This window comes from Micromonospora sp. CNB394 (assembly GCF_000374985.1).
Taxonomy (GTDB): domain Bacteria; phylum Actinomycetota; class Actinomycetes; order Mycobacteriales; family Micromonosporaceae; genus Micromonospora; species Micromonospora marina.
On record NZ_KB895863.1, the window covers coordinates 1 to 49,457 of the forward strand.

Below are 49,457 nucleotides of genomic sequence, written 5' to 3' on the forward strand. Positions count from 1 at the left end.
CACACCAGCAGGATCGCGGTCAGCGAGTACCACCGACCCCGCCGAGAACGCGGATCGGGCACCAAGTCGAGGTAAGGCCGCAGGTCGGCGATCCGGCCGGTGTCCAACGGCCCCAGCTTCACCAGCACAGCAGGGATGGGAGAAGATGCAGCAGCAGGCACGGGCCACCTCGTGATCATCTGGCTTCGACACCACAATGATCACGAAGCCCGTGCCTGCCCTGCTATACACCCCAACCGGTCACAACCCGACCAGCCACACAACCCCGGAACTTGCAACCGCCCTGGCCACGTCGGGCGTCACACTGTCGGCCGGGCTCGCGTCGTCGGTCGAGGTCGCCTCGTCGGCCACATCCGGCGTCGCGTCGGTCGGGGTGGCGGGCTCCCACAGGTCGGCGCTCTTGCGGTTGCCGTTGGTCGGGCCGGGGGTGCGGGTGGCCGTCCCGGTCGCCTCCATGTGCTTGAGCGCCTCGGTGACGACCGGCAGCGGCAGGTTTTCCTGTCCGGCGATCTTGCGGGCGGTCAGGCCGGGGTGGCGACCCAGCGCCTCGGCGACGGCAGCGCGGGCCTCGTCGGTACCGGCGGTCAGGTTGGCGTTTGCGGTCATGACAGAACCTCCACAGAAAAGGGATGGCAGCGAATTCCGCATTGCGCGTCGTGCGCTTTCTTGCGGTTCCGCTAGGGCCGCTGTTCCGGTGCCCACGTCCATGGACCCTCTGCACGGCCCTAATGTCAACCCCGTTGTTCAAGACTCTTTCCGGGCAACTTTTTCGGGTGCCGCATTGCACCTCCGACGCAGGGCATTCATCGACTACGAATAGCCATTGCGGGCGCTGTGAGCGCCCCTGCCGCACGTTGCCGCGCCCAGGGTATGTACGTGTGGGCGGGCCGCCGTGCGGGCGGTCTGGCGACGCGTTGGCCTACGGTGAGGAGGGCCGATCTCATCGGGGCGGGGGCAACCCCGCCCGGACGGGCAGTCGTCGAGCGATGCACCTCGATTGGTTGTGACGGAAATCACTTCACACCGCCCGCCATTAATAACCATTTAATAACTCTTCGGCGGTGCCTCTTCCTGGACTTCGTCAACTCGGCACGATGCGCCGGATTGCCGCTACTTGATTCGCCCATCCCGACAGTTTGCTAATGCGTACGACGTCTCCGGTTTTCGGGGCTTGCACGATGAGACCTGACCCGATGAACATGCCGACGTGCCGGGGGTCGGAACGGGTGCCGTCGCTGCCAGCAATCAGAATCAGATCCCCGGGGTGCAGTTGCGCGACCCCGGGGACCGGGGCACCGTCGTGCACTTGGTCGCGCGTGGTGCGTCCGATGGTGACCCCGGCCGCCCGGTACGCCTGTTGCATGAGCGATGAACAGTCGCACTGTCGCCGGGGGATGCCCGAGTGCGGGGCGGTGCAGTCACCGCCGTAGGTGTACGGGGTCCCGAGTTGGGCGAGCGCCCACCCGATCGCGGTCACGACCGGCGGCGGGGTGCCCGCCGGAAGCGTGAACCCCGGCGGCAGCGACGCGGCCACGTCGGGCGGCAGCCCGTCGCCCCCGTCGCAGACGACACCGCCGGTGTAACCGGCCACGATTGCGGCGGAACGGGCCTCGTGTGGGGCGTAGGCGTCCGGGTACGCCGAGCGTTGCACCGCTTGCGCCGCGTCGGTGAGCGGCAGCGTCTCCCACCGGGGGACCCGTTGGAGGTGTTCGTAGAACGCGGTAGCGGCGTAGTCAGGGTCGGTGACCTGTTCGGGGGTGCCCCATCCTTGCGACGGGCGCTGTTGGAACAGGCCCAACGAGTCGTGATCGTTGGCCGGGCCGAGGTCCCCGAGGTTGATCAGGTTCGACTCTTGCAGCGCGGTCGCTATGGCAATCACCCACCCTCGGGGCGGTACCGTCATGCGCTGCCCTACCGCCACGATGACCGAGGCGTTGCTCGCCTGTTCGGCCGTGAGCCCGTCCGGGGTCGCGCCCGGGGCGGTGGCGGTGGCCCGGCATCCGGCGGCACCGCCGCTACCGGAGAACCCGCCCACGACCGCCCCCGCCCCGGCCGCGACGATGATCACGAGCGCGACGATGCCGCCGACCGCCCACACAGTCACCCGTCCCACGGCGCACCGTCCCCCGTGATCGCGCTGCCGGGTAGGTCGGCCAGGGTGACCCGTTGCGGGTCGCCGGGCACCCGCCACACCGGCCCGGCGGGGCCGCCGTGGGCGGCGGCGTAGTCGTCCGCACCGGTCGCGACGCTCACCCCGGCGGGTAACCCGGTGCGGGACAGGTGCGCGTGCAGGTTGGCCTCGCGGGCGGCGGTCGGCAGCCAGAACGCAACCGGGTACGCGCGGCGGGTGCCGAGGGCGGCGTAGCCGGTGAGTTTGTCCGCGACCCGGCCCACGGTTTCCGTGCCGAGGTCCATCTCCAGCCAGAACGGCACCGCCCGCCCGCCGGTGACCCACACCCCGTGACCGTCGGGGCGGACGAGGTTGCCGGTGGCCTCACGGCAGCGCGTCTCGTTCCACCACCTCGCCAACCGGACGCCGGGCCGGCCCCGGGCGTGCGCGGTCAGCGCGACGAAAAACCCGTTCGTGGCGAGGAGGTGGTTCAACCTCGGGGACATGGCCAGTCGGGCGGTGGCGTCGCGTACGGCGGCGGGGCGAGGCATCGTCGCGCCTCGTCCGGCCGCGAGCAGGGCTGCGCCGACGGGGCCGAGGGTCCACCGCCAGGCTTGCGAGCCGGGGCGTTGGTAGTGGCGGAACCGGTCGAGGATGTCGCGGGTATACAGCAGGTTGAGTCGGTTGCGGGCACGGCCGAGGGTGCCGAAGGCGAGCTGGGCCAGGTGGTCGGTGGTGAAGGTGGAGTGCTGGTCGAGCAGGTCCAGGAGGAGCCGGTCGCGGGGGGTGAGACGAGCGAGTTCAGCGGCCACGACGGACGCGGTCAGGCGGGAGCTGTTGACAGCTGGTGTACCGGTAGGAGGGATATCTCTTATCAGTCGGTTCCGGTCCACCAGTCCTCCTCACCGTCGTCAGCCAGCACAGACGCCGTGTTCACGGGCGAGCGTTCAGGCGAGGCATCCCGGCCGTTGGATTCCTCGTTGGATCGCTCGTTAGAACCCTCTAGTGAGTCCGTCCTTTGAACAGCGAAGGTGTTCCGACCGACCACCAGCCCAGGGCCATCACCAGCGCCGACGTCACCGGCGCCGACGTCGAGGTTGGTATCCGAGTCGCCAGTGGCAGCGTCGGCGAGTAACTGCCGACGCTCACCGATCGGCAGACCGGTGTGCTCCCGTGCGAGCCGGCGCAGCTCGGTGGACCTGCCTCTAATCGCCTTGGGTGGGGCGATGGTGTCCGCGGTGACCGGTGGTGCCACTCGGCCACCGGCCACCGGCCGTAGCACCACCTCGTAGCCGCCGAGGCGCATCAGGTCACCGTGGTCCAGGTACGGGCGTACGTGGTGGGCCTGGTCGACGGCGTCTTTCGGGGCGAGGGCGAAGTACACCTTGTTGCGGGCGTTGGCGTCGATCGCCTCGGCCATGTCCGAGGACAACTGACCGAGGTACTGATGGGCGAGGATGAAGGAGGTGTGCAGGCCGCGGGCTTCGGCGAGGGCGTCGTCGATGCCGATGGGCAGGTGCAGGAAGTTGTGGCACTCGTCGAGCACGATGCTGGCGTCGAGCCGGTCGGCCTCGCGGATGCGGGCGCGGGCGGCGGTGGCCTGCCACAGCCCCGCGAGCAGCAGGGAACCGATCAGCCGGGTGCCATCCTCGCCGAGTACGCCCTTGGGGAGGCGTGCGAGCAAGACACCGCCGTCGAGAATCTCGGCGAACCGAAACGTCGTGGCCGGCACCCCGAACAGACTGTTTGCAAGGGGGTGCGCCAGGACCAGGCGGAGGCGCGACAGCAGAGGCGCGACGAGCCCGGCCCGCTGCCCGGCAGGCAGGCCGTCGAACCCTTCCCAGAACTCGCCGAGGGTGTTGCCCTCCCACGCCCCGAGCCGGTTCGTCGCCGCCCGGACCTGCTTGGCCCGCCACGTGCCATCGGAGAGCAGACGCGGCAGCTGCGCCAGGGTGGATCCGGGCAGGTGCGCCAGGGTCAGCAGACCGTGGTAGCAGATGTCGGCGGTGCGGTGGCCCCACCAGCGTGCCCACACCTTCGACATGACGGAGGTGACGGCGGCGGCGACGTCGTGCGCGGTGCCGCCGTGCACGGCCGGGTCGAGCAGGTTGATCGCCGGTGGGGCCGACCGCTCGTCGGGGTCCACGATCACGAGGCGGTCCCCGCTGGAGGCGGGTAGCACGTCGAGCAGGTCACGGATCAGGTCGCCCTTGGCGGGATCGAACGCCGCGACTCCGCGACCGGCCTCGACGTCATCGAGGATCATCCGCAGCAACAGCGACGTCTTGCCGGTGCCGGTGGGACCGCAGACGTGCAGGTGGTGGCGGCAGTCGTCCAGGGCGATGCCGACGCGCACGGCGGGACCGGAGTTCGCGATGCCGATCACCTTGCCGGGCAGGCCGCCCCGCTCACCCGGCGGTACGAGATGCAGACGCCGTTGATCGTTGCTCGGAAGGCCACCGGTGGTCATGGCGTGCTCCAGACGGTCGGCGGGGTGCCCTCGGCCGAGGTGTCCTGCGCCTCTGTGGTGCACTTGGGGGCCGGGCGGCGTGTCGGTCGTGCCGGGGCTGGTCCGGCGGTGAAGACTTCGCGGCTGGCGGGGCGGCGGCGGGAGGCGGCGGCGGGCATGCCGTGGGCGGACGGTTCGGTGGGCAGCCCGGCCAGGGCAGCGGTCTCGTCCACCGAGGCGAGGGTCATCCGGGATGCGGGAACCCATCGCCAGGTCGCGGCGGGCTGGGCGCGGCGCAGCCGGCGGCGGGCGAAGTGGGGTGAGAGCAGCCCAAAGCCGGAGGTGATGTCGGCGGCGGCAGCTCGGGCCGCCGCGACCGTCGGCCCGGTGGCGGTGGCGTGCACCGCGACGAGCAGGTGCGGTGCGGCGGCCAGTTTGGCGCGCGCTTGGCGCGCCAACTCGGCCAGGTACGGATCCGTCCTGCCGGTCTGGTGCTTGCGGCTACTCGGGCCGGGCGTGACCATATCGAGGACGCCGATGATCAGCGCTCGGAGGCCGTCCGCGAGCAGGCCGATGGCGCGAGACGCGCCGGAGCGGGGGCGGCGAGCACGCTCGGGGTGGGTGGTGGCGCGGCGAAGCCCGGCGACGCGGCGGGCCGGGGCGCGGGTGACGTGGACCTGCAGCAGCCCGCCGCCGGTGCGGCCGGCGGCGGCGAGCCCGTCGTAGACGGCCCGTAACCGGTCCTCCTCCGGCGGCGCGCCGGCCTCCCACCGCTGCCCCCGGACCGGGGCGGCGTCGTCCACCAGCGGCAGCCACTCGGGTTGAGTGGGCAGCAACGCCACGGCGGCGACCGGGCAGCCCGGGGCGACGATCGGTGGACGGGTCTGTTCGGCGCGGGCACCGGGCCACGCGCGTTGCAGCAGCCGCAGCACGGCGGTCGGGTTGACCCCTGGGGGCAGCCAGAGACCGCACCGCATGCCCTTCGGGTCGGCCTGGACCTCCCAGACGAGGCGATGCGGGCGCCACGACCACCGGCTCGACGGCGGTAGTGCGGTGGCGAGTAGCCGCCACAGCCCGACCGTAGCGGCGGGGGTGGCCGACACCGGCGGCACGATCTCCAACCAGCGGGCGCGGCGGGCGTGAGCCCGCCACACCCGCCGCCGCCACCACGCCCACCCGAGGCGGACGGCGGCGAGCGCGACGAGGCCAGCAAGCAGCAGCGGCCAGTGCGCGCGGACGAAAACCGCCATCGTTGCAGGCGCGTTGGCGGCCCAGGAGCCGCACATGAGATGCCCGATGATGGAGCCCGGGACGCCGTCGCGGCCGGGCACGCAGGTCGCTGCGGGTGAGACCGGGTGGGGCGACGGTGTGGGCGGTGCGGCGATGAGCGACGGCAGTGGGGTGGACATGGCAGACTCCCAGCAGGTCAGTTGAACGTCAGCGGCGGCTGAGGGTGGGGCCGGTGACGACGAGCTGGTGCTCGACGTCGGAGGCGAGGCTGTGAAACGCGACCCGGCTATTGCCGCAGGCCAATAGGGCGTCTCCGCGCGCCGCGGACAGCAGGAAGGCCCGCTCTCCGTCGGTGAGCCCGAATGCCTCGGTCACGGCGTCGATCGCCTGCGGGGCCTGGCGCAGCAGCACCTGCGTGGCGGCGTTGGAGACGACGGCGCGTCCGATCTCGGTGCCGAGGACGTCGGCGGCGTCCTGGGTGACCACGGTCAACCCGGCCCCGTACTTGCGGGCCGACTTGGCCAGGCGGAATAGGAACTTCGCGCCGAGCCCGGCGCGCAGCATCAGCCACGCCTCATCGACCAGCACCATGCGCCGCACGTCCGGCGAGGAGGTGGCGACCGTGCGCCAGATCGCGTCCAGGGTGAGCAGCGTGCCGACCGGCTTAAGCTCGTCGGGTAGATCCTTGATCGCGTACACCACGAGATGCCCCTCGGGGATCATGGTGGTGGGGCCGTCGAACAGTCCGGCGAACGACCCGGACACGTACGGGTGCAAGCGGGCGGCGAGGGACCGCCCGGCCTCGCCGATCTCCGTCAGCGCCTGCGCCACGTCGGCTAGGAGCGGGGCGGGTCGCCGCCAGGTGCGCGGGTCGGTGGTGATGCCCTTCGCCCGGTAGGCGGCCAGGACAGCGGCGTCGAGGACCGGCACGTCCTGTGGGTCGAGGGCCGCGGTGGTGTTGTCGCCTGCGGTGAGGACCGTGACGAACGTCTGCATGAACAGCGTCCGCCGGAACAGAGCATCGTCGCCGTCGGCGGCGGACAGATCGAGGGGGTTGATCCGCACGCCGGGCGCGCCGGGCCGGATGATCGTCCCGCCGACCGCCTCGGCCAGGCGGAGGTACTCGTCTTCGGGGTCGATGACGAATGCCTGCACCCCGAGGTAGAGGTTGCGCAGCAGGTCCAGCTTGGCGAGGTAGGACTTGCCTTCGCCGGAGCGGGCGAGGATGACGGCGTTGAAGTTCGACTGCGCCCACCGGTCCCACACCACCACCCCGGCCGAGGCGAGGTTCAGCCCGTAGAGCACCCCCATACCGCTATCCCCGGCGGTGACCGGCAGGTCCGGGCTGGTGAACGGGAACGCGGCGGCAAGGGCGTCGGTGTCGAACACCCGCCGCATGCCGAGGGCATCGACGGCCAGGGGCAAGCTGGTGACCCACCCCTGCAACTGCCGCCACGTCGCTGGGGCCACGTCGAGCAGCAGCGACGAGGCCAGGGCACGCACCTCGGCCACCCGGTCGGCCAGTTCCGTCTCGGTGTCGGCGTGCACGGTCAGGTACAGCCCGAGGCGAAATAGCCGGGCCTCGCCTCGAGCGACCCGGGCGGCCAGCTCGGCGGCGTCCGCCGCGGCGGCGTCCAACTCCGGGTCGTCCAGGCGACCCTTCCCGGCATCCGAGCGCCGCGACGACTCCAGCCGGCCGCGCTGCTTACGCAGCCGGTCGGAGGCGATCATCGGGGCGACCGGTTCGATGTGCAGGGCGACGTCGACGCGGCCCGGGTAGGACAGGATCGGCTCCAACCAGCCCGCCCCGACCTCGGCCGGGTAGCCGGTCACCGCCAGGGTCGCGCAATAGTCCTCGCCCACGCGCACGGACCGGCCCCCGACGTCCACGGCGTCTGGACTGCCCGGCAGCAGACCAACGGCCTCCTCCGCGCGGCGCCTACGAAGTGCATTGGGCAGCTTCACGCCTGCTCACCACCTTCCGGGTCGTGCCGTCGGCCCGCATCGCCGGCAGCGACCCACGCGACGGTGGGGGCCGCCGGGTCGAGGCACGCAGCGAGAGTCGTCTGGGTGTCGTAGCCGTCCAGAACCGTGGCGGCCACCTCGCACCCGGCCAGCGCGCGTACCGCCTCGTGGGCCTGGTGGGCGGTGTGGCCAGGTCCGCGCCGCCCGCGCACGGCGACGGTGACCTGCCGGTGCAGCAGCTCGCGACCGGTGGCAAGGTCGTCGAGGAACCCGACGTGCGACCGGGCCGCCTCCTCAAGGGCCAGATGCGGCAACGCGGGGGCGTGATGCTCGATGCGGTCGGCGACGTGCGTCAGGTTGACGCGCCGTGCGCGGACGAGGATCTGCGTCGGGGCATCGAGGCTGTTCAGCCAGCGGGCAAGGCCGGCGACCAAGCCATTTTGTTCACCGGGTGAGCGCAGCCCGAACGCGACCGTCGAAGCCGACACCAGGGCGGTGGTGCCGTCCGGGCCGAGATCGATCAGCCCGTCGGCGGTGATGCCCTTCGCCGGCAGCCGCAGCGGCGCGGGCAGCGCCACCATGCCCTGCTTACTCGTAGTCGCCACCCAGGCGGGTGCCGGCTGGATGGGCGTATCGGTCGGCACGAGGTGTCGCGGGGTGCGGCGGTGCCGGATCGCGGCCAGGAGCCAGCCGTCGAGGCTGATCCCATCGCGACGGCCGACCGCGAGGAAGAACGCCGCACCGGCGACCGGGATCGACCCGGCCATGAAGTACAGCGGGTTGACCACCGTCGCCAGCGCGGTCCAGACCGCGTAAAGGATCAGTGCGGTGACGGCCAGAATGACCACCTGCCGAAGGGTCAGCCCGAACACGATCCGGTCGGGCCGTTCCACATCGGCCGGTACTCGAGCCCTCAGCGGCTCGTCGGGCGTGCGGCGGGACACCGGTGATCACTCCCCCTCGGGACGGCGACGGATCGGGCGCTGCGGCAGCGACGGCACGGACGGGCGCAGCGGACGGGTGGACGGCTTCACGCGCGGCGACGCGGCGGATGCCGGGTCGGGAGGCGGTGCGGGCGCCAGAACCGGAGCCCGAGCGGGGACGGGACGGCGAGCCGGGGACGGGACCGCCGGACGCACCGACGGGGGCGGAGTCTCCGGCGCGGACGGGCGGACGATCGGGGACGCGGCGGCCGGTGGATCCGTCCGCCGGGCCGACGCGGGGCGCGCGGTCGGGGACGGCCCTGCCGCCCGCACGGACGGGGACGGGCGAAGCACCGGAGCCGGCCGCGCCGCCGGGGTTGCCCGAACTGCTGGCGAGGGTCGGGCGGCCGGGGTCGGGCGGGCTGCCGGTTTGGCAGGCTGGGTGGATCGCAGCGGGGTGGCGGGGTTGACACCGGCGGTTGAGGGCGGGCGTGCCGGCGTTGTCGGTGCTCGCTTCGCCGCCGTCGGTCGTGGCCGAGTCGGTGTCGTCGGCGCGGCCGAGAACGTCGGCGTGACGGGGGCCGGGGGCCGTTTCGGCGCGGTCTGAGCTGGCGGTGCCGACGAGAACACCACCGCAGGTGCCTTGGTGGAGGTCGGCGCGGAGGCGCTCGCGGCGCTCCGTGCGGCCGGTGTCGAGGTGACCGGCGGGTGGCTGAACGGGAGCGCAGTGGGTGGTGGCACCGAGGCGGGCGGTGCCGGCTGCGGACTCGGTGCGGCCGAAAAGACAGCGGGCGCGGCGGCACCGGTGGCAGGGCTTGTCGTGGCGGGCGGCGTGGCGTGGCTGAACGCCGCCGTGGTCGTCCCGGCGGGCTGCGCGAGGGGCGTGTGCGGGGACGGGGCGTGGCTGAACGCAGCGGGTCCGGCAGGCGACGGGGACGGACGGGGCGGTCCCGGTCGGGGCGGACGGGGCACGCCGGACCGGGGCGCACGTACCGGTCCGGGACGGCCGGAACGAGCTACCGTCCCGCCTTGACGGGCGGCCGTCCCCGCCGTCCGTCCGGCGGCCCTCGACCCGCCCAGCACGCCGGCCGCCAGGCCGAGGGTCTTGAACGTCAGGTAGGTCGAGACGAGCTGGCCGAGCAGCCCTCGTCCGCGGGACTGTCCCAGAGGGCCGAGGATGAACTGCTTCATCCAGCCCGGCAGTTTGATCTGGACCCACAGCATGGTCAGGCAGACCCCGATGCCGAGGAACCCGTCAGCGGTGATCGGCAGGCCGAGGACCGCCGGGCCGGTCGGGGTCAGGAACACCCGAACGGTGGCCAGCATGATGAAGGCTTGGGCGAGTTGCATGCCCAGGCAAGCCCCGAACGCCCGCCACCAGGTGTAGGCCAGGCCCTCGGTCTGCGGGGTGGCGTGGCACATCAGCGCGAGCGGGGCCACCCCGATCAGCAGGATCGTGGCCGCCACGCGCAGGATGAAGGTCAGCACGACCACGATGGCCATCACCAGCGCGGCGAGGATCATCAGCGTCAGCAGGAAGTTGTTGCCCTGCCCGGCGTTGCTCAGCGCCTGGGTGAGCGCGTTCGCGGCGGCCGGACCATCGACCCCTTGGCCGGCAATCGCGGCGGTCACCGCATTGGCGACGGCGAGGATCTTCGCGCACAGCAGCAGCGACAGGTTCGCGCCGACCCCGCCGATCACCAGGCGGGGCAGGATCTCCTTGAGCCCGTGTCGGCTCTGCAAGGTCTCCCGCGAGGTCACAACGAACCCGCCGACGATCACGAACAACACGAAGACGGCGTTCGCGATGACCAGACTCGTCGTCCAGATCGTCTTGACCTGCGGATTGGTCGTCAGGTCCGGGGTCGACAGCACCGTCTTGCCGAGGGTGTCCATGACCGGCGTCAGGCCAGTCTCGACCACGTAGCCGAGGAAGTCGTTGATCCCTTTCCGGATCTGACCGGGGATGTCGTACCAGGCGGGGTCGTCGTCGGTCGAGGTGGCCGGCGGCGGCGTCGGACTCGGACCGGGTGATGGCTCCGGGGTCGGGGTCGGGGTGGGTGTCGGGGTGTCCGTCGGCGGCGGGCCGATGGGGCTTGGCGTCGGTGTGGGGATGGGGATCGGGCCGGCCGGCGACGGCGGGATGCCGGGGGTGGGCACCCCCGGCGCGGGTGCGGGCTCGGCCAGCGCAGGGGCGACGGCGATTCCGCCGGCGAGGCCCATGCCGAGCAGCAATGCCAGTGCCAGCCGTGCCGGGCGGGAGATGTCCTGCGCGGCACGTGTCCGGGTCGGGGCCATGGCTACTTCACCCACCCGCCGACGATGGTGACGAACAGCGGCGCCAGCAGCGCGAGGGCGTAGCCGATCGCGGCGGACTTCATCGCGAGCTTGCCTTTTTCGGTCTCGCCGGGGTCGCCGTTGGCGGCGAGGTAGCGCAGGCCGCCGACGGTCAGGAACAGCGTGGCGACGGCGACGAGGATGCCGACCAGCCAGACGCGGATGTTGTTGACCACTGCCTCGATCGAGTCTGCGGCCAGCGGCACAGGCGCTCCGGCGTCGGCGGCGTAGGCGGCCGTGTCGCCCAGGACCGTGACGGTGGTCAGGACGGTGGCCACAACGACCAGGACCGGGATAAGGCGGGTGGCCTGGTAGAGCATCCAGTCGGAGGGGTGCAGCCGGGGCCGGCGCGGACGCGGGGACGGCTTGCGCCGCGAGACGGGCTCTCGGGTGGGCTTGCTGGTCATGGGTGGGACACCTTCGGGCTCGGGCCGCAACCGGCCCCAAGGCGTGGTGGGGCTCGGTTGCGGCGCGGTGGGTGACAGAGGCGGGAGCGCGTCGATTCGCACGTGGTGGCCAGGGTTCCGACCGGCGCGGAGGCCGTCCTCCTCACGAAGGTGTGATGGGCCGGGCGAACGGGGTGTCAGCGCCGTCAGCGGGGCCGGTCGGGAAGGTCACCGGTGCGGGAAGTCCCGCACTAGGGGAATACAAATCCGAGGGAGGATTTGGAGAAGCGCAGCTCAGCGGGGGTGAGTCACGGGCGGCGCGGTGTCACTTCCGAAGCCGTTGTGCCGGTGGCCTCGGCGATGACGTCGGCGGTCGGGTCGCTGAGCGCTCCGGATCGGATCGCGGTGACGAGGCGCTGCACGGCGGCGCTGCGCCGCTTGTAGACGCCCCACCGGGGCAGACCGGTGCGCTCGGCGTACGCGGCGAGGCTGGTGTCCTCCAGGAAAGTCCCGCCGATCAGGTCCGCCTCGGCGACGGTGATCACCCCGAGACGCACCGCGCGGGCCAGCACCAGGTCCGGGTGCCCGTACGGGGCGGGCGGCAGCACCGAGCCGGGCGCGAAGTTCGCCCCCCCCCCCCCGACGCGGCCGGCTCCTGACCGCGCAGCGCGGCGCGGGCGCCAGAGAACGCGGTATTGAGCAGGGCGTGCACGATACCCGGCTGATCAAGATCGACCGTGTTCAACGCCTTGAGAAACGCCTCGACCAAGGCGGCGTGCAGGTCCCCGGATGACAGCTTCGACAGCAGGTGCGCCCGGTGCCGCAGACCCGGCAGGGCCACCCCGACCGCGCCGACCACCCACCGGTCCTCGCCGGTGCGGGCTTGGGTGACTAGAAGCCTCCATGCGGCATCCTGTGCCGCGGCGCTGCAGGAGGGGTGCATGAGGATCGCCGACAGCTCGGTCAACGCGATCCGGCGGCGTGGCAGGCCGTGGCCGAGGTGCCGCCCGTCAACGGCCTGCGGCTGCGGGCCTTCGCCGCTAAGCCGGAACCGGTAGTCGACAGCGTCGAGCAGTGCCGCGCCGGGCCGTGCTCCCGGGTGGCCGGCGAGCGGACCGGCGACCGGGCGAGTGTTCGCAGACATGGGTGTACTCCCTGGTGATGAGGGGGATGCCGGGCCGGCGATCAAGGCCGGCCGGCGGTGCAGCACCCACGCCACCAGGGCGGTTGGACACATCTTGAACACTGATGATCTTGTTCTAGGTTGGACTCAGCGTCATCGGCCGACGCCGCGATGACGATTGCCGATGCGGCGCTCGACAGGGTGTCGCCGGGGCTTCCGGCCGTGTGCAACCGGCTCGCTGCCCGTTCAACCCGCCGCCTGCCAGAGACCTTGGCGGCCCCGTCACAGGCTCGGACAGCCGCGAACGCACGCGATCGCATCGACGCGAAGAAGGCCCGCGCCGGGCTGCGCAGGCCAGAGCTGTTCATGGTCGCGGGCGATCCGCGAGCTGCGGGCAAAGCGTGTTCAAGGCATCCCCTCGCCGGGACGATCGTGTTGAAGGCAAGGTCGATCTTGTTCAGGGCATCCCGAGGAGCGACCGCCGCGCGGTTCGGTTCGCCGTCAGAGCGATATCTGATCGATAGCCATATCCATCGATTGGCGCTACGGCCCATGAAGGGCGGTGTGCAATCTCTGACCTGCGCGTTCAACCTCACCACGATCTTGTTCATCCTGGTTGAACACGGCAGCCGCGATGGACTCAGCAGCCGGCGGGCGGGGTGCCGTCCTCCAAATCGAGGTCCTGATCTGTATTCCCTTAGTGTCAGCGCTTGTCGGCGGACGTGGCCCACCACCCATGCCGCAGACCCACCCGCACCACTCCGAGCCCCATACCGACCGCCCGCCTGTCGGGCTGTTCCTCGTTCCCACCCACCGCCGAGACGCGCCGCTGGTCGACCCGGCAGCCTGGCACGGGATCGACCCGCAGCGCCTCGCTTGGCTGATCCGGAACTACACCCGCGACGGCGATCTAGTGGCAGACCTCGACAACCACCCGACCGTGTCGAAGGCCGCCCGGTATCTGCACCGCCGCTCGGGGACCATCACCACAGAGGGTGACCGCCTTCGAGTCACCGACGGACGGCCCGTCCGCGCCCGGTGCCTCGCCGAGGACGGCGTTGCGCTGTTGCTGGCTGGACTGCCTCGCCCCGACGCAGACCACCTCGGATTGCACGACACCGCCGAGGCGATGCACCGGTGGCACCGGCTACTGCGCCCCGGCGGGTTCATCCTCGTCGCGCTGCCCGCCCGGGGCCTTGAGCCGGGTCAAATCTCGCGGCGAAGCGCGGTCATCAGCGCCGCCCGCAACGCCGGGTTGCGCTACCACCAGCACCTCCCAGTGGTCCTGCTTCCGCTCCCGGCGCACGACCCGCGCACCGACGCGGCCACCGCCGCGAGCACTCAGCCCGCACTGCTGCACGGGCAGCACCTTCGCACCCATCTGGACGTCCTGGCGTTCACGGCGACCACCCTCGACCAGGAGGACACTGATGCGTGAGCCCATCCCCACCGCCGCTTCCGCCTTCGACCTCGACGCCAGCGACGTTGCGCGGCTGTTCGCTCTCATCGCCGATGGGGTGCAGGGCTCAGTTCTGCTGACCGGACAGACTGCATCCCGGGACCTGCGGCGCGGCCGGTACACCCCGGCCTCCATGGAGCACCCGGGCAAGATGCTGCCCACCATCCCCCGCTACCTGACCGCCACCTACACCCAGCCCGGCGACCTGGTCGTAGACCCGATGGCCGGCATCGGAACCACCGTCGTAGAGGCCATGCACCTTGGCCGGCACGGCATCGGCGTCGAGTACGAGAACAGGTGGGCGCAGCACGCCGCCGACAACATCCAACTCGCCACCAGCCAAGGCGCGACCGGCGCCGGCGAGGTCTACACCGGCGACGCCCGCCGGCTGCCCGCCCTGCTGCCGTCCGACGTTCATGGCCGGGTCTCGCTGGTCATCACCTCACCCCCGTACGGGCCGTCCACTCACGGCCACGTCCGCACCCCTGGCCCCCGCCGGGGCAAGGTCCGCAAGATCCACCACCGCTACGGTGCCGACGCCGGCAACCTCGCCTACACCGAACACGCCGAACTGGCCGAAGGGTTCACGCAGATCCTCACCGGCTGCGCCGCCGTGCTGCGGGCCGGCGGGTACGTCGCGGTCACCGCCCGCCCCTACCGGCGGCGCGGGGAACTCATCGACATCCCCGGCATGGTCGCCGCCGCCGGACTCGCCGCCGGACTGACCCTGGTCGAGGAACTCGTGGCGCTCATCGCCGGAGTCCGCGACGGGGTGCTGGTGCCGCGGGCCTCGTTCTTCCAGATGAAGAACGTCCGCGACGCCATCAACACCGGTGACCCGCAATGGCTCATCCAGCACGAAGACCTCCTGCTGTTCCAGCTCGGCCGGTCGCATGACAACCCGCAGAGCTCCGCACGGAGCCGGTCCACCCTCGCCGCACCGCACGCCGGCCACGGGCTTGATGACTTCACCCCCACCAGCGTGGATCGACGGGCACACCTGGCGCGCCCCGCCAACCCCGGCGGCAGCGCCACCCACCTCCGGTCCCAGCGGGGCCGGGACGCTGAAAGGACATCCGCACCGTGCCCGCCCGCACACCCCACACCCGGATCCGAACGGCCCATGAACACCGCCCACCAGTGGCCAACCGGCCCGGACGCACCGCGCCAGCAAGCCGGGGCATCCGACACGGCAGGCCGGCTGTGAGCGCCTCGACCGCCGGTGATTGGCGGCCCGATCCTCTCCTGACCATCGAGGACGTTGCCGACTGGTTGGGCAAACCCAAGAACACCCTCTACGCCTGGCACAGCCGAGGCAAGGGACCACGTGCCATCCGCGTTGGCAACACCCTGCGCTACCGGCGCAGCGAGGTCGAACGCTGGCTCGACGCCCACACCGACCCGGAGCGCTGAGCCGTGGCCCGACCTCCGCTACCCATCGGCACCTGGGGCGCGATCCGCACCGAGAAGCTCGGCCCCAACCGGTACTGCGCCCGAACCCGATTCCGTGACCACGACGGCAGGACCCGCGATGTCGAGGCCACCGACACCACCGGCCCCGCCGCCATCCGGGCACTCAAGGTCAAACTTCGCGACCGAGTCACCCCTAACGACGACGAGATCACCAGGGATACTCACGTCAGCGTCCTCGCCAAGCTCTGGTTGGACGAGATAACTGCGGAGGAACGTGTCACGCCGCAGACGATCAGTAGGTACGAGATCAGCGTGCGTGTTTCGATCGAGCCCGCCCTCGGCGAGCTGCGTATCCGAGAGGCCACCGCAGGCCGCCTCGACAGGTTTCTGCGCAAGGTCGCCGAGGATCGTCCGTCAGCCGCCAAAGGCGCGAAGGTTGTCCTCGGCCAGATGTTCGCCTTGGCTGTACGCCGAGGCGCACTCACGGCCAACCCCGTGCGCGACACGGGCCGACTGCGTAACCCGCGCCGCAAGGTGGTGGCCCTAGAGGTAAAGCAAATGAACGAGGTTCGCGAGGCGATCCGGAGGTGGCAGCAACCCGCCCCCGGCAAGTCAGGACCTCGGCCGACCGGCGACCTGGCCGACATCGTCGACCTCATGCTCGCCACCGGCGCCCGCATCGGCGAAATTCTGGCGCTGCGCTGGGAGGATCTCGATCTTGCCGCTGAACGCCCGACGCTCACCATCTGCGGCACGATCGTCTATCTCAAGGGCAAGGGCTTCTTCCGGCAGGAGTGGACGAAGACCGACGCCGGTTTCCGAACGGTCGTCCTGCCTCGGTTCGCGGTCGGGATGCTGATGGGTCGCAAACTCAACGTTGCCGACAATCCCCACGACGCGATCTTCGCCTCCCGGCGCGACACCTGGCTGTCACCGCAAAACGTGCGCCGCCAGTGGCGGCAAGCCCGCGCCGACGCCGGCCTCGAATGGGTCACCCCGCACACCTTCCGCAAAACCGTCGCCACCCTGATCGACAAGGAGGCCGACGCCAAAAGCGCCGCAGCCCAGCTCGGGCACGCCACCGAGCAGGTCACCAATAAGCACTACATCGTCAAACCCGCCCTCGCCCCGGACAGCTCCGACATCCTCGAACAGCTTGGGGCAGGTCCGGAGATCACCGGCCCTGCACCTCAAGATCGCGGGAAGCGCCGGGCCAAGTAGACCCTGCGCCCCCGCTGGCAGGGTCGCTGAACCTGATCGCCGGTAGGCGTTTCTGGGGGGTTTTCGGGGGGCGATTCAAAACTACATCGATGAAAATGAGGCCCTGACCAGCACTGATGCTGGTCAGGGCCTCACTCTGAGCCGCCTGACGGAATCGAACCGTCGACCTACGCATTACGAGTGCGTCGCTCTAGCCGACTGAGCTAAGGCGGCAACGATCCCCGAGTGTACGGCACGCCCCGCCGGAAGCCGAACCGGATCCCCCCGCCCCCGGAACCCGGACACCGGACCACATCAGCCCCGCCGCGGGAGAGACTTCGCGCGCCGACCGGACTACCCTGCGGCGGGTGACCGACGAACCGCCGCGACCACCGGCTCCCGAGGCGCATCCCGGCGAGCGGGCCACCCGCCGCCCCCGCAGCATCGATCCCCGGGAGCTGGGTTTCACCCCGCGCCGGCCGGTGCCCTGGCTCGCGCCGCTGCTGCTGATCAGCACCGGCCTGCGTACGTTGCTGGCCATGCTGTTCGGGGCTTACCTGGACAAGCGCGAGTTGCAGAACGCGTTCAGCGACGGCACGTTCCGGCAGGTCGGGCCGGACGGCGGGCTCTGGCTGGACTACGTGGCCGACCTGGGTGACGGCTTCGACGCCACGTACTCGGTGGCGTACCTGCTCGCCCAGCCGGAGCTGACAGTGGACGGGCATCGGCTTCCCCGCGCGCAGACGCTGGTGATGGGAGGCGACCAGGTCTACCCGGCGGCGGGCTACGAGGCGTACGAGGACCGGTGCAAGGGCCCGTACCAGGCGGCGCTGCCGGTCGCCCCGCCGGAGCGGCCGACCCTGTTCGCGGTGCCGGGCAACCACGACTGGTACGACGGGCTGACCGCGTTCCTGCGCCTGTTCGTGCGAACCCGGGACCGGCACTTCGCCGGCTGGGGCACCGGCCAGTCCCGCTCGTACTTCGCGGTCGAACTGCCGGCCGGCTGGTGGCTGCTCGGCCTCGACGACCAGTCCGGGTCGTACCTGGACGACCCGCAGCTCACCTACTTCGACGAGGTGGCCCGCAAGCTCACCCCGGAATCCAAGGTGATCCTGGCGGTGCCGGCGCCGACGTGGGTCAAGGCCGTCGACCACCCCAACGCGTACGACTCGATCGACTACTTCATCCGTACCCTCGTCGCACCCACCGGAGCGCAGGTACGGGTGCTGGTCTCCGGCGACCTGCACCACTACGCCCGTTACGCCGGGCCGGACCGGCAACTCGTCACGTGCGGCGGCGGCGGCGCCTACCTGTACCCCACGCACCGGCTTCCGGAGAAGCTGGAGGTGCCGCCGCGTGACACGCTGACCCGGCGGGCCAGCAACACCCGGGAGTACGACCTGGCCGCGCGCTACCCGGACAAGGCGCGCTCCCGCCGGTACGGCTGGGGGATCTTCGCCCGGCTGCCGTTCCGCAACCCGGGCTTCACCACGCTGCTCGGCACCCTGCACACGTTGCTGATGCTGGCCATGGCCGGGGTGGCGGTGCAGCCGGAGGGCACCACCGAGCAGCGGCTGTTCAGTGTGCCGCTGGCGATCATGCTGGTGGTGGCGATGATGGGGGCGGTGTTCTTCGCCAAGCCGCCCACCGCGGGCGGGAAACGGCACGCCCGGCACTGGATCCTCGGGGTGGCGCACGGTGTGGCCCAGGTGGCGCTCGCGGCCGGTGGCACGTGGGTCTGGTTGCAGTTGCCGTTCTACGACTGGCCGTGGCCGCTGCCGGCGGTCGCCGCCGTGGTGCTCTACGGCCCGGTGAGCGGGTTGGTCGCCAGCCAGCTCGTGGCGCTCTACCTGCTGGTGGCGGGCGCGTTCGGGGTGAACCTGAACGAGCTGTTCGCGGGGCAGGGCATCGAGGACTCGAAGGCGTTCCTGCGGTTCCGGATCGACAGGGACGGCACGCTGACGATCTATCCGATCGCCGTCGACCGGGTGTCCCACGACTGGCAGCTCAACCCCGACGACTCCCCCACCGCCTCCTGGCTCACCCCGAAGACCCCGCTTACCCCCCGCCTGGCCGAACCCCCCATCGTCATCCGCTGACCCCACCCGGCACACACCTGGCCGGGAGAGGGCGGGGAGTGGGACGGGTCAGGGCTGGGGGTAGTGCTGGTCGTGGGCCTGCCTCGGGCCGCAGACCGACGCCCGGGAGCACATCGAGCGGGAGCCGTCGGCGTCCAGCCGGACGGTGACCGCGTCGCGCGGGACGCTGTGGCCGACCACCTTGCCCTCGCCGTTCGGCGTGGACACCCGGCTGCCGACCGCCGGTGCCGACTCCTGGAACTTCTGGTACAGCGGGTGCTCGTACTTCAGGCAGCACATCAGCCGCCCGCACGCGCCGGAGATGCGCAGCGGGTTGAGCGGCAGATCCTGGTCCTTCGCCATCCGGATGGTCACCGGCTCGAAGTCGGTGAGGAACGTGGCGCAGCACAGGTCACGCCCGCAGGAACCGATGCCGCCCTGCACCCGGGCGGAGTCCCGGGCGGAGAGTTGCCGCAGCTCCACCCGGCAGTGCAGCGTCGCACCCAGGTCGCGGACCAGCGAGCGGAAGTCGACGCGGTGCGGCGCGGTGAAGTAGATGGTGGTGCGGTCGCTGCCGTTCTCCGGCATGGCCAGCACGTGGTCGACGGCGACCACCTTCATCGGCAGGCCGTGTTCGCGGATCAGCCGCTTGGCGGCCACCTTCGCCTCGGCCTTGCGCCGGCGCAGCATCTCGTCGCGGCGCAGGTCGTCGTCGGCGGCGATCCCGGCCAGCTTCGGGAACCCGTCGGTGTCCTCGCTGACCCACTGCGCGGCCCAGACGCACTCGGCCACCTCGGGCCCCTCGTCGGTGGGCACCAGCACCCGGTCGCCCACCTCCGGGCGCAGTTCGCCCGGGTCGAGGTAGTAGAGGCGCCCGTACCGGTTGAAGCTGACCGCGCAGAGCATGCCCATACGCCCCACCCTACGCGGATCGACGCCCACCGCACGGCGCACCTGTCGCCGCCCGGTCACCCACCGCAGCGATCATCGTGGTCGGCCCGGCCGAACCGGCCCCGTCGCCTCGCCCGGACGGCTGAATCTCCGGCCGACCCCTGACAAACACCGCCCGGACGCGTTGAGTGAAGGCATGCCTGCGGGGGGTGCAGGGGAAGGCCACGGCGTCGCCGCCGTCACCCGGCCACGGCCGGATCGGCGCGCGACGCCGTGGACCGTCAGTAGCCGATCCGGGTGGTGCCGCCGTAGCGCGGGGCGGCGGTGGCGCGGTCCCGCCACGGCGCCTCGGCCAGGCTCGGCCCCCACTGGCGCAGCAGCGTCTCGGCGCCGTCGTAGGCCACCCCGAGCACACCCAGGATCCTCGTGGCGATCTCGGCCGCGGCCGACGCCCCGGCCCGTCCGGCCTCGTCGCCCGGCCTCGTCGCCGCGTGCACCGCTACCGCCTCGGCCGAGCCCAGCACCTCGGCGAGCGCGCGGGCCAGCGCGGCCCGGCTGCCCTCCACCCAGCCGGCCAGCGCGTCGGCGTAGCCCGCCGTCGACTCCAGCCGCCCGACCAGGCTCTCCGGCCCCTCGTCCAGGTGCCGCAGCAGGGCGGCACGTGCCTCGTCGTACGCCGCCGCGGCAGTGCCGGACCAGGCGACCTGGTCGGCCAGCAGTGCACACGTGTCGTCGTACCCCCGGACGAGCCGGCGCACGGCGTGGCCGGCTCCGGTCAGCGGCGCGGGATGCAGGTCGAGGAACTCGCGCACGGCCGCGCCGGGAAGCACCTGCATGCGGCGCAGCAGCGGCCAGAGCCGGTGCCCCTCGGGCGCACCGGCGGCCAGCAGCGTGTCGACGCGGGCGAGCAGGTCGAGCCCCGGCTCGGTGAGGCGGTCGAGCGCGTCCATCAGGCCTCCCGGGCCAGCCGCCGGGCGACCGCGTCGTCGGCGGCGGCGTAGCGGTCGGCGGCGCTGCGCAGCGCCGCCGCGGCGGCGGCCAGCCGGACGGCGGCGGCCTGCGCCTCGCGCGCCCGGTCGGCGGTGGCAAGGGTCCACTGGCGGTGCAGCGCGCGGCCCACCTCACCGGGGCGGCCGGTGGCGTGCGCGCCGAACGCGGGGTGCGGCGGGTCGGTGGCGGTCACCGTGCGGGAGAGGGTGGCGAGGGTCGCGCCGGCCTCGTCGAGACGGGCGGCCAGGGCACGCAGCGTCTCCATGTCAGGCCCCCGCCAGCGGCCGGTAGGCCGCGAACGTCTCGTTGTGCAGCTTCTCCCGCGCCCACTGCGCCGCGTCGGCGGCGGCGGTGACCGCGGCCTGCACCGAACCGGCCACGTCGCGCGGGCTGCGGTGGTGCAGCGGGCCGAGGAAACGCACGTCGGTGATCCGCCCGCCGGCGGTCACCACCACCTCGACGAGCCCGTCGGGTGAGCGGACGGTGACCTCGACCGTCGCGACCGCCTGGTCGAACTCGGCCTGCAGGTTCTCGATCCGGCGGTAGCGCCGCACCGCCTCCTCGATCCAGGCCTCGTCGATCTCGCCCCGCGGCATCGGCGAACTCCTCCCGGCCGGTCCGGCCTTCACTGAGCGTGCCGCCTCGGTCACCACGGCATCACCGGACCGTACCGCACGTCAATCGCGCGTGTCGATGCCCTGTGGACAGTGTGGAAGGGCCCGGCTCAGCCGCGCCAGAGGGCCAGCATCATCGCCTCCACCGCGATCCGCGGCTTGACGTTGGCCTCGATCGCCGCGCGGCACTCCAGCACCGCCTCCAGGCGGCGCAGCGAACCCTCGGCGTCCCACTTCTGCGCGCCCGCACCGGCGAGCGACGCCGTGTCGGTGTGCACCGGTGCGACAGGCGCCCGCAACGCCATGATGAGCGCGTCCCGGTAGAACCCGGCCAGGTCGACCAGGGCCCGGTCCAGCGCGTCCCGCTGGGCGCGGGTGGCCCGCGACTTCTGCCGCTTCTCCAGGTCCTTGAGCTGACCGGCCGCGCCGCGCATGGCGCCGGCCGCGCCCCGGCCGGTGCCGCCCGCGCCGAGCGCGGTCTGCAACGCCGTACGCTCCGCCTCGTCGATCTCCGCGACGGAGGCGGCGGCCTCCGCCTCGGCGGCCTCGATCAGCGCCGAGGCCGCGTCGAACGCCGCGCCCACGCCGGTCAGCCGACGCGGTACGGCCAGCACCGCGTCACGCCGCTGCCGGGCCTCCGGGTCGCGGGCCAGCCGCCGGGCCCGGCCCACGTGCCCCTGCGCCGCCGCGGCGGCCCACTCGGCCACGTCCGGCGCGATGCCGTCGCGCCGGACCAGCACCTCGGCCACCGCGGCCGGCGGCGGCTGCCGCAGCGGTACGACCCGGCAGCGCGACCGGATGGTCACGGAAATGTCGTCCGGGTGGGTGGACGGGGCGCAGAGCAGGAAGACGGTACGCGGCGGCGGCTCCTCGATCGCCTTCAGCAACGCGTTGCCGGCGGCCTCGGTGAGCCGGTCGGCGTCCTCGATGATCACGATCTGCCACCGGCCGCCGGAGGGCGCGCTGGCCGCCCGCAGCACGAGGGCGCGCATCTCGTTGACGCCGATGGACAGGCCCTCGGGCACCACGAGGCGTACGTCGGCGTGGGTGCCGGTGAGTGTGGTGTGGCAGCCGGGGCAGCTGCCGCACCCGGTGCCGTGCACGCACTCCAGGGCGGCGGCGAACGCGCGGGCGGCCACCGATCGGCCCGATCCGGGCGGACCGGTGAAGATCCAGGCGTGGGTCATCCCGGCGCCCGGATCGGCCGGCCCCGGGTCGCCGTCGTGCTCCTCGGCGAGCGCGTCGAGGTCGTCGGGCCCGCCCGCGGGGGCCGGCACCGGCGCGCGCAGCAGGGCGGCGGCCGAGGCGGCGGCCCGCCGCAGCGCGGCCACCGCCTCGTCCTGCCCGACCAGGTCGCCGAAGACGTCGGTCATCGTCGGGGTTGCTCCATCGTCACCAGCTCCGCGTCGGATAACTCGGGCTGGACCGAGGTGTCCGGGCCCTGCGCCGGACGGGGGTGCGCGATACCGGCCGGATCGGCCAGCAGCTCGCCCACCCGGCGGGCCACCGCGTCGGCGGTCTCGCCGACCGGGCGGGACGCGTCGAGCACCAGGTATCGCTTCGGGTCGCCGGCGGCGAGGTCGAGGAAGGCGTACCGGACCCGCTCGTGGAACGTCAGCGACTCGGCCTCCAGCCGGTCGGCGCCCTCGTTGCGGTCCTCGACCCGGCTCAGGCCGGTGCGCGGCTCGACGTCGAGCAGCACCACCAGGTCGGGCTTGAGGCCGCCGGTGGCCCAGGAGGAGAGCCAGGAGACCTCGTCCACCGGCAGCGTCCGGCCGGCGCCCTGGTAGGCGAGCGACGAGTCGACGTACCGGTCGCTGATCACCACCGCGCCGCGTACGAGCGCCGGGCGGACGACTGTGGCCACGTGGTGCGCCCGGTCGGCGGCGTAGAGCAGCGCCTCGGCGCGCGGCGACGGTGCCTCGCCGGGGGTGGTGCCGAGCACCAGGGAGCGGATCCGCTCGCCGACCGGCGTGGCGCCCGGCTCGCGGGTGACGACCACGTCGCGGCCCTGCGCGCGCAGCCGCTCGGCCAGCTCGGCGAGCTGGGTGGACTTGCCGGCACCCTCGCCACCTTCGAAGACCACGAACAGGCCGCTGGAGACGAACGGCTCGGCCGGCATCAGCGGGCGGCCCCGGATCGAGCCCCAGAGGTCGGCGAGGACCGGCACGCCCTTCTTGTCGTCCATCTGGCCGAACGCGCTGATTCCGGCGATGATGCCGGCCGCGCCGGCGGCGAGCAGCAGCAGGCGCGTGGAGGAGACGGAGATGCCCAGGTCGGCGATGGTGAACTCGCGGGAGCCGCCGACGCCGACCAGGAGGCTGCTGAGCGCGATGGCCAGGATCAGCACCAGCCGGGTGCCGATCTGCACCACCGCGAAGACCCGGCCGCGTACCTCGTCGGCGACCTCGCCGCCGAGCAGCGTGGTGCCGGCCAGGAACGCCATGCCGGCGCCGGCGCCGACCAGGATCGCGCCGAGGATGGCCATGGACAGGTGGATGGCGAAGGCGAGCACCAGCACCGAGGCGCTGGCGAGCACGATGCTCATGCCGAACCAGCGGCGGCGGGACATGTCCCGCACGATCATCGGCCCGAGCCCGATGCCGAGTGCCAGGCCGACGAAGATCGCGCCGAACAGCAGCGAGAAGGCGGCGTCACCGGCGCCGAGCGAGTTGGCGAAGAACTTCCCCGTGCCGACCACGATGCCGCCGCCGGCGAACGCGCCGAAGATGCCCAGCACCAGGCCACGGACGAGCGGGGTCTGGCCGATGTATTTCCAGCCCTCGGAGAACTGCCGGAACATGCTCTGCTCGGTGCGCTCCGCCTCGCCGCGTTGGGCCTCGCTGATCTCCTTGATCCCGAACGCCACCACGAGCGCGGTGGCCAGCCGGGAGAAGGCATTGAACCAGAGCGCGAGCTGGGCCGGCTCGGCCCAGTCGGGCAGGTTGCCGCCGACCGCGCTGGGCAGGCCGCGGGTCAGCACGGCCAGGGCGACGGCCGCGGCCACCGGCGTGAGGCCGTACGTGGTGATCAGCGTGAGCTGGTTCGCCGCCTCCAGCCGGGTACGCGGGATGAGGTTGGGGACCGCCGCCTCCTTGGCCGGGATCCACATCAGCGTGATCGACTCGATCAGGAACGTGGCGATCAGCGCCCAGCCGACCACCAGCCCGCCCGCGGCACCGGTGAGCGCGTACAGCGGGATCGAGGCGAACAGCACGAAGCGCAGCAGGTCGCAGATGACCATTGTCCACCGGCGGTCGAACCGGTCGGCGAATACACCCGCCACCGGGCCGAGCACCAGCGCCGGGAGCAGGCGGATCGCGGTCACGCCGCCGAACGCGGCGCCCTGGGCGGTGCTGCCGGAGACCTGGGAGGCGGCGAACAGCGCGGTGGCGAGCAGGCCGAGCCAGTCACCGAAGGAGGCGGCGCTGAGCACGATCCAAAGCCTGCGGAACGGCCGGATGCGCAGCACCGACCGGATGGCGGCGGCCCCGGAGTGGTCGGCGGCTGTCCCGGGCGACGACACGCCGGGCGACTCGCCGTTGTTCTGGCTTTCGATGGCCGTACCTCCACGTGCCGGCCCAGGTCTGGGCACCCCCGGTGAAACACTCTAGTCGCGCATGAGGGGTCGTCCCCCGCGACATTCACCTGCTCGCCGAGCCTAGGCCGCCGGGACCACCGCCCGCAGCCCGGACAGACGTGAGGGTATTTCGCATTGCCGTCCAGACAGTTAGCGTGCAGACGTGGCCATCGACCGTGACAAACTTCGCGAGCGTCTCGACCGGGCGACCGCTCACCTCGACCCGCCGTACGCCGTGGTCGACCTCACCGCGTTCGACGCCAACGCCGAGGCGCTCGCCGGCCGTTCCGGCGGCAAGCCGCTGCGCGTGGCGAGCAAGTCGGTACGCGTGCGCGAGCTGCTGACCCGGGCGCTCAAGCGTCCCGGGTGGCACGGCGTGATGGCCTTCACGCTGCCCGAGGCGCTGTGGCTGGTCCGCTCCGGGGTCAGCGACGACGTGCTCGTGGCGTACCCGACGGCGCACCGGGGCGGCCTCGCCGAACTGGCCGCCGACCCGGCGCTCGCCGACGCGGTGACGCTGATGGTCGACGACACCGGGCAGCTCGACCTGATCGACCGGGTGCGCCCGCCCACGCGCCGCCCCGCGCTGCGGATCTGCCTCGACCTGGACGCCTCGTGGCGCCCGCTGGGGGGCCGGGTGCACGTCGGCGTGCGCCGTTCCCCGGTGCACAGCGCCACGGCGGCCGGCGCGCTCGCCGCCGCCGTCGCCGGCCGGCCGGGCTTCCGGCTGGTCGGCCTGATGTCGTACGAGGCGCAGATCGCCGGCCTCGGCGACGCCCCGCCCGGACAGGCGGTGCTCGGCTCGGCGATCCGCGTCGCCCAGCGCGGGTCGTACCGGGAACTGCTGGCCCGCCGCTCGGCCGCGGTCAGCGCGGTCCGTGAGCACGGCGACCTGGAGTTGGTAAACGGCGGCGGCACCGGCAGCGTGGCCGCCACCAGCGCGGACCCCGCCGTCACCGAGGTCACCGCGGGCTCCGGCCTGTACGGGCCGACGCTGTTCGACGCGTACCGTGCCTGGCAGCCGACCCCGGCGGCGTTCTTCGCCTGCGCGGTGGTCCGCCGCCCGGCGCCGGGGCTGGCGACGGTGCTCGGCGGCGGCTGGATCGCCTCCGGACCGGCGGCGGACAGCCGGCTGCCGCGGCCGTGGCTGCCGGCGGGGCTGAGGCTGCTCGGCGCGGAGGGCGCCGGCGAGGTGCAGACCCCGCTGGCCGGGAAGGCCGCCGACGACCTGCGCGTCGGCGACCGGGTGTGGTTCCGCCACGCCAAGGCGGGTGAGCTGTGCGAACACGTCAACGAGGTGCACCTGGTCGAGGGGGACGCGGTGGTCGCCACCGTGCCGACCTACCGGGGCGAGGGGCACGCCTTCCTCTGACGTGCCGTGACGTGACGACGGCGGGCCCCGGCGCACCCGGGAACCCGCCGTTCGGCGTGCCGCTCAGCCCTGGTGGACGACCTCCGTGGGAGCGTTCACCTGCCGGTGCAGGTACTCCCGGATGAGCGCCTTGGCCTCGACCAGCACCCGCTCGTCGCCGTCGGCGCGGCGGCGGAAGGCCAGCTTGATCAGGGCGTCCGCGGCCTCCACCGCGACCTCCAGGTGGAACCGCAGGTCGGGCACCCCGGCCAGGCCGAAACGCTCGGTGAGTACGCGGGCGAGTTGCTCAGCGATGACCCCGTTGTTGTCCCGCTGGTCGTCCAGCAGGTGCAGGTCGACCACGTCGCCGAAGTGCAGGGTACGGAAGCCGGGAACGGTGCGGTGCATCGAGATGTACTCGTCGATCGCCGCGTCGACGCCGTCCCACCAGTGGGTCAGGTCGTCCGAGGAGAACCGCTCGTCGAGCCGCTGGAGGTAGGACTCCATGGTGCGCAGGGTCAGCGCCTGCACGATGGCCCGCTTGTCCGGAAAGAACTGGTAGACCGACCCGATCGCCACCTCGGCGCGCTCGGCGAGCAGGGTCGTGGTCAGACCTTCGTACCCCACCTCGTCGACGAGCTCGGCGCAGGCGTCCAGCATCCGCTGGACCCGCGCGACACTTCGACCCTGCACCGGTACCCGACGCAGCGGCCCGGTCGTGGCGGCTGGTGTGGACACTCGGCGCCACCCCCCTTCGACGGATGAACATATCTGCACGTCACGAGTCTGTGACTACCGGTACAACGAGCCGGGCTCGATTGCGGTATTTACCAGGCACAACGTTCCTGATATGAATTCAGTTCATATTCATGTCGAGGAGTGGCCGTGACGACCGGTACCACCGCCACCTGGTCCAACTGGGCCGGCAACCAGCACAGCACCGCGCTCCTCACCGTGCGCCCGCGTAGCGTCTCCGACGTCGTCGAGGCGGTCCGCCAGGCCGCCGCGGCGGGCCGGACCGTCCGGGCCACCGGCAGCGGCCACTCCTTCACCGCCGCCGCCGTCGCCGACGGGCACCGCATCGACCTCGCCGCGCTGAAGACCGACGTCACCGTCGACGTGGCGCGGCGCCTGGTCACCGTACCGGCCGGGATGACGTTGCACACGATCAACGATCTGCTCGCGCAGCACGGGCTCGCGATGCCGAACCTGGGCGACATCGACGCCCAGACCATCGCCGGTGCGCTCTCCACCGGCACCCACGGCACCGGCGCGGAACTGGGCTGCCTGTCCACCTTCGTGGCCGGGCTGACGCTGGTCACCGGCACCGGCGAGGTGCTGCGCTGCTCGGCCGAGCAGAACCGCGACGTGTTCGACGCCGCCCGGGTCGGGCTCGGCGCGGTGGGCGTGCTGGTCGAGGTCACGCTGCGCTGCGTGGACGCCTTCGTGCTGCGCGCGCACGAACGCCCGGCCGCGCTCGCCGAGGTGCTCGACGACCTGCCCGCCCTCCACGACACGCACGACCACGCCGAGTTCTACTGGTTCCCCTACACCGACCGGGTGCAGATCAAGACCAACGACCGGGTACCCGCCGACGACCGGCCGCTGCCCGGCTGGCGCGGCTGGCTGGACGACGAGTTCCTCTCCAACACCGTGTTCGCCGGCGCCTGCCGCCTGGGCCGCGCCGTTCCCGCCCTCGCCCCCACGATCAGCGCCGTCTCCGCCCGCGCGCTCACCGAACGCACCTACACCGGCCGCTCCGACCGCGTGTTCTGCACGCCGCGCCGGGTCCGCTTCCTGGAGATGGAGTACGGCCTGCCGCGCGAGGCGCTACCGACCGCGCTGGCCGAGCTGCGCCGGATCGTGGACCGGCTGCCGTTCAAGGTGCTGTTCCCGGTCGAGGTGCGGTTCACCGCCGCCGACGACATCTGGCTGTCCCACTCGTACGGGCGGGACTCGGCGTACATCGCCGTGCACCAGTACGCGGGCATGCCGTACGAGCCGTACTTCCGCGCGTTCGAGCAGGTGGCGACGGAGTTGGGTGGCCGCCCGCACTGGGGCAAGCTGCACTGGCGCAACGCGGAGTCCCTCGCGAGCGCCTACCCGAGATTCGCGGACTTCCAGTCCGTCCGCGCCCGCCTGGACCCGTCCCGCATCTTCCAGAACCCCTACTTGAGCCAGGTCCTGGACGCCTGACGATCTTGGAAGGAAAGGGCCCCCATGGGGGCCCTTTCCTTCCAAGATCTCGGCTTGGCCTCAGCCTCGCCAGCCGGCCGCCCGCAGTGCGGCGCGGAGTTGGGCGATCACCTCTTCGGGATGGGCGCGCAGGGCCCAGGCGGGGAACCGGAGAACCCGGTCACCCTCGACCCACAGATCGTTCTGCCGGCGCATGTCCGCCCACGCGTGCGCCGGATCCAGATGCTGGCCGCCGTCCACCTCTACGTGCACGCGCCACTGCTCGAAATACGCGTCGAGGTAGCGCCGCCGCCCCGCGGAATCCCGGCGGACCACCTGTCGGGTCGGCTCGGGCAGCCCGGCGCCGCGTACGAGTGTGAGCAGATCCAGTTCGCCCAGGGAGTGCGCACCGCCGGCCGCATCGGTGGCGGTGGACAGGATCAGCTGCCGACGGCGGATCCGGGGCATCCGCTCCACCACCTCGTGCAGGTCGTCGCCACCGACCAGCCGTTGCTGAAAGGCAGCCGCGACGATCGCGCGGGCCTGCGTGTCGGTCGGCGCCCACTGCGCGGCGTCGACGATCGATCGAGCCGCCGTCGTCCGGGGCGGCGCCGCCACCGGCACCACGTCGGAGCCGGGCAGGTGGATCGTCCGGTGCGCCAACACGCCGGCCGGAAGCGGGGATCGACGGGTCGCGACGGGCAGGAGCAGATGGACCACCCGGCTCGGGAACCCCCGCAGCCCGCCCGCCTGTGCAGCGGTCACGCCACCCAGGAGTGCGGTGGGACCGGCTGCCAGCACCGCGATCCACCGGAGTTGCGCGGAGCCGATCGGGCCGTTGTGCGCGACGAGAACCGCACGATGCGCCTGTCGCCACCGGCCGGTCGTCACCCGGTGACGGATCGCCCTACGCGTGAGGTGCGCCCGTGCCTGCTGGAGGCTGAGCACGTCCTCCTGCCGGAAGAGCAGCCAGGTCAGTTCGTCCGCGTCATCCGACGGCAGCGCCCGCCGCATCCCCGCCCAGGAGTTCCCCACCTACCCACGGTGGCCCCCGACGCGGCTCCTTCGCCGCCCCTGTGGACAACCACCAGATCTTGGAAGAAGACGGCCCTCATAGAGGCCCTTTCCTTCCAAGATCTCGGGAGGGGTCACTCCTTCGGGGTTGAGGTCGCCTTCTTGGGAGCGGCCTTCTTCGCGGGAGTTTTCTTCGCCGCCGTCGCCTTGGCGGCCGTCGTCTTCTTCGCGGCCGTCGTCTTCTTCGCGGCCGTCGCCTTCTTCGCCGGGGCGGCCTTCTTCGCCGCCTTCTTCTTCGGCGCCGGGCCCTTCGCGCGCTTCTCGGCCAGCATCTCCGACGCCTGCTCCAGCGTCAGCTCCTCCGGTGTCTGCCCGCGCCGCAGCGACGCGTTGAACTCGCCGTCGGTCACGTACGGCCCGAAGCGCCCGTCCTTGATCACCAGCGGCTTCTCGGTGAGCGGGTCGTTGCCCATCTCCCGCAGCGGCGGCGCGGCGGCCCGGCGCTGGCGCGTCTTCGGGGCGGCCAGCAACGCCAGCGCCTCGTCCAGCGTGACGGTGAACATCTTGTCTTCCGAGTCCAGCGAGCGGAACTCGTCACCGCGCTTGACGTACGGGCCGTAGCGGCCGTTGTTGGCGAACACCTCGGCGCCGTCCGGGGCCACGCCGATCAGCCGGGGCAGGCGCAGCAGCTGCAACGCCTGTTCCAGGGTGAGGCTGTCCGGCGACTGCGAGCGCAGCAGCGACGACTTGCGCTCGCCGCTGGCCACGTACGGGCCGAACCGGCCGGACTTGAGCAGGATCGGCTCGCCGGTCGACGGGTCGTCGCCGAGCTTGCGCTCACCTCCGCCGCCGAGGAAAAGCTCGTGCACCTTCTCCGGGGTCAGCTCGTCCGGCGCCAGTCCCTCCGGGATCGGTGCCCGGTCGCCCTGCGAGCCGCCCTCCTCGCCCTCACCCTCACCCGAGGCCGAACCCGAGACCGAATCCGAGCCGGGCAGCGCCCGCTGGAGGTACGGCCCGTACCGCCCGACCCGGACGACGACCTCGCGGCCCTCGTCGTCGGTGAACAGCGGGATGGAGTTGACGCTGCGCGCGTCGATCTCGCTGAGGTTCTCGGTGACCAGCTTCTTCAGACCACCGGCGTGCGCGATGGCCTGGTCGCCGGCACCGTTGGTGCTGCCGAAGTAGAAGGAGGTGAGGAAGTCGACGGCGGCGTGGTCGCCACCGGCGATCTCGTCCAGCTCGTTCTCCATGCTGGCGGTGAAGTCGTAGTCGATCAGGCGCGGGTAGTGCCGCTCCATCAGCCCGATCACCGCGAACGCCAGGAACGACGGGGTCATGGCCTGGCCGCGCTTCACCACGTACCCACGATCCTGGATCGTCTGCATGATCGACGCGTACGTGGAGGGCCGGCCGATGCCCAGCTCCTCCAGCGCCTTGACCAGCGACGCCTCCGTGTAGCGGGCGGGCGGCTGGGTGTGGTGGCCCTGCGCGGCCAGCTCGTCGGCGGTCAGCGGCTGGTCCTTGACCAGCGTGGGCAGCCGCCGCTCGGCGTCCTCCGCCTCGGCGTTCTCGTCGTCGCTGGACTCGACGTACGCGCGCAGGAAGCCCGGGTCGGTGATGGTCTTGCCGGTCGCGCCGAAGTCGGCCTCCTCCTGGGCGGAGGAGACGGCGCGGATGCGCACCGACACGCTGGAGCCGACCGCGTCGGTCATCTGCGAGGCGATGGTGCGCCGCCAGATCAGCTCGTAGAGCTTGAACTCCTCGGCGGACAACTCCTTGGCCACCTCGCCCGGGGTGCGGAAGTTGTCGCCCGCGGGGCGGATCGCCTCGTGCGCCTCCTGCGCGTTCTTCACCTTGCCGGTGTAGCGGCGCGGCTCCGGCGGCACGCTGCGCTCGCCGTACAGCTCGACGATCTGCCGGCGGGCCGCCGCGACGGCCGTCTCGGACAGGTTCACCGAGTCGGTACGCATGTAGGTGATGTAGCCGTTCTCGTACAGGCGCTGCGCGGTGCGCATCGTCTGCTGCGACGAGAACCGCAGCTTGCGGGCCGCCTCCTGCTGGAGCGTGGAGGTGATGAACGGCGCGTACGGGCGGCGGCGGTAGGGCTTCTCCTCGACCCGGGTGACGGTGAACGGCTGGTCGGCCAGGCGGGCGGCCAGCCCCCGGGCCCCGCCCTCGTCGAGGTGGACGACGCCCGCACCGGCGCGGACACGACCCGTGGTCGGCTCGAAGTCCTTGCCGGTGGCGATCCGGTCGCCGCCCAGCGCGACGAGCGTGGCGTTGAACGTCCGCGGGCCCTCGCCCGGCTTCGCCACCGCGAGCGTGGCCAGGATGTCCCAGTACTCGGCGGTGCGGAACGCCATCCGCTGGCGCTCCCGCTCGACCACGATCCGCGTCGCCACGGACTGCACCCGGCCCGCCGACAGCTTCGGCATGACCTTCTTCCACAGCACCGGCGAGACCTCGTAGCCGTAGAGGCGGTCGAGGATGCGCCGGGCCTCCTGGGCGTCGACCAGGTCGCGGTCGATCTCCCGGGGGTTCGCCACCGCGGCCTGGATGGCCGGCTTGGTGATCTCGTGGAAGACCATCCGCTTGACCGGCACCTTGGGCTTGAGCGTCTCCACCAGGTGCCAGGCGATGGCCTCGCCCTCGCGGTCCTCATCCGTCGCCAGGAAGATCTCGTCGACCTCCTTGGCCAGCTTCACCAGCTTGCTGATCTGCTGCTTACGGTCGGGTGAGACCACGTAGAGCGCGTGGAAGCCGTTGTCGACGTCGACGCCGAGTCGCGCCCACGGCTCACCCTTGTACTTCGCCGGGACGTCGGCGGCGTTGCGGGGCAGGTCCCGGACGTGGCCGAAGCTGGCCTCCACGACGTACCCCGGGCCGAGGTAGCCCGAGATCGTCTTGGCCTTCGCCGGTGACTCGACGATGACCAGACGGGTGGTTCCAGCGTTGCTCGGCACGTCTCTCCCCGACCTCACTCCTACGCCATGCCCGCTTCGGGCCGTGCTGCGCCACCCGGACCACAGGCGGTCCGGATGTCCAACGTAACGCGCCGTCCGCGTTCCGGGTTTCGTGGGCGGCAGACGGGCCGCCCACCCGGCGACCGCCGGCCGCACCCTGCCGGACGGCGTCACGGTACACCGTGGGTAGGGCGACAGGCGGGTCACTGTGACGATCGCCTGCCCCCGGCGGGGCCCTTCCCGGTGTCCGGCTTCGGACAGCGGCGGTCAGGCCGGCGACCCCGGCCAGTCCGCCACCGGGGCCGTCGCCGGCCGTTCCCCCACCAGCTCCGCGAGCCGCGACATCCGCCGCCCGCCGATCCGGAACGCGGGCCCGCCCTCGTCCGGCTCGACGAACGCGGCCGGCAGGCCCACCGCCGCCAGCGCGGCGCGGACCACCGGCCAGGACTGCTCGTCGGCCGGTCCGAGCCGCAGCCGGAACCCGGCCGGCTCGGCCGTGCCGGCCGCCGCCGCCCAGAGCCGCAGCCGCCGCCCGTCCAGGTGGAAGCGGGCCGGTGGCCGCTTCACCGGACCCCGCAGCCAGGCCCGCGCGAGCGGCGCCAGCATGCTCGTGTACGCGGTGCGCACCCGGTGCCGCCCTTCCTCGGTCGGCTCCCAGCTCGCCGGCACGCCCCGGGCGCCCAACTCGGCCACCAGCACGTGCACCCGCCAGGCGGCGTCGACCACCACGGAGATCCGGGCCGTGCCCCCCATCCGCCCCACCTCACCCGGTCCGGCGAGCAGGCCGGCGAGGTCCGCCAGCGTGGGATCGGCCGCCTCGGTGGAGAACAGCGAGGGCTGGCGGGCCGGTTTCGGGGTGGGAGGGGTCAGCGACACTCCGGGACCTCGTCGAAGGCCTCTTTCAGCTCGGTCGAGTTGAGTTTGCTGGTGTCCAGCGCACTCGCGTCGTACTCCTTGTTGAGCGTGTCCACGGCGGCGCGTACACCGTCGTAGAACGGACCGGCCTGGGCGGTGTCGAGCCGGTCGACGGCGGACCGGGCCCGGCCGTACGCGTCGCGCATCTTGCTCAGCGACCCCAGGAACCCGGCGGACACCTCGGCGCCGCGCTCAGCCTCGGGCACACCCGCCTCCTCGACCTTGCGCCGGGCCGTCTCGCTGGCCTGCTCGGCACCGGCGAAGAGCCGGACCAGGTTCTCCTTCGCCTGCGCCGGGGTGGTCTGCGCGGTCATCTGCTGCTGCGTGCTGCTGGTCAGCTTGGAGATCTCCGCGCGCCACGGGGTGAGCGCCTGGCACACCGACGCGGCCCAGGCCCGAGGGGCGGGACCGCCACCGCAGCCGCTGACGACGAGGACCAGCGTGGCCAGGACCACCGTGAGCTTTCCGGCGGTTGCCGCCCGGCGCGTACGCATGCGATGCAGCGTACGACCTCCGGGCGGAACCGCCACCGGTCAGGTTTGCCGGGCCCGGGGTTCCCGGCCGGCCCGCGCCGGCCGGGAACCGTCGCGTGCGATCAGGCGTTCGCCGTCTCCGGACGCTGGCCCGGGGTGCCGGCCCCGCTGTCCTCGTCGGTCATCGCCACACCCTTGCGCTTGCTGAACACCACGGCGCCCGCGATGACCAGCGCGGCGACCACGGCGATCGTGATACGCAGCGGGTTGTTCCTGTCGTCGCCCACGCTCCAGGCGACGACGGCCGGTGCGATCAGCAGCGACACCAGGTTCATCACCTTGAGCAGCGGGTTGATCGCCGGGCCGGCGGTGTCCTTGAACGGGTCCCCGACGGTGTCGCCGATGACGGTGGCGGCGTGCGCGTCGGAACCCTTGCCGCCGTGCGCACCGTCCTCGACCAGCTTCTTGCCGTTGTCCCAGGCGCCACCGGAGTTGGCCAGGAACACCGCCATCAGCGTGCCCGCGCCGATCGCGCCGGCCAGGTACGCGGCGAGCGCACCCGCGCCGAGGCCGAAGCCGACGGCGATCGGAGCCAGGATGGCCAACAGGCCGGGGGTCATCAGCTCGCGCTGCGCGTCCCGGGTGCAGATGTCGACGACCTTGCCGTATTCGGGCCGCTGGGTGCGGTCCATGATGCCGGGCAGCTCGCGGAACTGGCGGCGCACCTCCATCACCACGGCACCGGCCGAGCGGGAGACCGCGTTGATGGCCAGCCCGGAGAAGAGGAAGACCACGGCCGCGCCGATGATCAGGCCGACCAGGTTGCGCGGGTTGGCGACGTTCAGCAGCTCGTCGATCAGTGCGGTGGTGTCCTGAGTTCCCGTCGCGTCCGCGTACGCCGTCTTGAGCGTGTCGGTGTACGAGCCGAACAGCGCGGTCGCGGCCAGCACCGCGGTGGCGATCGCGATGCCCTTGGTGATCGCCTTGGTGGTGTTGCCGACGGCGTCCAGCTCGGTGAGCGTCCGCGCGCCGTGCTCGTCGATGTCGCCGGACATCTCCGCCACGCCCTGGGCGTTGTCGGAGATCGGGCCGAACGTGTCCATCGCGACGATGACGCCGACCGTGGTGAGCAGGCCGGTGCCGGCCAGGGCGACGGCGAACAGCGACAACGTGAGCGAGCTGCCGCCGAGCAGGAACGCGCCGAAGACGCCGGCGCCGATCAGCAGCGCCGAGTAGACGGCCGACTCCAGGCCGACGCTGATGCCGGCGAGGATGACGGTGGCCGCGCCGGTCTGCGAGCTCTTGCCGATGTCCTGCACCGGGCGCCGGTTGGTCTCGGTGAAGTAGCCGGTGAGCGCCTGGATCGCGGCGGCCAGCACGATGCCGATCACGACCGCGCCGATGGCCACCAGCCGCGGATTGCGGTCGACGTCGGTCAGCCCGCCCTCCAGCTCGGCGAACGTGGCCGGCAGGTACGCGAACGCGGCGATCGCGACGAGCACGGCGGCGATCAGCGCGGACAGGTAGAAGGCCCGGTTGATGGCGGTCAGGCCGTTGCGGTCGCCGGCCCGCAACCGGGTGATGAAGACGCCGACGATCGCGACGAGCACGCCGATGGTGGAGATGATCAGTGGGAAGACCAGGCCGGTCTCGCCGAACGCGGCCCGGCCGAGGATCAGCGCCGCGACGAGCGTGACCGCGTACGACTCGAACAGGTCGGCGGCCATGCCGGCGCAGTCGCCGACGTTGTCGCCCACGTTGTCGGCGATGGTGGCGGCGTTGCGCGGGTCGTCCTCCGGGATGCCCTGCTCGACCTTGCCGACGAGGTCGGCGCCGACGTCGGCGGCCTTGGTGAAGATGCCGCCGCCGACCCGCATGAACATGGCGAGCAGCGCGGCGCCGAAACCGAAGCCCTCCAGCACGGTCGGGGCGTCACCCCGGAAGATCAGCACGACCAGCGCCGCACCGAACAGGCCGAGGCCGACGGTGAGGAAGCCGACCACGCCGCCGGTGCGGAAGGCGATCTTCATGGCGCCCTCGCGCCCGCCTTCACGCTCCCGCGCGGCCGCCGCCACCCGCAGGTTGGCGCGGGTGGCCAGCCACATGCCGGCGCCGCCGATGAACGCGCTGAACAGCGCGCCCACCACGAAGAACGCCGAGCGGCCGACCTTCACCAGGGTCTCGTTGCCGTCGGTGTCGTGCACCGGCAGCAGGAACAGCAACACGACGGCGATCACCACGAAGATCGCCAGCGTGCGGAACTGCCGCAGCAGGTACGCCGACGCGCCCTCCTGCACCGCGCCGGAGATCTCCTGCATGTTGGTGGTTCCCTTACCGGCCGCCAGGACCGCCCTGGTGAGGGCGGCTGCGAAGACGAGCGCCACCAGCGCGATGACCGCGGCGATGACGACGTACGTCACGTTGGCTCCGGTAAGGGACAGTGCGCCGCCGTCGGCGGCCAAGGTCCCGGACATCTATGTCCTCCTGTACCGAACACTCGCGCCGGCCCGTGGAGACGCACGGGCCGACGCCTGGATGCGAACTCGCCAGCGCGCGCCATCCACCCGTTCCCGCTGGCTGCGGGCAGCGATCACTTGCTGACAACCCGGGTACTGTAGCCCTCCGGCGTGGCGGAGGTCACAGGCAGGGGGCACCGTGTCTCGATGATCTTCGTAACTGTGCTATGCGAAAAAATCTGATATATGGCGCGGCCGATACGACGAGGCCGCGCTCCCCCCGAGGGGAACGCGGCCTGCGTGTTGCGGGTCGGGTCAGGCGCGACGGGCCGGCCAGGACATCCACACCTCGGTGCCGACACCGTCGTCGACCGGGCGGACCTGGAGATCCTCCACGAAACCGGCGAGCAGCGCGAAGCCCACGCCGGTGGTGAGCGCGTCCTCGCTGAGCGACTCCTTGGCCAGCTCGTCCGGGCCCAGCGCGGCCAGGCCGAGGCCCGCCTCGATCGGGGCCCGGTCCACCACCCGGACCGTGTAGCCGCCGCCGTCGGACATCTCCACGTACACCGGTTCGGCCAGGCCGTACTGCCGGTGCAGCGCGACCGCCCGGGTGCACGCCTCACCGATGGCCAGGCGCACCTCGTCCAGCAGGTCCTCGCGTACGCCGGCCCGCCGGGCCACCGCGACGCCGACCAGGCGGGCGGTGCGCACGTGCACCGGGGCCGGAGAGAAGGACAGCTTGACGGTGGCCATCACGCGCCGGTGGAGTCGGCGGCGATGGCCGCGTCGACCGTCGGGTGCAGCGGGAAGACCTGGTCCAGGGCGGTGATCCGGAAGATCTTGAGCAGCGGCTCCTTGTCGCAGACGAGCGCGAAGGAACCACCGGCCGCGCGCAGCCGCTTGAGCGCGCCGACGAGCACACCCAGACCGGTCGAGTCGAGGAAGTCCACCCGGCCGAGGTCGACCACCACGTGGCGGGCCCCGCCGTCGATCAGCTCCAGAAGCCGTTCCCGCAGGCGGGGGGCGGTGTAGACATCCACCTCACCGCCGACCTCGAGCACCGTGTGCTCCCCCACGGCGCGGGTCGCCAGCGACAGCTCCATCGGCCCCTCCTCGGTAAACTCTCCTGGGCATCTAACCATCCCCCCGCGCGGCCCCCGCGGGTCACCGCCGGAGCTGTTCCCTTACCCCCACCCTGCGGTTTCCAATTCCGAACACCAGTGCGAGAGTGCAGGACGTGACCGACCACAGCCCCGGCCCACGGCGTGCGCCGGGCGAGCTGCTGCGCCGGCTGCGGCTGCGTCACGCCACCGACCCGGTCACCCACGTCGAACACGTCCCGGCCCGCGCCGGTGAGCCGGTCGGGTGGCCCGGCTGGACGCCGGAGGAACTGCGGGCGGCGTTCGCGCGGCGCGGCGTCGTCGCCCCGTGGCGGCACCAGGCCGAGGCCGCCGAGCTGGCGTACGCGGGGCAGCACGTGGTGGTCGCCACCGGGACGGCGTCCGGCAAGTCCCTGGCGTACCAGCTTCCCGCGCTGAGCACGCTGCTCGCCGACCCGCGCGCCACGGTGCTCTACCTGGCGCCGACCAAGGCGCTCGCCGCCGACCAGCTCCGCGCCGTCGCCGGTCTCGAACTCGACGGGGTACGCCCCGCCACCTACGACGGCGACACGCCGCGCGCCGAGCGGGAGTGGATCCGCCGGCACTCCCGGTTCGTGCTGACCAACCCGGACATGCTGCACCACGGCATCCTGCCCGGCCACGCGCACTGGTCCGGGTTCCTGCGCCGCCTCGCGTACGTGGTGGTCGACGAGTGCCACACCTACCGGGGCGTCTTCGGCTCACACGTCGCGCACGTCCTGCGGCGGTTACGGCGGCAGTGCGCCCGCTTCGGGCGTACCCCGGTGTTTCTCCTGGCCTCGGCGACGTCGGGTGACCCGGCGGCAGCGGCCGGGCGACTCACCGGCCTGCCCGTCACCGCCGTCACCGAGGACACCTCGCCGCGCGGCGGGGTGACGTTCGCGCTCTGGGAGCCGCCGCTGCTGCCGCCCACCGACTCGGCTCCCGACGCCGACCTCGTCCAGGTCCGGCGCTCCGCCCTGCGCGAGACCGCGGACCTGCTCGCCGACAGCGTGGTCGAAGGGGTACGCACGCTCGCGTTCGTGCGGTCCCGCCGGGGCGCCGAGGTGGTGGCCGCGAACGCCCGGCGGGCGCTCGACGAGGCGGTACCCGGGCTGGGCGGCCGGGTGGCCGCCTACCGGGCCGGCTACCTGCGTGAGGAACGCCGCGAGCTGGAACGGGCGCTGCTGCACGGCGACCTGCTCGGGCTCGCCTCCACCAACGCGCTCGAACTCGGCGTCGACCTGGTCGGGCTGGACGCGGTGCTGATCTGCGGCTGGCCCGGCACCCGCGCGTCGCTGTGGCAGCAGGCCGGCCGGGCCGGGCGCTCCGGCGACGAGGCGCTCGCCGTGCTGGTGGCCCGGGACGACCCGCTCGACACCTACCTGGTGCACCACCCGGAGGCGCTGTTCGGGCGGCCCGTCGAGGCGACGGTGCTCGACCCGGCCAACCCGTACGTGCTCGCACCGCAGCTCGCCTGCGCCGCCCACGAGTCCCCGCTCAGCCCGGCCGACCTGGACCTGTTCGGCGAGGGCGCGAAGGAAGCGGTGGACTCGCTGGTCGAGGCGGGGGCGCTGCGGGAGCGGCCCACCGGCTGGTACTGGCGGCACCGGGAACGCCCCGAGGTCGACCTGCGCGGCTCCGGCGGCGCCCCGGTGTGCGTGGTGGAGGAGTCCACCGGCCGGCTGCTCGGCACCGTCGACGGCGGGTCGGCGCACTTCCTGCTGCACACCGGCGCGGTCTACCTGCACCAGGGCGTCTCGTACGTGGTCGACTCGCTCGACCTCGCCGACGGGTGCGCGCTCGTGCACGCCGAGGAGCCGGACTGGTCCACCCACGCCCGCGACGTGACCTCGCTGTCGGTGGTGTCGGTCCGCTCGTACGTGGACGCCGGGCCGGTCGGGCTGTTCCTCGGCGAGGTGGACGTGACCAGCCAGGTGGTGTCGTACCAGCGGCGGCGCATCGCCACCGGCGAGGTGATCGACACCCGCCCGCTGGACCTGCCGGCCCGGGAACTGCGCACCGTCGCGGTGTGGTTCACGCTCTCCCCCGAGTCGCTGACGGCCGCCGGTGTCGAGACGGCGGACGTGCCGGGCGCGCTGCACGCCGCCGAGCACGCCGCCATCGGCCTGCTGCCGCTGATGGCGACCTGCGACAGGTGGGACATCGGCGGGCTCTCCACCGCCCTGCACCCGGACACCGAGGCGCCCACCGTCTTCGTCTACGACGGTCACCCCGGCGGCGCGGGGTTCGCCGAGCGGGCGTACGGCACCGCCGCCGCCTGGTTGCGCGCCACCCGGGACGCCGTCGCCGAATGCGGCTGCGAGACCGGGTGCCCGTCCTGCGTCCAGTCCCCGAAGTGCGGAAACGGCAACAATCCGCTGGCCAAGGCGGAGGCGGTGACGGTCCTCGACGTGGTGCTGACCAACCTCGCCACGGCCGGGCGCGCGGGCGGCCTCCCGTCGCCGGAGGCGGACCCGGGCCTCGAGGCGGGGCACGGAGGGGCGCTGCCCCGGCAGGGCGACCGGGTGACCCGCCCGGCCCCGGCGGCGGGTGGTTCCTGACCTTCTCCGGTGCCGGGGTATCTGGTTGGTGGGACGGGTGCATGAGCGCGCGGCGGTCGGGGCATTGATGCATGGGAGCGCTTCCATGCATCATTTCCGGTAGCGCACAGGTGACCCGAGACCCGTCCCGCCGGAGGTGCCGCCGTGGCCGACACGATCGCCGAGACCGTCGAGCTGCTCTACACCATCGACCAGGAGAGCCTCACCGCCGACCAGCAGATAGCGCTGGGCACCGCGATGGCCACGCTCGCCCAGGCGGAACGGCTGGAACAGATCAACGAGCGTCTGCGCGGTATCCACCAGGTGCTGAACAGCTGGGCGATGAAGGTCACCGTCGACGGCCGCTGACCTTGCGTCTCACCCGATCGCCGGCGCGTCGCGGTGGGCCGGCAACCGGGGTGCCGGCCCGTCGCGGTGTGCCGGCCGGTGTCGGCGCGGCGCCCCGCCCCGCATCGGGCGCCGCGGTGCGTGTGCTCGCGGCGAGCGATGACCGGCCTGCTGTGCGAGACTCCGGCGACCCCTCGAAGGAGATCTCATGTCGCCCGACAACCTGCAGGCCCAGCACCGGTTCATCGTCCGTCAGCGGCTCCGGATGATGGTCAACCAGTACGAGGTGCACTCGGTGGCGCCCGACGGCTCCGAAGGCGGGCTGCTCGCGTTCGCGCAGCAGAAGCGGCTCGCCTTCAAGGAGCAGGTGACCATCTACACCGACGACTCCAAGCAGCACCCCCTCCTCGGCTTCAAGGCCCGTCAGCGGCTCGACCTCGGCGCCACCTACGACGTGACCGATCACGCGGGCAACCCGATCGGGCTGTTCCGCAAGGACTTCGCCCAGTCGCTGCTGCGCTCGACGTGGCACGTCGAGCAGCCCGGCCTGCCGCCCGCCACCGGGCAGGAGCGCAGCCTGCCGGTCGCGCTGCTGCGCCGGTTCGTCGACTCGCTCTCCTGGCTGCCGTACCACTTCGACTTCATGGCCGGCGGCCAGCCGGTGTTCTCGGTCGTCCGGAAGTGGGGTCTGCGCGACCGGTACTCCGTGGAGATCCAGCACCCGCAGATCGACCGTCGGCTGGTGATCGCCATGGCAGTCGGACTGGACGCCCTCCAGTCCCGCTGACCTGGCTCGGCGGCTCGCACGGTCCCGGCTCGACTTCCGGTCCCGGCCCGACTTCCGGTCCCGGCCCGACTTCCGGCCCGACTTCCGGTCCCGGCCCGACTTCCGGCCCGACTTCCGGTCCCGGCCCGACTTCCGCCGTCAGGACCGGGCCGGCCCGGCCCGGGACGTCGCGGTGGCGTCCCGGGTCATCCCCGGCAGCGGTGCCACACGTACCCGGGCCGTGACGATCAGGTCCAGTCCGTCGACCCGGCACCCGGTCATCCGGCCGCCGTTGGCCGAGACCAGGTCGGCGGCGCGAGCGCAGGCGGCGGCTCCGTCGAGCACCCGCACGGCACCGGCCAGCGCACCGAAGTCAGCCGCGTTGCGGGCCTCATGCCGCGCGCACCGGGCCGCCCCGACCGCGGCACCGAACGCGCCGACCAGCACGAACACCAGCCCGACCGCGAGCAGACAGACGGTCGCGCCGCCCCGGTCGCCGTCAGCTCTCACGGCACCGGACCCGGCGCGCCGGGCTCCACGGCGGCCACCGCCTGCCCGGACACGACCAGGCGAGGCAGCCGCGCGCCGAGCGTCCGGACCGGTGCCCGGACCGTCGCCGTGACCCGATCGCCCACCACAGTCACCGACACCTCGGCGCCCTCCGGGGCGTACCGGGCTCCGGCGACCGTGCCGGGCTCGCCCCGGGCCGCGGCGAGAGCCGCCTCCCGGGCCGCGTCGACACACGCGACCCGGGCACCCACCGCATCCACAGCGGTCAACCCGGCGACGAGAAGCAGCATGAGCGCCGGCAGGCCGGCCGCCAGCTCGGCGGTGAAGGAGCCCCGCTCGCACGCGACCCGCGAGCGCCACCGGCGCCGCACCGCCCCGGCCCGGGCGCCGACGGCGACCCGGCTCGGGCCGGGCCCGGCGGCGAGTGGGCCCGCTGGTGCGTGGCGCAACCGACCATCACGGCCGGCCCGCCGGCGCCCGATCACTTCAGGGCCCGGTCGATGACGGCGGTCAGTGCGGACTGCACGTTGCCGGAGGTGAGCACCTTCAGCAGGATCCCGGCGAACGCGACCGCAGCGAGGGTGCCCACCGCGTACTCGGCGGTGTTCATGCCGGCGTCACCCCGCAGGCGGGTGAGGAGTTTGCGCATGTCGTACGTCCCTTCTCGATGGTTCACAACACGTCGCCGAGGACGGCGACGATCACCGGCACCAGACCGGCGAGAATGAAGGCGGGCAGGAAGCACAGCCCGAGCGGCAGCACGATGAGCACGCCCGCGCGGCGGGCCGCCGCCTCGGCCGAGGTCGACCGTTCGGCACGCAGCTCGTCGGCCAGCCGGGTCAGCGCCCGAGCCAGCGCGGCACCGCTGTTCGACGAGCGCACCGCCGCCGCGACCACGGGTTCGGCACCGCCGACGCCGTCCAGGTGCGCCCAGGCCTCGCCGGGGCTGCCGCCGAGGCGTAGCGTCCGGCCGGTCCGGCCGAGCCGGTCCGCGAGTGGCCCGCCGAGTGCCTCCGCGACGGCGAGCACCGAACGGTCGACCGGTGCGCCCGCTCGCAACGCGGCGGCCAGCAGGTCCGCGGCCAGCGGCAGGTCGGCCATCTCCCGCAGCCGTCGTTCCCGGGCTGCGCGGGGCTCGATCCGACGCAGCAGACGGTCGGCGGCGACACCGGCCGGCAGCGCGAGGAACACGCCCGTGACACCGCCGACGACCACCGCCACGGCGACCCCGGCCAGCGCTGCGCCGAGGCGTACCCGATCCGGCCACCACGCCGGGCGAGCCGGCCGCGGCGCCGGAGCCAGCCGGCGCAGCCGCCGTCCCGGGCGGACGACCGGACCGGCGACGACCAGGAGCGACGCGGCGCCGCCGAGACAGACGGCGGCCAGTACCTGCCGTGACATCAGGCGGCCCGCCCGGGCGTGACGCCGAGCCGCTCGGCCCAGAGCAGCCCGCCGACCTGCAACGCGACCGCCGCCACCGCACTGCCGGCACCCACCGGCGTGTGCAGGAGCACCGCCACCGGGTCCACCCCGATGCCGTAGCCGAGACCGATCCCGCCGAGCGGCAGCGCGGCGAGCAGCCAGGCGGTCGCCCGCGCCCCGGCGGCCTGGGCGGCGGCAGCCGCAAGCCCTCGGTCGGCGGCGCGGGCGTCGGCCTCGATCCGTTCCAGCAGATCGGCCAGCGGCGCACCCGTCCGGTCGGCCAGCCTGCCGGCGGCCCGGGCCAGCCGCGCGACGCGCCCCGGGCCGTCGTCGATGCCGCAGTCGACGGGCAGTCCAGCCCGCAGGTCGGCGGCGACGGCGGCCAGCCGATCGAGATCGCGGCGGTGCGCGGCGGCGGCCCACCGGTGGGTACGCCGGCGCAGCACCGCCCGCGCCGCGAGCCCGCCGTAGGTGGCAAGCACTACGGCTGCCACCGGACCGCCGAGCAGCGCCCCGGTCACCGCACCACCCAACGCCGCCACCGGCAGCACGCGTCCGGCAGAGAGGGCGGGAGCGGTGGCCGAGGTGCGCCCGGCGAGGAACGCGCGCCCGCTGGTCGAGGCGCGTCCGGCGGAGCGCCCGGGAGCAGTAGCCGAGGCATGCCCGGCGGAGAGCGCCGACGCGGCGATCGAGTGGCCGGCCGATTGATGCGAGCCGGCGCCGGAGCCGGCCCACCTCCGGATCCGCTGCGCCAACCCGGAAGCCGGAGCCGCCAACCCGGAAGCCGGAGCCGGCGAGCCGGAAGCCGGAGCGGGCGAGCCGGAAGCTGGAGCCGAACCGAGGTCCGTCCCTGGCCTTCCGTGGTGCCCGGCTCCGGTTCGACGCCGTTCCCGGCCTCGGCCGGGCGGACGGGCGGACGCCTTCGGCCCGCAGTCGAGCGGCCGCCGTGGGGGTTCCGGGGATGCTGAACGCACGCCCTGCTCCCGCTCAGCCGGGGTACCCGCCCCGCCCAGGACCGCCAGCCGCCGGGCGCGACCGGCCCGTACCGGCCAGGCGACGGCGAGCGCCGCGGCGGCCAGGAGCAGAACCGCCGGCCAGAGGTGGCCGGTCACGACGGATCCGCCGGGGTGGGCCACGCCGCCTGGAGGATCGGGGGCACCGGCGTTCCCCGTTCCCGCAGCAGGCCGGCGAGCAGCAGGGCCGCCGGGGCGACACCCCGGCCGCGCGTCCAGGCCGGAACCACCGTCACCACCCGGTCGGGCCCGTCGGGTAACAGCAGGCCGATCGAGTCCAGGACGCGTCCCTGACCGGTACGGCGGAGCTGAAGGACGACCTGCAACGCGGCGGCGACCTGGGCGTGCAACGCGAGCCGGGGCAGGCCGCCGAGCATCCCCAGCGCCTCCAGTCGGGCCGGTACGTCGGCCGCAGCGTTAGCGTGCAGCGTTCCCGCCCCACCCTCGTGGCCGGTGTTCAACGCGGCGAGCAGGTCGACCACCTCGGCGCCCCGGCACTCGCCCACGACCAGCCGGTCCGGCCGCATCCGCAGCGCCTGCCGCACCAGGTCGCCGAGCCCGACGGCACCGGCACCCTCGACGTTCGCCGTGCGCGCCTGCAAGCCGATCACGTGCGGGTGTACCGGGCGCAGCTCGGCGGCGTCCTCCACCAGCACGATCCGCTCGGTGCCGGGCACCAGCCCGAGCAGCGTGTTGAGCAGCGTCGTCTTGCCCGAGCCGGTGCCACCGCTGACCAGGTACGCGAGGCGGGCCGCCACGAGCGCGGCGAGCAGCGGCGCGACCGGCCGGGGCACGGTGCCCCCGTCGACGAGTTCGTCCAGGGTGAACGGCCGCTGCCGGAAGGTACGCAGCGACAGGTAGGGCCCGTCGGTCGCCACCGGAGGCAGCACCGCGTGCAGCCGGGTGCCGTCGGGTAACCGCGCGTCGGCGCACGGAGAGGCGTCGTCGAGTCGCCGACCGGCGGCCGCGGTGAGGCGCTGCGCCAACCGGCGTACGTCGTCGAGCGTGCCCAGCGGCACGGCTACCTGCTGGAGTCCCCGTCCCCTGTCGACCCAGACCCGCACCCCGTTCACCAGCACGTCCGTGACCTGTGGGTCGGCGAGCAGCGGTGCGAGTGGACCGGCGCCCACCAGGTCGTCGTGCACCCGGCCGGCGATCCGCAGCAGGGTGGTGTCGCCGAGCACCGCCGTCGCCGGTTCGGCGCGTACCGCGGAGACGATCGCCGCGGGCGTGACCGCTGTGGCCTCGGCGGCGAACCGGTGCCGGACCCGCGCGGCCAGCTCCCCCGGGTCGGCCGGCGCGGTCACGCCGCACCCGCCGTGGGCGACCCGGCCAGCTCGTCCACGATCCGCTGACACAGTGCGGCCAGCGGGCCCTTCCCGCTCGCGCCCGGAGCCTCGCCCCGCTCCAGCCCACGGCACAGTCCCGGCTCGGGCCGCAGCGTGCCGGCGAGCGGCAGCCCCAGCGCCCGGGACACCTCGGCCGCCCGCAGCCTGCCGGGCGCCGGGCCGCGCACGATGACCGACAGGTCGACGCAGTGCGGCGCGGCCACGGCGGCGACCCGGGCCGCCGCGGCTGCCGCCCGCAGCTCGGCCGGTACGACGAGCAGCGCGCGGTCGGCCGCCTGGAGCGCGACCACCGCCGCGTCGTCGAGATGCCGGGGCAGGTCGAGCACGACCAGGTCCCGCCCCCGCCGCCCGGCGTCGACTGTGGCGGCCATCGCCTCCGCCGGCAGGTGCCGCAGGTCGCCCCGGTCCCAGGAGAGCACCACCAGGTCGCCTCGGCTGGGCAGCGCACGGATCAGCGACGGCGGGTCGACCCGCCCGTCCGTGCCGGCCAGCTCGGGCCAGCGCAACCCGTCGAGCTGTTCCCACCCGAGCACCAGGTCGAGACCGCCACCGAGGGGGTCCGCGTCGACCAGGAGCGTCCGCAGCCGGGACCGGGCGGCGCTGACGGCGAGCCCACCGGCCAGCACGCTGGCTCCGGCACCGCCCCGGCCGCCGAGGACCGCCACCACCCGGCCCGAGCCCGGGCCGGCCGGACCGGCGGTGCATTCGGCGAACCGGTCGACCAGCCAGGGCTCGGCCGCCGGCAGCGTCGCGACGTGCTCCGCGCCGACGAGTTCGGCCAGCTCCGTACCCGGATCGAGCTCTCCGGAGCGACCGACCAGGACCGTGCGGGCGCGGCGGGGAAGGCGCGCCCGCAGGCAGGCCGCCGCCTGGTCGGCGCCGATGAGCACCAGCGGCGCCGGGGCCCAGCGGGCCCGGGCGGCGGCCGGATCGGCCGCCAGCTCGACCTCGGTGCCACCGGCGGCCGCGAGTCGCAGCAGCTCGTCGAGAAGGTCGCCGTCGGAGGTGACGAGCAGGGGCAGGCGACGGTACGGCGGGAGCGGGGTACGGGGCGGCATGGCGGCCTCCATCGGTCGGACTCGGACGTGCGGTGGTGAGCCTGCCCGGCCGGGGGATGCGGGACCGGTGCCCTGTGGACAACCGAGCGCGTTGTGGACAGACCTCGGCGAGCCGGTTGATCTGCTATGGGCCGGAGACGGAGGAACCGAGTGTCCGGTCGGCCATTGACGACAGGACGAGCGGTAACGCAAAATCGGGGCCCCTCGCCGCCCGTCGGACCGCACCGGCTTGCGGAATCGAGGCCGTCACCGATTCACCGCGCCCCCTCGCGACCCCCTCGGGTCGACCTCGCCCGCCAGCGCGGAGTCCCGGGCTAACGACCTGCACTGGGGGTCACACGTATCGCCGAGGCCGTCGCAGACCCCGGCTACGCCTCTGTCGCCCTGCCCCGCAACTGACGACGTGCGGGTGAAGGTGCACGAAGCCCGCGAAGGAAGTCTTATAGAGCGTCACGCCCGAGAACGACCGAGGGTGACCTGCGGCGAAACGTTCGTCCCGCAAAGGGACGACCCCCGTCGGGGGGAAAGTGACCTGACGTAGCAGCGAGTGTGATCGAGTGCCGTGCCGCGTGGTCAGACGCGCTGGTCGTGCTGTCGAGCATGATCGAGAGTCGCCATGCGGTAGGCGTTCGCTGACGATCCGCTGACGATCCGAGTAAAGGCCGAGGCTTCCGGTGCCGGCAGCCTGCTTCGCGCCTAGTCCAGTCGCCTGGGCACGGGGGCGAGCCCGGGACCGTCCGCGGGAGGTATTCCGCTTCACTCGTCAGATGTAGGGCGAAGGCGCTCCCACTGCGGGTCGCAACAGACCAGCCCTCGATCTGCCGCCATGCGCGCCGCCTCGGCCGGCACCTCCTCGCCATGCTGTACCGGATGGTGAAGTAGACGAACGACCCCGACGCCTCGTCCATCAGGGGACCGTCGGACCAAGGGCTCACGTCGTGCTCGTCGTCACGACGGGGTCACTTGCAGCGGTATTGATCTAGGGGAGCGTCGTAGTCGATCAAACCTGGCGACTGCGGCTTTGGGCTGCTGCTACCACTGGCATGAATGCGTAGCGATGGTCAGTGCTGGCTCTCGCTGGACGGCCTGGGCACGGCATGATCTTGCGGGCGGAGGCGGGCCGGAGAAGAAGGCAGGCCAGGCTCCACCATGCAGCGATCCTCAACCCATCTCGATGAGATTGTCAGAGGAAGGGGATATCGTCTGGCCGTGGGCATGGCAAAGCAGCGCGTCGGCGACCCCGGGGCACCCCCGTCGCCAAGCGCTGTCTTGCCCAAACCATCCGCCCTGATCGGCACCCATGTTAACCAAACAGGGCCGCATGTCCGGTTCACTGAGGTCGCGACACTCGCTACTGTGAGCGATCTGACGGTTGATCCGGAAGGTGAGTGGATGACCTCAACAGGTAGTCGTCGGCCCGTCGATGGCTTGGGCTTCTTCGCGATCGACTGGTACGGAGCGCTGGTCGAGGACTCGACCTCTGTGAGCGCGGTCCGCGTTGCTGCCTACGCGCGCCGCAACACGCCCCAACGCCGGTTTGCCGTCGTGAACGACTACGTCGCCAGCACCCTGGGCACCGCCGCCGGCCTCCCCGTTCCTCCAGGCACCCTGCTCCGGGTTGGTCAGGGAGAGCTTGGTTACCTGTCACTAGGCTTCAGTGACAAGGGCGATCGGCCACCGCCCGTCATCCCCCCGGTCTTTGCTCACGAGCGTCCGTGGGACGCGACTGGAATCATCGCCTTCGACCAATGGATCTTGAACAACGATCGCCACGATGCAAATTTGGCATATCTGCCGAATTCTGGTGTGGCCGTCTTCGACCACGACATGGCGTTGATCTGCAACCCGCCTAGCGGAGATGCGTGCGGTTCACTTGAAACGGGCCTGGAGCAGACGGTCAAGGACCACATCCTTGCTCGCCACTTGACAACCGCAGAATATTTTCCAGAGTGGTGCGATCGCATTAAGAGCGTCGGGAAGCGCGAGATCCGGCGCGTGGTCTCCACATGCCAAGATGCAAACCTCATCGATCGCAATGTTCGAGACAAGCTGATCGATTTTCTTGAGCATCGCCAGACTCGAATTCAATCGCATATTGGTCGCACAACCTCCGATTACGTCAAGGTAGGCTCCTGGCCTTTGGGGATCGACGAGGTGGGCAGTGAGAGCTAATTGGTATCTCGTCAAGTACGTTCGGGACAGTTTCCGGAACGAGCCTATAAACATCGGCGTGATAGTTACGCTTGACCGCCGAGGCGTGGCTCGCTTCGTCGGAGAGCGAGGCGGCCAATTGGACGGGCGGAGAGTGCGAAGCATTGTCGCCAGCCCCGATGCCCTCCGAGCTTGGGCCACCTACGTCCGCTACCACCTGGACGAAGGCACTTTCGAAGCGCAGCTAGACAGGCTGAGTGCCCGCACTCTGGATAACTACCGCATTGAACGGCGAGGTGCGCTTTTGGAGCCCTTGGCGCCAGAGCAACTGCCGGAAGTCGTCGCGGGCCTGTTCCGAGAACTTGTCCATGACGAGCCAGAGGACCATGCTCCGAGCTTGGACGACCTAACCACCCAACTGCTGTTCACCCGCCTCCGGTTTCCGCCTGACCACAAGATCGAGAAGGACGTGCGCTACAGGGTCGATCTACGCGGGGAGCCTCGCGACTTTAGCTTCGACTACCGCTACGTCAATGGGCGAACTTCCTTGTTGGATAAAATCAGCTTGGCAGACAAGGAGCGAAGCGTTGAGACCCGCGTAAACGACCTGCTTTTCAGGATGGAGCACTTATCGGACGCAGGCGTAACTAACTTCATTTCGCTCTTCGATGTCGGGCCAAAAGGCTCGGTAGACCGAGTCGAACATCATCTACGCGCAATAGAAAAGTTCTCGTACACAGTCAATGTACGGTCGACCTCAGCTGCGGAGGAAGTTGGCGAGCGCCTCGGCGTTCCTGTACTTGGTTAGCCTCGGCCCTTCGTTAAGGGCTGTCCAAGGAGTGGACCGGAAACGAGGAAGTGCCTTCTGATCAGGGAAAATAGGACTTGCTGAGGGTCCGATGTTCCTGTCACGGAAGGCACTTGCTGGATGAAGGCTACCGCAATACGTCCGAAGATCATGGTGACCGGAGACGGGCGGGGCATCGTCGGGCACGCTGGTGCCCGGCTGCTCGCTGATCTGGCTGATGCGACCGGCCTGACCAGCGCGTTCAGCCACGCCCTTGCGGGTCTGCGGCAGCGGCAG

42 protein-coding genes, 1 tRNA gene and 2 pseudogenes are annotated in these 49,457 nt (G+C 72.3%); 13 read left to right on the plus strand and 32 right to left on the minus strand.

What is annotated here, in order from left to right; all coding sequences use genetic code 11:
• Window positions 1–291: 291 nt before the first annotated feature.
• The 10 genes and pseudogenes from C569_RS0126540 to C569_RS34570 form a co-directional block, all read right to left on the minus strand.
• Window positions 292–606, minus strand: a pseudogene (locus tag C569_RS0126540) (MarR family transcriptional regulator); the annotation flags it as partial.
• A 475-nt stretch (window positions 607–1,081) separates the two neighbouring features.
• Window positions 1,082–2,113 (minus strand): C40 family peptidase, encoded by a 1,032-nt coding sequence (locus C569_RS34565; RefSeq protein WP_231394898.1) that lies wholly within the window; start codon window positions 2,111–2,113, stop codon window positions 1,082–1,084.
• On the minus strand, window positions 2,101–2,922 hold the full coding sequence (locus tag C569_RS0126550; RefSeq protein WP_018788771.1) for a replication-relaxation family protein: 822 nt from the start codon (window positions 2,920–2,922) through the stop codon (window positions 2,101–2,103). The genes C569_RS34565 and C569_RS0126550 overlap by 13 nt, the downstream gene beginning before the upstream one ends.
• Window positions 2,923–2,984: 62 nt before the next feature.
• Window positions 2,985–4,580 carry a type IV secretory system conjugative DNA transfer family protein gene (locus C569_RS0126555; RefSeq protein WP_155945618.1) on the minus strand — a complete coding sequence of 532 codons (1,596 nt, stop codon included), beginning with the start codon at window positions 4,578–4,580 and terminating at the stop codon, window positions 2,985–2,987.
• Complete coding sequence (locus tag C569_RS0126560) at window positions 4,577–5,968, minus strand: hypothetical protein (protein WP_155945619.1); 1,392 nt, start codon at window positions 5,966–5,968, stop codon at window positions 4,577–4,579. Before C569_RS0126560 ends, C569_RS0126555 begins: the two co-directional genes overlap by 4 nt.
• Window positions 5,969–5,996: 28 nt before the next feature.
• A complete protein-coding gene (locus tag C569_RS0126570) occupies window positions 5,997–7,754 on the minus strand; it encodes a VirB4 family type IV secretion system protein (RefSeq protein WP_026268686.1) in 1,758 nt (585 codons plus the stop codon).
• On the minus strand, window positions 7,751–8,647 hold the full coding sequence (locus C569_RS0126575) for a PrgI family protein (protein ID WP_018788774.1): 897 nt from the start codon (window positions 8,645–8,647) through the stop codon (window positions 7,751–7,753). Before C569_RS0126575 ends, C569_RS0126570 begins: the two co-directional genes overlap by 4 nt.
• A 57-nt stretch (window positions 8,648–8,704) precedes the next feature.
• Window positions 8,705–10,990 carry a hypothetical protein gene (locus C569_RS31120; protein WP_231394899.1) on the minus strand — a complete coding sequence of 762 codons (2,286 nt, stop codon included), beginning with the start codon at window positions 10,988–10,990 and terminating at the stop codon, window positions 8,705–8,707.
• The gene (locus tag C569_RS0126585) at window positions 10,978–11,421 is read right to left on the minus strand and encodes a hypothetical protein (protein ID WP_018788775.1); all 444 of its coding nucleotides are present in this window, start codon (window positions 11,419–11,421) and stop codon (window positions 10,978–10,980) included. The genes C569_RS31120 and C569_RS0126585 overlap by 13 nt, the downstream gene beginning before the upstream one ends.
• A gap of 287 nt (window positions 11,422–11,708) precedes the next feature.
• Complete coding sequence (locus C569_RS34570; RefSeq protein ID WP_231394900.1) at window positions 11,709–12,008, minus strand: hypothetical protein; 300 nt, start codon at window positions 12,006–12,008, stop codon at window positions 11,709–11,711.
• A 1,251-nt stretch (window positions 12,009–13,259) separates the two neighbouring features.
• On the opposite strand from C569_RS34570, the gene C569_RS0126595 reads away from it, so the two are divergent.
• From C569_RS0126595 to C569_RS0126610, 4 genes are read left to right on the plus strand one after another with little or no spacing between them, the layout of a single operon-like run.
• Window positions 13,260–13,961 (plus strand): hypothetical protein, encoded by a 702-nt coding sequence (locus tag C569_RS0126595; RefSeq protein WP_018788776.1) that lies wholly within the window; start codon window positions 13,260–13,262, stop codon window positions 13,959–13,961.
• Window positions 13,954–15,189, plus strand: a complete 1,236-nt coding sequence (locus C569_RS0126600; RefSeq protein WP_018788777.1) for a TRM11 family methyltransferase — start codon at window positions 13,954–13,956, stop codon at window positions 15,187–15,189. The genes C569_RS0126595 and C569_RS0126600 overlap by 8 nt, the downstream gene beginning before the upstream one ends.
• Window positions 15,186–15,395, plus strand: a complete 210-nt coding sequence (locus C569_RS0126605; RefSeq protein ID WP_018788778.1) for an AlpA family transcriptional regulator — start codon at window positions 15,186–15,188, stop codon at window positions 15,393–15,395. The genes C569_RS0126600 and C569_RS0126605 overlap by 4 nt, the downstream gene beginning before the upstream one ends.
• A 3-nt stretch (window positions 15,396–15,398) precedes the next feature.
• Window positions 15,399–16,616, plus strand: coding sequence for a site-specific integrase (locus tag C569_RS0126610; protein ID WP_018788779.1), 1,218 nt, complete (start codon window positions 15,399–15,401; stop codon window positions 16,614–16,616).
• Between the two features lie 139 nt (window positions 16,617–16,755).
• Here the strand turns inward: C569_RS0126610 and C569_RS0126615 are convergent.
• A tRNA-Thr gene (locus C569_RS0126615) sits at window positions 16,756–16,829 on the minus strand.
• A gap of 134 nt (window positions 16,830–16,963) precedes the next feature.
• Between C569_RS0126615 and C569_RS0126620 the strand changes: the two genes are divergently transcribed.
• Complete coding sequence (locus tag C569_RS0126620) at window positions 16,964–18,694, plus strand: metallophosphoesterase (RefSeq protein WP_018788780.1); 1,731 nt, start codon at window positions 16,964–16,966, stop codon at window positions 18,692–18,694.
• A 48-nt stretch (window positions 18,695–18,742) separates the two neighbouring features.
• Here the strand turns inward: C569_RS0126620 and C569_RS0126625 are convergent, their stop codons facing one another.
• The 6 genes from C569_RS0126625 to tmk all read right to left on the minus strand — a co-directional run bounded on the left by C569_RS0126625 (window position 18,743) and on the right by tmk (window position 24,640).
• Window positions 18,743–19,585 (minus strand): regulatory iron-sulfur-containing complex subunit RicT, encoded by an 843-nt coding sequence (locus C569_RS0126625; protein ID WP_018788781.1) that lies wholly within the window; start codon window positions 19,583–19,585, stop codon window positions 18,743–18,745.
• Window positions 19,586–19,845: 260 nt separating this feature from the next.
• Window positions 19,846–20,514, minus strand: coding sequence for a hypothetical protein (locus C569_RS0126630; protein WP_018788782.1), 669 nt, complete (start codon window positions 20,512–20,514; stop codon window positions 19,846–19,848).
• Window positions 20,514–20,819 (minus strand): hypothetical protein, encoded by a 306-nt coding sequence (locus tag C569_RS0126635; protein WP_018788783.1) that lies wholly within the window; start codon window positions 20,817–20,819, stop codon window positions 20,514–20,516. Before C569_RS0126635 ends, C569_RS0126630 begins: the two co-directional genes overlap by 1 nt.
• Before the next feature lies 1 nt (window position 20,820).
• A complete protein-coding gene (locus C569_RS0126640) occupies window positions 20,821–21,150 on the minus strand; it encodes a YbaB/EbfC family nucleoid-associated protein (protein WP_013473591.1) in 330 nt (109 codons plus the stop codon).
• A gap of 128 nt (window positions 21,151–21,278) precedes the next feature.
• Window positions 21,279–22,541: a DNA polymerase III subunit delta' gene (locus C569_RS0126645; RefSeq protein ID WP_018788784.1), complete on the minus strand. Its 1,263-nt coding sequence runs from the start codon at window positions 22,539–22,541 to the stop codon at window positions 21,279–21,281.
• Window positions 22,538–24,640 (minus strand): dTMP kinase, encoded by a 2,103-nt coding sequence (tmk, locus tag C569_RS0126650; protein ID WP_081636043.1) that lies wholly within the window; start codon window positions 24,638–24,640, stop codon window positions 22,538–22,540. The genes C569_RS0126645 and tmk overlap by 4 nt, the downstream gene beginning before the upstream one ends.
• Window positions 24,641–24,911: 271 nt before the next feature.
• Here tmk and C569_RS0126655 point away from each other — a divergent pair, with 271 nt between their 5' ends.
• Entirely contained in the window at window positions 24,912–26,120 is a 1,209-nt protein-coding gene (locus tag C569_RS0126655; protein WP_018788786.1) for an amino acid deaminase/aldolase, read from the plus strand.
• Window positions 26,121–26,183: 63 nt separating this feature from the next.
• On the opposite strand, the gene C569_RS0126660 is transcribed toward C569_RS0126655, so the two are convergent.
• Complete coding sequence (locus C569_RS0126660; protein WP_018788787.1) at window positions 26,184–26,759, minus strand: TetR family transcriptional regulator; 576 nt, start codon at window positions 26,757–26,759, stop codon at window positions 26,184–26,186.
• Window positions 26,760–26,978: 219 nt separating this feature from the next.
• On the opposite strand from C569_RS0126660, the gene C569_RS0126665 reads away from it, so the two are divergent.
• A complete protein-coding gene (locus C569_RS0126665) occupies window positions 26,979–28,295 on the plus strand; it encodes a D-arabinono-1,4-lactone oxidase (protein ID WP_018788788.1) in 1,317 nt (438 codons plus the stop codon).
• A gap of 60 nt (window positions 28,296–28,355) precedes the next feature.
• On the opposite strand, the gene C569_RS0126670 is transcribed toward C569_RS0126665, so the two are convergent.
• The 7 genes from C569_RS0126670 to C569_RS0126700 form a co-directional block, all read right to left on the minus strand.
• Window positions 28,356–29,309: a DUF559 domain-containing protein gene (locus tag C569_RS0126670; protein ID WP_231394901.1), complete on the minus strand. Its 954-nt coding sequence runs from the start codon at window positions 29,307–29,309 to the stop codon at window positions 28,356–28,358.
• A 113-nt stretch (window positions 29,310–29,422) separates the two neighbouring features.
• On the minus strand, window positions 29,423–32,251 hold the full coding sequence (gene topA, locus C569_RS0126675; protein WP_018788790.1) for a type I DNA topoisomerase: 2,829 nt from the start codon (window positions 32,249–32,251) through the stop codon (window positions 29,423–29,425).
• Between the two features lie 267 nt (window positions 32,252–32,518).
• Window positions 32,519–33,127, minus strand: a complete 609-nt coding sequence (locus tag C569_RS0126680) for a hypothetical protein (protein WP_018788791.1) — start codon at window positions 33,125–33,127, stop codon at window positions 32,519–32,521.
• A complete protein-coding gene (locus C569_RS0126685) occupies window positions 33,118–33,660 on the minus strand; it encodes a hypothetical protein (protein WP_018788792.1) in 543 nt (180 codons plus the stop codon). The genes C569_RS0126680 and C569_RS0126685 overlap by 10 nt, the downstream gene beginning before the upstream one ends.
• 101 nt (window positions 33,661–33,761) lie before the next feature.
• The gene (locus tag C569_RS0126690) at window positions 33,762–36,113 is read right to left on the minus strand and encodes a sodium-translocating pyrophosphatase (protein ID WP_018788793.1); all 2,352 of its coding nucleotides are present in this window, start codon (window positions 36,111–36,113) and stop codon (window positions 33,762–33,764) included.
• A 297-nt stretch (window positions 36,114–36,410) separates the two neighbouring features.
• On the minus strand, window positions 36,411–36,848 hold the full coding sequence (locus C569_RS0126695) for an ATP-binding protein (RefSeq protein ID WP_018788794.1): 438 nt from the start codon (window positions 36,846–36,848) through the stop codon (window positions 36,411–36,413).
• Window positions 36,848–37,198, minus strand: coding sequence for an STAS domain-containing protein (locus C569_RS0126700; RefSeq protein WP_018788795.1), 351 nt, complete (start codon window positions 37,196–37,198; stop codon window positions 36,848–36,850). Before C569_RS0126700 ends, C569_RS0126695 begins: the two co-directional genes overlap by 1 nt.
• Before the next feature lie 134 nt (window positions 37,199–37,332).
• On the opposite strand from C569_RS0126700, the gene C569_RS31130 reads away from it, so the two are divergent.
• From C569_RS31130 to C569_RS0126715, 3 genes are all read left to right on the plus strand, one after another.
• Window positions 37,333–39,777, plus strand: a complete 2,445-nt coding sequence (locus C569_RS31130; RefSeq protein ID WP_036347033.1) for a DEAD/DEAH box helicase — start codon at window positions 37,333–37,335, stop codon at window positions 39,775–39,777.
• A 144-nt stretch (window positions 39,778–39,921) separates the two neighbouring features.
• On the plus strand, window positions 39,922–40,125 hold the full coding sequence (locus C569_RS0126710; RefSeq protein WP_018788797.1) for a hypothetical protein: 204 nt from the start codon (window positions 39,922–39,924) through the stop codon (window positions 40,123–40,125).
• A 187-nt stretch (window positions 40,126–40,312) separates the two neighbouring features.
• The gene (locus C569_RS0126715) at window positions 40,313–40,891 is read left to right on the plus strand and encodes a hypothetical protein (RefSeq protein WP_018788798.1); all 579 of its coding nucleotides are present in this window, start codon (window positions 40,313–40,315) and stop codon (window positions 40,889–40,891) included.
• A 138-nt stretch (window positions 40,892–41,029) separates the two neighbouring features.
• Here the strand turns inward: C569_RS0126715 and C569_RS0126720 are convergent, their stop codons facing one another.
• From C569_RS0126720 to ssd, 7 genes are all read right to left on the minus strand, one after another.
• On the minus strand, window positions 41,030–41,380 hold the full coding sequence (locus C569_RS0126720; RefSeq protein WP_018788799.1) for an Rv3654c family TadE-like protein: 351 nt from the start codon (window positions 41,378–41,380) through the stop codon (window positions 41,030–41,032).
• The gene (locus C569_RS0126725) at window positions 41,377–41,751 is read right to left on the minus strand and encodes a TadE family type IV pilus minor pilin (protein WP_026268689.1); all 375 of its coding nucleotides are present in this window, start codon (window positions 41,749–41,751) and stop codon (window positions 41,377–41,379) included. The genes C569_RS0126720 and C569_RS0126725 overlap by 4 nt, the downstream gene beginning before the upstream one ends.
• 110 nt (window positions 41,752–41,861) lie before the next feature.
• Entirely contained in the window at window positions 41,862–42,029 is a 168-nt protein-coding gene (locus C569_RS32710) for a DUF4244 domain-containing protein (protein ID WP_013283643.1), read from the minus strand.
• A gap of 23 nt (window positions 42,030–42,052) precedes the next feature.
• Window positions 42,053–42,781, minus strand: a complete 729-nt coding sequence (locus C569_RS0126735; protein WP_018788801.1) for a type II secretion system F family protein — start codon at window positions 42,779–42,781, stop codon at window positions 42,053–42,055.
• Window positions 42,781–43,557 carry a hypothetical protein gene (locus tag C569_RS34575; protein WP_369754122.1) on the minus strand — a complete coding sequence of 259 codons (777 nt, stop codon included), beginning with the start codon at window positions 43,555–43,557 and terminating at the stop codon, window positions 42,781–42,783. The genes C569_RS0126735 and C569_RS34575 overlap by 1 nt, the downstream gene beginning before the upstream one ends.
• 353 nt (window positions 43,558–43,910) lie before the next feature.
• Window positions 43,911–45,122 carry a TadA family conjugal transfer-associated ATPase gene (locus tag C569_RS0126745; protein ID WP_018788803.1) on the minus strand — a complete coding sequence of 404 codons (1,212 nt, stop codon included), beginning with the start codon at window positions 45,120–45,122 and terminating at the stop codon, window positions 43,911–43,913.
• Window positions 45,119–46,222, minus strand: a complete 1,104-nt coding sequence (gene ssd, locus C569_RS0126750) for a septum site-determining protein Ssd (RefSeq protein ID WP_026268690.1) — start codon at window positions 46,220–46,222, stop codon at window positions 45,119–45,121. The genes C569_RS0126745 and ssd overlap by 4 nt, the downstream gene beginning before the upstream one ends.
• Before the next feature lie 1,356 nt (window positions 46,223–47,578).
• Here ssd and C569_RS0126755 point away from each other — a divergent pair.
• The 3 genes and pseudogenes from C569_RS0126755 to C569_RS33425 all read left to right on the plus strand — a co-directional run.
• On the plus strand, window positions 47,579–48,394 hold the full coding sequence (locus tag C569_RS0126755) for a hypothetical protein (RefSeq protein ID WP_155945621.1): 816 nt from the start codon (window positions 47,579–47,581) through the stop codon (window positions 48,392–48,394).
• 85 nt (window positions 48,395–48,479) lie between these two features.
• Window positions 48,480–49,181 carry a hypothetical protein gene (locus tag C569_RS33420; protein WP_155945622.1) on the plus strand — a complete coding sequence of 234 codons (702 nt, stop codon included), beginning with the start codon at window positions 48,480–48,482 and terminating at the stop codon, window positions 49,179–49,181.
• Window positions 49,182–49,301: 120 nt separating this feature from the next.
• Window positions 49,302–49,457: pseudogene (locus C569_RS33425) on the plus strand (IS1380 family transposase); the annotation flags it as partial.

Excerpts from the sequence above, each read along its gene's own strand:
- C569_RS0126715 (WP_018788798.1), top strand. The coding sequence starts at position 40,313 with ATGTCGCCCGACAACCTGCAGGCCCAGCACCGGTTCATCGTCCGTCAG.
- C569_RS0126660 (WP_018788787.1), bottom strand. The coding sequence starts at position 26,759 with ATGCTGGACGCCTGCGCCGAGCTCGTCGACGAGGTGGGGTACGAAGGT.
- C569_RS0126595 (WP_018788776.1), top strand. The coding sequence starts at position 13,260 with ATGCCGCAGACCCACCCGCACCACTCCGAGCCCCATACCGACCGCCCG.
- C569_RS0126625 (WP_018788781.1), bottom strand. The coding sequence starts at position 19,585 with ATGGGCATGCTCTGCGCGGTCAGCTTCAACCGGTACGGGCGCCTCTAC.
- C569_RS0126560 (WP_155945619.1), bottom strand. The coding sequence starts at position 5,968 with ATGTCCACCCCACTGCCGTCGCTCATCGCCGCACCGCCCACACCGTCG.
- ssd (WP_026268690.1), bottom strand. The coding sequence starts at position 46,222 with ATGCCGCCCCGTACCCCGCTCCCGCCGTACCGTCGCCTGCCCCTGCTC.
- C569_RS0126735 (WP_018788801.1), bottom strand. The coding sequence starts at position 42,781 with ATGTCACGGCAGGTACTGGCCGCCGTCTGTCTCGGCGGCGCCGCGTCG.
- C569_RS0126630 (WP_018788782.1), bottom strand. The coding sequence starts at position 20,514 with ATGGACGCGCTCGACCGCCTCACCGAGCCGGGGCTCGACCTGCTCGCC.
- C569_RS0126690 (WP_018788793.1), bottom strand. The coding sequence starts at position 36,113 with ATGTCCGGGACCTTGGCCGCCGACGGCGGCGCACTGTCCCTTACCGGA.
- C569_RS0126555 (WP_155945618.1), bottom strand. The coding sequence starts at position 4,580 with ATGACCACCGGTGGCCTTCCGAGCAACGATCAACGGCGTCTGCATCTC.
- C569_RS0126640 (WP_013473591.1), bottom strand. The coding sequence starts at position 21,150 with ATGCCGCGGGGCGAGATCGACGAGGCCTGGATCGAGGAGGCGGTGCGG.
- C569_RS0126585 (WP_018788775.1), bottom strand. The coding sequence starts at position 11,421 with ATGACCAGCAAGCCCACCCGAGAGCCCGTCTCGCGGCGCAAGCCGTCC.
- C569_RS0126700 (WP_018788795.1), bottom strand. The coding sequence starts at position 37,198 with ATGGAGCTGTCGCTGGCGACCCGCGCCGTGGGGGAGCACACGGTGCTC.
- C569_RS0126645 (WP_018788784.1), bottom strand. The coding sequence starts at position 22,541 with ATGACCGACGTCTTCGGCGACCTGGTCGGGCAGGACGAGGCGGTGGCC.
- C569_RS0126695 (WP_018788794.1), bottom strand. The coding sequence starts at position 36,848 with ATGGCCACCGTCAAGCTGTCCTTCTCTCCGGCCCCGGTGCACGTGCGC.
- C569_RS0126600 (WP_018788777.1), top strand. The coding sequence starts at position 13,954 with ATGCGTGAGCCCATCCCCACCGCCGCTTCCGCCTTCGACCTCGACGCC.
- C569_RS0126685 (WP_018788792.1), bottom strand. The coding sequence starts at position 33,660 with ATGCGTACGCGCCGGGCGGCAACCGCCGGAAAGCTCACGGTGGTCCTG.
- C569_RS32710 (WP_013283643.1), bottom strand. The coding sequence starts at position 42,029 with ATGCGCAAACTCCTCACCCGCCTGCGGGGTGACGCCGGCATGAACACC.
- C569_RS0126635 (WP_018788783.1), bottom strand. The coding sequence starts at position 20,819 with ATGGAGACGCTGCGTGCCCTGGCCGCCCGTCTCGACGAGGCCGGCGCG.